At 70.4% G+C, this 42,371-nt stretch carries 36 protein-coding genes, 2 tRNA genes and 1 pseudogene (1 of these 39 running past the window's edge); 16 read left to right on the top strand and 23 right to left on the bottom strand.

Annotated elements, in window-relative coordinates; genetic code table 11:
* A partial coding sequence (locus ACFPP6_RS12025; protein ID WP_382040111.1) for a methionine adenosyltransferase domain-containing protein occupies positions 1-272 on the top strand: 272 nt, incomplete at its 5' end.
* A 32-nt stretch (positions 273-304) separates the two neighbouring features.
* A complete protein-coding gene (locus tag ACFPP6_RS12020; protein WP_382040108.1) occupies positions 305-1,285 on the top strand; it encodes a carbohydrate kinase family protein in 981 nt (326 codons plus the stop codon).
* A gap of 136 nt (positions 1,286-1,421) precedes the next feature.
* On the opposite strand, the gene ACFPP6_RS12015 is transcribed toward ACFPP6_RS12020, so the two are convergent.
* Positions 1,422-2,012 (bottom strand): flavodoxin family protein, encoded by a 591-nt coding sequence (locus ACFPP6_RS12015; protein WP_382040105.1) that lies wholly within the window; start codon positions 2,010-2,012, stop codon positions 1,422-1,424.
* Positions 2,002-2,634 (bottom strand): hypothetical protein, encoded by a 633-nt coding sequence (locus ACFPP6_RS12010; protein ID WP_382040103.1) that lies wholly within the window; start codon positions 2,632-2,634, stop codon positions 2,002-2,004. The genes ACFPP6_RS12015 and ACFPP6_RS12010 overlap by 11 nt, the downstream gene beginning before the upstream one ends.
* A gap of 518 nt (positions 2,635-3,152) precedes the next feature.
* Here ACFPP6_RS12010 and ACFPP6_RS12005 point away from each other — a divergent pair.
* Positions 3,153-4,205, top strand: coding sequence for a hypothetical protein (locus ACFPP6_RS12005; protein WP_382040100.1), 1,053 nt, complete (start codon positions 3,153-3,155; stop codon positions 4,203-4,205).
* 90 nt (positions 4,206-4,295) lie between these two features.
* Here ACFPP6_RS12005 and ACFPP6_RS12000 read toward each other — a convergent pair.
* Positions 4,296-4,368 (bottom strand) — tRNA-Ala (locus ACFPP6_RS12000).
* A gap of 118 nt (positions 4,369-4,486) precedes the next feature.
* Between ACFPP6_RS12000 and ACFPP6_RS11995 the strand changes: the two genes are divergently transcribed.
* On the top strand, positions 4,487-5,032 hold the full coding sequence (locus tag ACFPP6_RS11995) for a helix-turn-helix domain-containing protein (RefSeq protein WP_058045309.1): 546 nt from the start codon (positions 4,487-4,489) through the stop codon (positions 5,030-5,032).
* A gap of 13 nt (positions 5,033-5,045) precedes the next feature.
* Entirely contained in the window at positions 5,046-6,200 is a 1,155-nt protein-coding gene (locus ACFPP6_RS11990; protein ID WP_382040096.1) for a serine/threonine-protein kinase, read from the top strand.
* A 106-nt stretch (positions 6,201-6,306) separates the two neighbouring features.
* Here ACFPP6_RS11990 and ACFPP6_RS11985 read toward each other — a convergent pair whose 3' ends face one another.
* The 10 genes from ACFPP6_RS11985 to dnaA all read right to left on the bottom strand — a co-directional run bounded on the left by ACFPP6_RS11985 (position 6,307) and on the right by dnaA (position 19,722).
* Entirely contained in the window at positions 6,307-6,441 is a 135-nt protein-coding gene (locus ACFPP6_RS11985; protein ID WP_003958712.1) for a DLW-39 family protein, read from the bottom strand.
* 181 nt (positions 6,442-6,622) lie between these two features.
* Positions 6,623-6,696 (bottom strand) — tRNA-Ile (locus ACFPP6_RS11980).
* Positions 6,697-6,767: 71 nt separating this feature from the next.
* The gene (locus ACFPP6_RS11975; protein WP_417801532.1) at positions 6,768-7,352 is read right to left on the bottom strand and encodes a DUF3566 domain-containing protein; all 585 of its coding nucleotides are present in this window, start codon (positions 7,350-7,352) and stop codon (positions 6,768-6,770) included.
* 471 nt (positions 7,353-7,823) lie between these two features.
* The gene (gene gyrA, locus ACFPP6_RS11970) at positions 7,824-10,454 is read right to left on the bottom strand and encodes a DNA gyrase subunit A (protein WP_382040092.1); all 2,631 of its coding nucleotides are present in this window, start codon (positions 10,452-10,454) and stop codon (positions 7,824-7,826) included.
* A 52-nt stretch (positions 10,455-10,506) separates the two neighbouring features.
* Positions 10,507-12,555 carry a DNA topoisomerase (ATP-hydrolyzing) subunit B gene (gene gyrB / locus ACFPP6_RS11965; protein WP_382040089.1) on the bottom strand — a complete coding sequence of 683 codons (2,049 nt, stop codon included), beginning with the start codon at positions 12,553-12,555 and terminating at the stop codon, positions 10,507-10,509.
* 455 nt (positions 12,556-13,010) lie between these two features.
* Positions 13,011-13,544 carry a DciA family protein gene (locus ACFPP6_RS11960; protein ID WP_382040086.1) on the bottom strand — a complete coding sequence of 178 codons (534 nt, stop codon included), beginning with the start codon at positions 13,542-13,544 and terminating at the stop codon, positions 13,011-13,013.
* Positions 13,541-14,665, bottom strand: a complete 1,125-nt coding sequence (gene recF / locus ACFPP6_RS11955; protein ID WP_382040083.1) for a DNA replication/repair protein RecF — start codon at positions 14,663-14,665, stop codon at positions 13,541-13,543. The genes ACFPP6_RS11960 and recF overlap by 4 nt, the downstream gene beginning before the upstream one ends.
* 85 nt (positions 14,666-14,750) lie before the next feature.
* The gene (gnd, locus tag ACFPP6_RS11950; protein ID WP_382040080.1) at positions 14,751-15,626 is read right to left on the bottom strand and encodes a phosphogluconate dehydrogenase (NAD(+)-dependent, decarboxylating); all 876 of its coding nucleotides are present in this window, start codon (positions 15,624-15,626) and stop codon (positions 14,751-14,753) included.
* A 133-nt stretch (positions 15,627-15,759) separates the two neighbouring features.
* Positions 15,760-16,890 carry a DNA polymerase III subunit beta gene (gene dnaN, locus ACFPP6_RS11945; protein WP_168097023.1) on the bottom strand — a complete coding sequence of 377 codons (1,131 nt, stop codon included), beginning with the start codon at positions 16,888-16,890 and terminating at the stop codon, positions 15,760-15,762.
* Between the two features lie 849 nt (positions 16,891-17,739).
* Positions 17,740-19,722 (bottom strand): chromosomal replication initiator protein DnaA, encoded by a 1,983-nt coding sequence (gene dnaA, locus ACFPP6_RS11940; protein WP_382040077.1) that lies wholly within the window; start codon positions 19,720-19,722, stop codon positions 17,740-17,742.
* Positions 19,723-20,144: 422 nt separating this feature from the next.
* Between dnaA and rpmH the strand changes: the two genes are divergently transcribed.
* From rpmH to ACFPP6_RS11895, 9 genes and pseudogenes are all read left to right on the top strand, one after another.
* On the top strand, positions 20,145-20,282 hold the full coding sequence (gene rpmH, locus ACFPP6_RS11935) for a 50S ribosomal protein L34 (RefSeq protein ID WP_003949374.1): 138 nt from the start codon (positions 20,145-20,147) through the stop codon (positions 20,280-20,282).
* A gap of 25 nt (positions 20,283-20,307) precedes the next feature.
* Positions 20,308-20,676: pseudogene (gene rnpA, locus ACFPP6_RS11930) on the top strand (ribonuclease P protein component); the annotation flags it as partial.
* A gap of 62 nt (positions 20,677-20,738) precedes the next feature.
* Positions 20,739-21,056: a membrane protein insertion efficiency factor YidD gene (yidD, locus tag ACFPP6_RS11925; protein ID WP_168097064.1), complete on the top strand. Its 318-nt coding sequence runs from the start codon at positions 20,739-20,741 to the stop codon at positions 21,054-21,056.
* A 3-nt stretch (positions 21,057-21,059) separates the two neighbouring features.
* Positions 21,060-22,178 carry a membrane protein insertase YidC gene (gene yidC / locus ACFPP6_RS11920; protein ID WP_382040072.1) on the top strand — a complete coding sequence of 373 codons (1,119 nt, stop codon included), beginning with the start codon at positions 21,060-21,062 and terminating at the stop codon, positions 22,176-22,178.
* Between the two features lie 14 nt (positions 22,179-22,192).
* Complete coding sequence (locus tag ACFPP6_RS11915) at positions 22,193-22,717, top strand: Jag family protein (RefSeq protein ID WP_382040069.1); 525 nt, start codon at positions 22,193-22,195, stop codon at positions 22,715-22,717.
* Positions 22,718-22,882: 165 nt separating this feature from the next.
* Positions 22,883-23,593: a 16S rRNA (guanine(527)-N(7))-methyltransferase RsmG gene (gene rsmG, locus ACFPP6_RS11910; protein ID WP_058045322.1), complete on the top strand. Its 711-nt coding sequence runs from the start codon at positions 22,883-22,885 to the stop codon at positions 23,591-23,593.
* A gap of 272 nt (positions 23,594-23,865) precedes the next feature.
* Positions 23,866-24,960 (top strand): ParA family protein, encoded by a 1,095-nt coding sequence (locus tag ACFPP6_RS11905; RefSeq protein ID WP_382040066.1) that lies wholly within the window; start codon positions 23,866-23,868, stop codon positions 24,958-24,960.
* Complete coding sequence (locus ACFPP6_RS11900) at positions 24,957-26,063, top strand: ParB/RepB/Spo0J family partition protein (protein WP_382040063.1); 1,107 nt, start codon at positions 24,957-24,959, stop codon at positions 26,061-26,063. Before ACFPP6_RS11905 ends, ACFPP6_RS11900 begins: the two co-directional genes overlap by 4 nt.
* Before the next feature lie 352 nt (positions 26,064-26,415).
* Positions 26,416-27,033, top strand: a complete 618-nt coding sequence (locus ACFPP6_RS11895) for a GNAT family N-acetyltransferase (protein WP_382040060.1) — start codon at positions 26,416-26,418, stop codon at positions 27,031-27,033.
* A gap of 126 nt (positions 27,034-27,159) precedes the next feature.
* Here the strand turns inward: ACFPP6_RS11895 and trxA are convergent, their stop codons facing one another.
* The 7 genes from trxA to ACFPP6_RS11860 all read right to left on the bottom strand — a co-directional run bounded on the left by trxA (position 27,160) and on the right by ACFPP6_RS11860 (position 36,685).
* A complete protein-coding gene (gene trxA, locus ACFPP6_RS11890) occupies positions 27,160-27,486 on the bottom strand; it encodes a thioredoxin (RefSeq protein ID WP_382040057.1) in 327 nt (108 codons plus the stop codon).
* A gap of 49 nt (positions 27,487-27,535) precedes the next feature.
* Positions 27,536-28,504: a thioredoxin-disulfide reductase gene (trxB, locus tag ACFPP6_RS11885; RefSeq protein ID WP_382040054.1), complete on the bottom strand. Its 969-nt coding sequence runs from the start codon at positions 28,502-28,504 to the stop codon at positions 27,536-27,538.
* Positions 28,505-28,614: 110 nt separating this feature from the next.
* Complete coding sequence (locus ACFPP6_RS11880) at positions 28,615-29,574, bottom strand: anti-sigma factor (RefSeq protein WP_382040051.1); 960 nt, start codon at positions 29,572-29,574, stop codon at positions 28,615-28,617.
* 5 nt (positions 29,575-29,579) lie between these two features.
* On the bottom strand, positions 29,580-30,269 hold the full coding sequence (gene sigM, locus ACFPP6_RS11875; protein WP_382040048.1) for an RNA polymerase sigma factor SigM: 690 nt from the start codon (positions 30,267-30,269) through the stop codon (positions 29,580-29,582).
* Positions 30,270-30,303: 34 nt separating this feature from the next.
* Positions 30,304-32,016, bottom strand: coding sequence for a protein kinase family protein (locus ACFPP6_RS11870; protein WP_382040045.1), 1,713 nt, complete (start codon positions 32,014-32,016; stop codon positions 30,304-30,306).
* Positions 32,017-32,125: 109 nt separating this feature from the next.
* Positions 32,126-34,339: a murein biosynthesis integral membrane protein MurJ gene (gene murJ, locus ACFPP6_RS11865; protein ID WP_382040042.1), complete on the bottom strand. Its 2,214-nt coding sequence runs from the start codon at positions 34,337-34,339 to the stop codon at positions 32,126-32,128.
* 45 nt (positions 34,340-34,384) lie between these two features.
* Positions 34,385-36,685 (bottom strand): DUF6049 family protein, encoded by a 2,301-nt coding sequence (locus ACFPP6_RS11860; protein ID WP_382040039.1) that lies wholly within the window; start codon positions 36,683-36,685, stop codon positions 34,385-34,387.
* 207 nt (positions 36,686-36,892) lie between these two features.
* Between ACFPP6_RS11860 and ACFPP6_RS11855 the strand changes: the two genes are divergently transcribed.
* On the top strand, positions 36,893-38,368 hold the full coding sequence (locus ACFPP6_RS11855; protein WP_382040037.1) for a CCA tRNA nucleotidyltransferase: 1,476 nt from the start codon (positions 36,893-36,895) through the stop codon (positions 38,366-38,368).
* A gap of 77 nt (positions 38,369-38,445) precedes the next feature.
* On the opposite strand, the gene ACFPP6_RS11850 is transcribed toward ACFPP6_RS11855, so the two are convergent.
* From ACFPP6_RS11850 to ACFPP6_RS11840, 3 genes are all read right to left on the bottom strand, one after another.
* Positions 38,446-39,720, bottom strand: coding sequence for an MFS transporter (locus ACFPP6_RS11850; RefSeq protein WP_382040034.1), 1,275 nt, complete (start codon positions 39,718-39,720; stop codon positions 38,446-38,448).
* Positions 39,721-39,803: 83 nt separating this feature from the next.
* A complete protein-coding gene (locus ACFPP6_RS11845; RefSeq protein ID WP_168092214.1) occupies positions 39,804-40,886 on the bottom strand; it encodes an inositol-3-phosphate synthase in 1,083 nt (360 codons plus the stop codon).
* A gap of 50 nt (positions 40,887-40,936) precedes the next feature.
* Entirely contained in the window at positions 40,937-41,524 is a 588-nt protein-coding gene (locus ACFPP6_RS11840; RefSeq protein WP_030366826.1) for a PadR family transcriptional regulator, read from the bottom strand.
* A gap of 411 nt (positions 41,525-41,935) precedes the next feature.
* On the opposite strand from ACFPP6_RS11840, the gene ACFPP6_RS11835 reads away from it, so the two are divergent.
* Positions 41,936-42,371, top strand: partial view of a transglycosylase domain-containing protein gene (locus ACFPP6_RS11835; RefSeq protein ID WP_382040030.1) — the 5' end (the start) only. It continues 2,189 nt past the right edge of the window; only the first 436 of its 2,625 coding nucleotides appear in the window; the start codon lies at positions 41,936-41,938; its stop codon lies off the right edge, out of view.

Genomic DNA, 42,371 nt, shown 5'->3' with positions numbered 1-42,371 from the left:
AGGTGCAGGTGGCGTACGCGATCGGCAAGGCCGAGCCGGTGGGTCTGTTCGTGGAGACCTTCGGGACGAACACGATCGACACGGACAAGATCGAGAACGCGATCGCCGAGGTCTTCGACCTCCGCCCCGCCGCGATCATCCGCGACCTCGACCTGCTGCGTCCGATCTACGCGCAGACCGCCGCCTACGGCCACTTCGGCCGTGAACTCCCGGACTTCACCTGGGAGCGCACCGACCGCGTCGCCGCCCTGAAGAAGGCCGCAGGGGCGTAACCAGCCGAACCGCAGGCAAGGAGAGAGCTCCCGTGCGCATCGCAGTCACCGGTTCGATAGCCACCGACCACCTGATGGTCTTCCCCGGACGCTTCGCCGACCAGCTCATCACCGAGCAGCTCGACAAGGTGTCCCTGTCCTTCCTCGTCGACCACCTCGAAGTCCGCAGGGGCGGCGTGGCGGCCAACATCTCCTTCGGCCTGGGCCGCCTCGGCCTGCGCCCGGTGCTCGTCGGCGCGGCCGGCGTCGACTTCGCCGAGTACGAGGCCTGGCTGCGCGCCGGCGGCGTGGACACCGGGTCCGTCCGGGTCAGCGGGACCCTCCACACGGCCCGCTTCGTCTGCACCACCGACGCCGACCAGAACCAGATCGCCACCTTCTACGCCGGGGCCATGGCCGAGGCCCGCGAGATCGACCTGGCCGAGGCGGCCCGGCGCGCCGGCCGGCTCGACCTCGTCCTCGTCGGCGCGGACGACCCGGCCGCCATGCTGCGGCACACGGCCGCCGCCCATCGCCTGGGCGCCGCGGTCGCGGCCGACCCGTCCCAGCAGCTGGCCCGGCTCGACGCGGACCAGACCCGGTCCCTCGTGGACGGCGCCCGCTTCCTGTTCACCAACGAGTACGAGGCGGCGCTGCTCAAGGAGCGGACGGGCTGGACCGCACAGCAGGTGCTGGGCCGCGTCGGCATGTGGATCACCACGCTCGGGGCCGACGGCGCGGTGCTCGCCCGGGCCGGCGAGGACCCCGTGCCCGTCCCCGCGGTCCCGGCGGGCGCGATCGCCGACCCGACGGGCGCGGGGGACGCGTTCCGCTCCGGGTTCCTCGCCGGAACCGCCTGGGGCTGGACGGCCGAACGGGCCGCCCAGCTCGGCTGCACCCTGGCCACCACCGTCCTGGAGTCCACCGGCACCCAGGAGTACAAGCTCGTGCCCGCGGACCTCGTGGACCGCGCCGCCGGCGCCTACGGGCCGGGCGCGGCCGCCGACCTGGAGCTGCGGCTGGCGGGGGTGTGAGAAGGGCTCTGCGGCCCGCGCGACGTGCGCGGGCCGCAGAGCCCTTTCCGTGTGACGGCCCCCCGCCCGGCCGCGCCCGGCGGACCCGGGTCGTCTCGGACGGACTCGGACCGTCTCAAGGCAGCCTCGGCCCGTCTCAGGCCGCCTCGGCCCGGTCCCGCTGCGCACCGGCCGTGAAGAACGCCGCCGCCTCGTCGAGCGCGTCCTGGTCGTCGTGCACCTGGCCCGGCCGCGTGCCGCTGCCGAGCAGGACGCCGCCGAAGTCCATGCCCATGAACTCGGCGGTGAGCCGCAGCGAGCCGGCGAGCGGCTCGGCGACCCGGCGGTCCCGGGTGGCGTGCCCGGCGACGCCGTACAGCGTCCGGCCGCCCATGGCCGCCCGGAAGCCGGCGCCGGGCACGCGCAGCCACCCCGACCAGTGGTCCAGGTAGAGCTTGGCGGGCGTGGCCAGGCTGTACCAGTAGACGGGGGAGACGATGACGAGGTCCGTTGCGGACAAGGTCGCGTCCAGCAGCATCCGGGCGTTCCCGGTCGGCTGCGGGTACGCCCCGTCGCCCTCGTGACGCAGGTCCTCGAAGGGGTCGAGCGGGTGATCGGTGAGCCGTATCCACTGCTGCTCGACCGAGGCCGGCAGCGCCTCGGCCGCCTTCCTCGCCAGCTGCTCGGAGTTGCCGGGCACCCCGGGCTTCCTCGAACTGGCCAGCAGGAAGAGGAATTTACGTGACAACGGGGACCTCTCTCAGAAGGAGGGCCGGCCCGCCGGCCCGGCGGTGCCGGCCGGAACAGGCGACGGCGGCGACGGCGGAAGCCGGCGTCGGCACGTCGTGCACCCAGAAATTACCCGACACCTCCTGCGGCGCAGTGGTGCGTTCGGCGCCGGAGAGCCTGGCCAGCGCCTTCCGCCGGACCCGCTCCCGGGCGGACGCGGCGCACGCCTGCCCCTCGACCCGCTCGAGCGCGAGACAGAGCCGGACCCCGGCGGAGAGCCCGAGCACCCAGGCGTCCGCGGACCAGACGAGGTCCAGGACCAAGGGCGTCGCGCACGGACCCGCGTGGAGCGCCGGCACCTCCCCCCACGGGCGCCGCCCCGCGGACGTCCACATCCCGGCGGACAGGTCGATCGTCTCCGGAGCCGCCCCCACGAGATCGGCCAGCACGCGCCGCGCACCGGCGCGGGCCGCCGCGAAGCCGCGGCGCTCCGCCGGGCGCGGGATGCGGGCGCACCGGATCTTCTCCTCGCGCGACAGCAGCGCGATGTCGCCGATCGCGTCCGCGTCGCGCCCGCCCGGGCGGCCCGCGTCGCAGAACCACACGTGCACTTCGCCCCTCGCGGGGAGTGTGCGATTCACCGTGCCTCCTCCCGCTCCGTCCGGCTGGGCCGAGAAGCGGAGCCGGTTACTCAAAGAGCAGAGACGGCTACCTGGCGCCGAATCCCATTCCTTTTCGGAAAGGCCACCGGTAGGGTCTGTGAAGGCCGAAAGAACGGTCGACTGGGGAGGGACGTCAGATCAGATGACAGGGACAGCCCTGCGGATTTCCATGAATGGAATGTTTCCGCAGTGCGAAGCCGTCCCCACCACCGGGCCTACCAGGGCTGACTCTGCCAGATGATGTCGTCGGTACCGTCCTGGCCTGCCACGGAGCCGCCCCCGAGCCCCCCGGCAATGCCGACCGCGGCCATGAATGCAGAAATAGCAGAATTAAACTTCACGTCAAATCCCCCCGGTTATGCAGTGGCTGTCCGGACGCCACTTCCCGTTACCCCCACGGTGCCCCGGAAACCGGACCGGGCGCCATAAGCGCCCTATGGCGAGAAGTCGTCAGCGAGTTCTCTTCACCCTCCACCGAGCCGACGATTGAGAAGAAAATGGACAAAATCGCTACAGAGGCGCCCCTCTCGCCTCTCGGTGACCTCCATGTACTGCTCTACCGCATGGCCCTCGAGCACGGGCGGCTCCGGCCGCGGGACGCGGCGCTCCACCTGGACGTGCCCGGAGCCGAGGTCTGCGCCGCGGTGGACGAACTCTCCCGGCTGCACCTGCTCCACCCCGCCGAGGACGCTCCGGAAGCGGCCCGGCCCGCGAGCTCGGCGGCCTGCGACGGCGACACCGAGTACGCCCCCCGCAGCCCCGACGTCGCGGTCACCCACGTCACCGGTCCGATCGAATCGCAGATCCAGCAACTCCACCGCGAGTCCGAGCGGATGAGCAGTCACGTGATGGCGATGAAGCCGGTCTTCGAGGAGTCCTGGCACGGCCACTTCACCCGGACCCCCATCGAGTACCTGACCACCCTCGACGCGGTCCGCGCCGCCCTCGCGCGCCTGTCCGCCGCCGCCCGCGTCGAAGTCGCCGCCGCCCACCCCGACCTGCCCGCCCCCGCCACCCTGGAGGAGGGCCTGCAGCGCACCACCGAGACGATCGGCCGCGGCGTGCTCCTGCGCACCGTCTATCCCCACTCGGTGCTCTCCCACGCCTACATGCGCCAGCACCTGAGCCGCATGGTGGCGCTCGGCGCCCAGGTCCGCACCACGGGCCACGTGCCCGACCGGGTCCTCTTCTTCGACGCCACCACGGCCGTCCTCGCCGACCACGGCAGCTCCTCCGAGGACGGCAAGGGCGCGCTCGCCGTCCGGGACCCCTCGCTCGTGCGCTTCCTCTACCGCTCCTGGGAGAGCGCCTGGGAGTCCGCGCGGCCGTTCACCGGAGAGACCGACGACGGCTCCGCCAAGGACGAACTGCGCCGCTCCGTCCTCGAACTCCTGGAGTCCGGGATGAAGGACGAGGTGGCGGCCCGCAGGCTCGCGATGTCCGTCACCACCTACCGGCGGCACGTCACCGAGCTGCTCACCGAGCTCGGCGCACAAAGCCGTTTCCAGGCGGGAAGCTACGCCCGCCGCGCCGGACTGCTGGAGGGCTGACGGGCGGCACATGCCCGCGGCACTGCCCGGCGGCACCCATGAAAAAATCCCCTCCGCCCCGCGTTTCCGCAGGTCAGAGGGGATTGGTTGTGGAGCCTAGGGGAGTCGAACCCCTGACATCTGCCATGCAAAGACAGCGCTCTACCAACTGAGCTAAGGCCCCGTCGCCGACCAGACTACCCGGTGCCCGCGCTCTTTTCCGACCGGGTATCGCCGGGGCCCAGCACTCTCCGTAGGATGCACCGCAAGATTCGCTGCAGCGAAGCGAAGGGGAGAGCGAGATGGACGCAGCACAGCAGGAAGCCACCGCGCGCGCACGGGAGCTGCAGCGGAGCTGGTACGGAGAGCCTCTGGGGGCGCTCTTCCGCCGTCTCATCGACGACCTCGGCCTCAATCAGGCCCGCCTCGCCTCCGTGCTCGGCCTGTCCGCGCCGATGCTCTCGCAGCTGATGAGCGGGCAGCGCGCGAAGATCGGCAACCCCGCGGTGGTCCAGCGGGTCCAGGCCCTGCAGGAGCTCTCCAGCCAGGTCGCGGACGGCACCGTGAGCGCCGCGGAGGCCGCGGACCGGATGGAGGAGGTCAAGAAGAGCTCGGGCGGCTCCGTCCTCAACTCCACGCAGACGACGGCCAGCAGCGGTGCGCCGACCGTCCGCCGGGTGGTCCGCGAGATCCAGTCGCTGCTGCGCTCCGTGGCCGGCGCGGGCGACATCATCGAGGCCGCGCAGAGCCTCGCCCCCACCCACCCCGAACTGGCCGAATTCCTGCGGGTGTACGGCGCCGGGCGGACCGCCGAGGCGGTCGCGCACTACGAGGCCCACCAGAGCTGACCGCGCGCACGCGATGGGTGAGCTCTTCGCCGGGCGGTACGAGCTGGTGGACCCGATCGGCCGGGGCGGGGTGGGGGCCGTCTGGCGGGCCTGGGACCGGCGCCGCCGCCGCTACGTGGCGGCCAAGGTCCTCCAGCAGAGCGACGCCCACACCCTGCTGAGGTTCGTCCGCGAGCAGGGGTTACGGATCGACCACCCCCACGTGGTCGCGCCGATGAGCTGGGCGGCCGACGACGACAAGGTGCTGTTCACCATGGACGTGGTGGGCGGCGGCTCCCTCGCCCATCTCATCGGCGACTACGGGCCCTTGCCGCCGCACTACGTGTGCGTCCTGCTGGACCAGCTGCTCTCCGGCCTCGCCGCGGTGCACGCGGAAGGCGTGGTGCACCGGGACATCAAGCCCGCCAACGTCCTGCTGGAGGCCACCGGCACCGGCCGGCCCCACGTGCGGCTGTCCGACTTCGGCATCGCCATGCGCAAGGGCGAACCGCGCCTCACCGACGCCAACTACGTGATGGGCACCCCCGGTTATTTCGCCCCGGAGCAAATGCTGGGCGAAGAGCCCGATTTCCCGGCGGACCTCTATGCGGTCGGCCTGACGGCGCTGTACCTCCTCACCGGCCGCAAGCCCGACGCCGAGGCGCTCATGGAGCGCTTCACCGAGCACGGCACGCCCTGCGCCCCGGAAGAGGTCCCCGAGCCCCTCTGGCAGGTCGTTGCGGGCCTCCTGCAGCCCGAGCCGGGGATGCGCTTCCGTACGGCCACAGGGGCGCGCAAGGCCCTTGCCGCGGCCATGGAGATGCTGGACGGCCCCGCCGCGACCGAGGAGCCCATCGAGGTCTTCGACCAGCTCGGCCCGCTGCCCGCGGGGTTCGGCCCGGAGGGCCCGGCGCACGCGCCCGTACCGGCGCCGCCGCCCCTGCCGGCCTATCCGCCCCCTCCGCCGGCCCGGCTGCCGCAGCTGCCGGCCCAGCTCCCGCCGGGCCGGCTCCCCGCCCAGCTCCCGCCGGACCGGCTCCGGACACCGGCCACGCGCGCGTACACGGCGGTGCGGCCCGTACGGCACCGGATGCGGCAGCCCGGGCCGCCCGCGAAGGTGGCCGTGCCGGTGCTGATCGTGGCGCTGCTCTGCCTGGGAATCGGCATCTGGGCCCTCAACGCCACATAGGTTGCTTTCGCAACCCAATTATTTGCAGTTGAAAACCGCAGGCCGGCCGAAAACAACAGGGCCCCGGCCGTGTCGGCCGGGGCCCTGCTCAGGACTCGTTTTTGTCTCACACACCCGAACCTGCGGGCACGGAGTCGGTCGCCTCCGTCCACAGGTCCTGCTCGGCGCGATCCGCCTGGATCTGGCGGTACACGAGGAGCCCGCCGATGGCGGCCAGTGCGACCAGGAGGAGCTTCTTCACCGCGCGACCTCGTCTTTCCTTGACGTAAGGGGACCTCTGGTGGCCGATGATACACACCGGCCGATACCGATCGGTGACCTGTGCGGCGTCCCGTCCGCGATCCGGCCGCGGGCCCAACTGCCCGTCCTGCGAAAACAGATCGGCCCGGGCGGAGAAATCTCCGACCGGGCCGATCGTGCGGTGGGGCTAACAGGACTTGAACCTGTGGCCTCTTCCTTATCAGGGAAGCGCTCTAACCGTCTGAGCTATAGCCCCGCGCGACACCGAAAGATTAGCGCACTCGGGGCCCAGTCCCAAAATCCTGTCGGACCGGGCCCCGGCCGGCGCTATTCGTCCTCGGCCAGCGTGAGCTCCACACCGCCCACGAAACCCGCCGAGAGGTTGTAGATGAAGGACCCCAGCGTGGCCAGCGCGGTGGCCAGCACCACGTTGATCACGGCGATGACCGACGTGAAGAGCAGGGTGTGCGGCAGCGACAGGAACGACTGCAGGTCGAAGCCGCCGCCGTCGCTGGAGCTCGTCGCGTCGCTGATGGTGCCGCCGACGGTCGAGAAGACGCCCATGGCGTCCATGACCGTCCACAGCACGGCGGAGGCCACGATCGTGCACACGCCCAGCGCGATCGACAGCAGGAAGCTGACCTTCATCACCGACCACGGGTCGGCCTTGGCCACCCGCAGCCGGGCCGTACGCGTACGCGGCTCCGGACGGCCCGCGGGACGCGGTGCGGCGCCTGCCGCACCACCGGGACGTGCGGCGCCCTGAGGGGCCGCCGGGCGCGGGACGGAGCCCGCCGCCCCACCGGGCTTCCCGGCCCCCTGCGGGGCCGCCTGGGGCGCCTGGGAGCCCTTGGCGGGTGCGCCCTTCTTCAGGGCGCCCGAAGGAGCCTTGGAGCCGTCCTGGCCCGGGATCCGGGGCGGGGCCTTGACGGCGTTGCGCGGGTCGGCCGAAGCGGCCTTCGCCGAACCCTTCGCCACGGGCTTGCCGCCGTTCTCCCCGGCTTTCACGCTCTCAGCCTCGTCTGCCACGGATGCAGCCTTCCCGGCCTCGGCGGCCTTCACGTCTGCGGACTGCGCAGCCTTGGGGCTCGCGGCCTTTCCGGCCTTCGCGGCCTTCACCGCCTTCGCCGGCTTGCCGGCGTCGCCGGATCCGGCGTCCTCCCCGGCCACGGCCGGCTCGGCGCCGACGGAACCGGCCGGCGGCTCGTACGCCTTCGGCGGGTGGTACGGCTCCGGCTTGCGGGTGTCCGTCAACGTCCCCCCTCGGGAGTCGGCGTCCGCGCCGGGGCCACGGGCGCCGGCCTCATCGGTAGCAGGTGCGGCGGTAGTGCTGCGCTCGGCACCTGCACCGCTTGCCGCGGCGCCCGTGGCTCGACTCACGACTTACTCCTCGATGTTCCCTGCCGGGGCGGATGCGCCCTCGGCACCCTCAGCTCCGTCGCCCTCGACTGCATCGGCCGGCTCATCGACCTCTTCAGCCTCGCGACCGGCTTCGGCGTTCCGTGCGATGCCCACAACGGCATCACGCTTGCCCAAGTTGATCAGCTGAACGCCCATGGTGTCACGGCCCGTCTCCCTGACCTCGCTGACCCGTGTACGGATCACGCCGCCGCCGAGCGTAATGGCAAGGATCTCGTCGGTCTCCTCGACCACCAGCGCACCGACCAGCGAGCCACGATCCTCCACGATCTTGGCCGCCTTGATACCGAGGCCGCCGCGGCCCTGAACGCGGTACTCGTCCACGTTCGACCGCTTCGCGTAACCGCCGTCGGTGGCGGTGAAGACGAACGTCCCCGGGCGCACGACGCTCATGGAGAGCAGCTCGTCGCCCTCGCGGAAGCTCATGCCCTTGACGCCGGAGGTGGCCCGGCCCATCGGACGGAGCGCTTCATCCGTAGCGGTGAAGCGGATCGACTGGGCCTTCTTGCTGATCAGCAGCAGGTCGTCCGCGGCGGAGACCAGCTCGGCACCGATCAGCTCGTCCTCGGCGCCGCTGTCCGTCTCGCGCAGGTTGATGGCGATGACGCCGCCGGACCGCGGGGAGTCGTAGTCCTTGAGCGGGGTCTTCTTCACCAGGCCCGACTTGGTGGCGAGCACCAGGTACGGCGCGACGTCGTAGTCGCGGACGGCGAGGATCTGGGCGATCTTCTCGTCCGGCTGGAAGGCCAGCAGGTTGGCCACGTGCTGGCCGCGGGCGTCACGGCCGGCCTCCGCCAGCTCGTAGGCCTTGGCGCGGTAGACCCGGCCCTTGTTCGTGAAGAACAGCAGCCAGTGGTGGGTGGTGGAGACGAAGAAGTGGTCGACGATGTCGTCTTCCTTGAGCTTCGTGCCCCGCACGCCCTTGCCGCCGCGCTTCTGCGAGCGGTAGTCGTCGGTCTTGGTGCGCTTCACGTAGCCGCCACGCGTGATCGTGACGACGATGTCCTCCTCGGCGATCAGGTCCTCGATGGACATGTCGCCGTCGAAGGGCACCAGCGCCGAGCGCCGGTCCTCGCCGAACTTCTCGACGATCGCCGTGAGTTCCTCGCTGATGATCTGGCGCTGGCGCTCGGGCGAGGCGAGGATCGCGTTGTACTCGTTGATCTTCGCCTGGAGCTCGTCGTGCTCCGCCACGATCTTCTGGCGCTCCAGGGCGGCCAGGCGGCGCAGCTGCATCTCCAGGATCGCGTTGGCCTGGATCTCGTCGATCTGCAGCAGGCCCATCAGGCCCTCGCGGGCGATGTCGACGGTCTGGCTGCGCCGGATGAGCGCGATGACCTCGTCGATGGCGTCCAGGGCCTTGAGCAGACCGCGCAGGATGTGGGCGCGCTCCTCGGCCTTGCGCAGCCGGAAGCGGGTGCGCCGGACGATGACCTCGATCTGGTGCGTCACCCAGTTGCGGATGAACGCGTCCAGGGAGAGGGTGCGCGGCACGCCGTCGACCAGCGCCAGCATGTTGGCGCCGAAGTTCGTCTGCAGGTCGGTGTGCTTGTAGAGGTTGTTCAGCACGACCTTGGCGACCGCGTCCCGCTTGAGGACGATCACCAGGCGCTGGCCCGTGCGGGAGGAGGTCTCGTCGCGGACGTCGGCGATGCCGCCGATCCGGCCGTCCTTCACCAGGTCGGCGATCTTCTGCGCGAGGTTGTCCGGGTTGACCTGGTAGGGCAGCTCGGTGACCACCAGGCACTGACGGCCCTGGATCTCCTCGACCTGGACCACCGCGCGCATCGTGATCGAGCCGCGGCCGGTGCGGTAGGCCTCCTCGATGCCCTTGCGGCCCACCACGAGGGCGCCGGTCGGGAAGTCGGGGCCCTTGATGCGCTCGACGAGCGCGTCCAGCAGCTCCTCGGCCGAGGCCTCGGGGTTGGCCAGGTACCACTGGGCGCCCTCGGCCACCTCGCGCAGGTTGTGCGGCGGGATGTTGGTGGCCATGCCGACCGCGATGCCGGCGGAACCGTTCACCAGCAGGTTGGGGATGCGCGACGGCAGGACCGTCGGCTCCTGGTTGCGGCCGTCGTAGTTGTCCTGGAAGTCGACGGTCTCCTCGTCGATGTCCCGGACCATCTCCATGGCCAGCGGCGCCATCTTGCACTCGGTGTAGCGCATGGCGGCGGCCGGGTCGTTGCCCGGGGAGCCGAAGTTGCCGTTGGAGTCCACCAGCGGCATCCGCATGGCCCAGGGCTGGGCGAGGCGGACGAGCGCGTCGTAGATGGAGGTGTCGCCGTGCGGGTGGTACGAACCCATGACGTCACCGACGACGCGGGCGCACTTGTAGAAGCCCTTCTCGGGCCGGTAGCCGCCGTCGTACATCGCGTAGAGCACGCGGCGGTGCACCGGCTTGAGGCCGTCGCGCACATCGGGCAGCGCACGCGAGACGATGACGCTCATCGCGTAGTCGAGGTAGGAGCGCTGCATCTCCGTCTCGAGCCCGACGGGCTCGACGCGCATGCCCACGCCCTCCAGCGGGGCGGGCGCGCCCTCGGGGGTCACCTCGGGCACGGGAGCGGTGGGGGTCTCAGGGGTCTCGTCGGCCATTGCTGTTCAAAGTCCTTTCGCGCTGCGGCTGTCTCGTGAGGGGCCGACGGGCTCAGATGTCGAGGAAGCGGACGTCCTTGGCGTTCCGCTGGATGAAGGAGCGCCGGGCCTCGACGTCCTCGCCCATGAGCACCGAGAACAGGTCGTCCGCCTGCGCGGCGTCGTCCAGGGTGACCTGGCCGAGGACGCGGTGGTCGACGTCCATGGTGGTCACGCGCAGCTCCTCGGCGTTCATCTCACCGAGACCCTTGAAGCGCTGGACCGAGTCGTCCTTGATCCGCTTGCCGTTCTCGCGGCCGAGCTGGATCAGGGCGTCGCGCTCGCGGTCGGAGTAGGCGTACTCGAAGTCGTCCCGGCCCCACTTGATCTTGTAGAGCGGGGGACGGGAAAGGTAGACGTGCCCGGCCTCGACCAGCGGACGCATGAAGCGGAAGAGGAAGGTGAGCAGCAGGGTGTTGATGTGCTGGCCGTCGACGTCGGCGTCCGCCATCAGAATGATCTTGTGATAGCGGAGCTTCGCGATGTCGAAGTCCTCGTGCACACCGGTGCCGAAGGCGGAGATCAGCGCCTGGATCTCCTGGTTCTGCAGGATCTTGTCGATCCGCGCCTTCTCCACGTTGAGGATCTTGCCGCGGATCGGGAGGATCGCCTGGTACTGCGGGTTCCGGCCGGACTTGGCCGAGCCGCCGGCGGAGTCACCCTCGACGATGAAGATCTCGCACTTGGTCGGGTCGTTCGACTGGCAGTCGGACAGCTTGCCCGGCAGCGACGCCGTCTCCAGCAGGCCCTTGCGGCGGGTGAGGTCGCGCGCCTTGCGGGCCGCCACGCGGGCGGTGGCCGCCTGGATGGACTTGCGGATGATGTCCGCGCCCTCGTTCGGGTTGCGGTCCAGCCAGTCCGTCAGCTGCTCGTGGACGACCTTCTGCACGAAGGTCTTGGCCTCGGTGTTGCCCAGCTTGGTCTTGGTCTGGCCCTCGAACTGCGGCTCGCCCAGCTTGACGGAGATGATCGCCGTCAGACCCTCGCGGATGTCGTCGCCCGTGAGGTTGTCGTCCTTCTCGCGGAGCAGCTTCTTGTCGCGCGCGTAGCGGTTGATCAGACCGGTGAGCGCCGCGCGGAAGCCCTCCTCGTGGGTGCCGCCCTCGTGGGTGTGGATGGTGTTGGCGAAGCTGTAGACACCCTCGGTGTACTGGGAGTTCCACTGCATCGCGACCTCGACGGAGAGCATCCGCTCCTTGTCCTCGGCCTCGAAGTCGATCACCGAGGGGTGGATGACCTCGCCCTTGCGCGAGTTGAGGTAGCGGACGAAGTCGGAGATGCCGCCCTCGTAGTGGTAGCGGACGTTGAGGGGCTTGCCCTCCTCGTCCACGTGGGCCGGGCGCTCGTCCGTCAGCGAGATGGTCAGGCCCTTGTTGAGGAACGCCATCTCCTGGAAGCGCCGCGAGAGCGTCTCGAAGGAGTACTCGGTGGTCTCGAAGATGTCGCCGTCGGCCCAGAAGGTGACCGAGGTGCCGTGCTCGTCGGTCGCCTCGTTCTGCTGCAGCGGGGCGGTCGGGACGCCGAGCTTGTAGTCCTGCGTCCAGCGGTAGCCGTCGGTCTTGACCTCGACCGCGACGCGCGTCGACAGGGCGTTGACGACCGAGACGCCGACGCCGTGCAGACCACCGGAGACGGCGTAGCCGCCGCCGCCGAACTTGCCGCCCGCGTGCAGGACGGTCAGGACGACCTCGACGGCGGGCTTGCCCTCGGAGGGCACGATGCCGACCGGGATGCCACGGCCGTTGTCCACGACGCGCACGCCGCCGTCGGACAGGATCGTCACGTCGATGGTGTCCGCGTGGCCCGCGAGGGCCTCGTCGACGGAGTTGTCCACGACCTCGTACACGAGGTGGTGCAGGCCGCGCTCACCGGTCGAGCCGATGTACATGCCGGGCCGCTTGCGGACGGCGTCCAGACCCTCCAGGACGGTGATCGCGCTGGCGTCGTAGGACGCGGATGCGCCCCCCGCGGGTGCGGTCTCGGCCGCGCCGTCCGTGGAAGGGGTGGTGTTCTCGTTGGGGTTGCCGGAATCGGCCACGAAGCGCCCTTTCTGGCACAGCACAGGCCATCCCCGACTGCGGCGGGGAGACCCCACCCGAGGCAGGCAGGAGCGGCTGCGTCGTTCTGCGTTGGTCGACGAGTCCCGCGAGCCGGCGGGATTGGCACCAGTCTACCGGTAGCGCTGACATGAATGGGGGTTTGGCGGTGCCTGAGCCTGCACGTGCCGCCCTGAACCGGCATCAGCCGACTCCCTATATATGGACCCGGGCTCCAAGAGGCTCACAGCGGCACTCAGCGCTTCGGGCTGTCAACCGCCCGCTACCGTGAGCGGGGTCTCAGGCGCCGGCCCCGGCGCACCCCCCGTCGCACCGCATCACCCCAGGCCACGCAGATCACCCGGCACTCGGTTCCCACGGGAGCACCGCAGATCGTCATCCGTCCCCGCAGTCACCGCCCGCGGCGGGCACGGACAAGGCACGGACGGGCCGTCCGGGCAGGGGCGCCGGGCACCCGGCGTCAGCCGTACGTGTCGCCCGGACCCGTGCTGCCGGGCGCGCGCAGCGAGCCGTAGCGGCGGCTCGGGCCGCCCGGGCCCAGCACCTTGATCGTCCGCACGGTGCCGTGGCCGAGATCGTCGTTGAGCCGGGCCACCAGCTGGGGGGCCAGCAGGCGCAGCTGCGTCGCCCACGCCGTCGAGTCGCACTGCACCGTCAGGACGTGGGAGTCCTCGTCGAAGTTCTGCGGCATGCAGTGCAGGGCCAGCGCATCGCCCACGATCTGCGGCCAGCGGCCCATCACCCCGCCCACCGCCGCGGGCTTCTCCCAGCCCCGCTCGGTGATCAGCCTGTTGATGGCGGCGCCCAGCGGCAGCGGGTCGCGGCCGTCGGCGCGCGCGCCGGAGCGCAGCACCCCGCCGCGGCGGACGTGCTTCTTCTGCTGGGCCGCGGCACCCCGCGCCTTCGCCTGCTCCTTGGCGGCGCGCAGCGCGACCCGCGCCAGGTCCACGCCGGACGGCTCGGGCGTCCTCGGCTGCTCGGAGGGCGTACTCATACGCGCTCGACCCTGCCTTCCGAGACCGCGTACCGGGCGCCGGTGAGGACCTCCGGAACATCGTCGTCCACCGCGGCGGTCACCAGGACCTGCTCTCCGTGGGCCACCAGCTCCGCCAGCCGCTCGCGGCGCCGGGCGTCCAGCTCCGCGAAGACGTCGTCCAGGACGAGCACCGGCTCGTTGCCCTCGGAGCGCAGCAGCTCGTACGAGGCCAGGCGCAGCGCCAGCGCGTACGACCAGGACTCGCCGTGGCTCGCGTACCCCTTGGCGGGCAGCCGGCCGAGCTTGAGGAGGAGGTCGTCCCGGTGCGGGCCGACCAGCGTCACGCCCCGTTCGATCTCCTGCTTGCGGGCTTCGGCGAGCGCCGTCAGCAGCGCCTCGTAGAGCTCCTCCCGGCTGCGCGCGCCCTCGATCGCGGCCGGCCCGCGGTACTCGAAGGACACCGGGCCGCCGCCGGGGGCCAGCTGCTCGTAGGCCTTGTCGGCCAGCGGACGCAGCTCGTCGATCAGGTCGAGGCGACGGGCCAGCAGCTCGGCGCCCGCGCGGGCCAGGTGCTGGTCCCAGATGTCGAGCGTGGACAGGTCGAGGCCCCGGCCGCCGTGGCGGCGGGCCATCGCCGCGCTCTTGAGGAGGGTGTTGCGCTGCTTGAGGACCCGCTCGTAGTCGGAGCGGACGCCCGCCATGCGCGGGGAGCGCGCGGTGATCAGCTCGTCCAGGAAGCGGCGGCGCTCACCGGGGTCGCCCTTGACCAGGGCCAGGTCCTCCGGGGCGAACAGCACCGTCCGCACGATGCCGAGCACGTCACGCGGCCTGACCTGGGACGACCGGTTGATCCGGGCCCGGTTGGCCTTGCCGGGGTTGAGCTCCAGCTCTATCAGCTGCTGCCGCTCGCCCTGGACGACGGCGGCGCGCACGACGGCGCGGTCGGCGCCCATCCGGACCAGGGGGGCGTCCGAGGAGACCCGGTGGCTGCCGAGGGTGGCCAGATAGCCGATCGCCTCGACGAGATTGGTCTTGCCCTGGCCGTTGGGCCCCACGAACGCCGTGACGCCCGGGTCGAGCGGAACCTCGACCCGGGCGTACGAGCGGAAGTCGGCCAGCGACAGATGCGAGACATGCATGGTGCGCCGACCTCTTCCGCTGTGTACTGCTCGTCCTGCTGGTGATGCTGTTACTGCTGTGGTGCTCGGTACTACGGGTTCCCGACTACTTGCTCTCGACCGCGTGGCCGCCGAACTGGTTGCGCAGCGCGGCGATCATCTTCATCTGCGGGGAGTCCTCCTGGCGGGACGCGAAGCGGGCGAAGAGCGACGCGGTGATCGCGGGCAGCGGCACGGCGTTGTCGATCGCGGCCTCGACCGTCCAGCGGCCCTCGCCGGAGTCGGCCGCGTAGCCGCGCAGCTTGTCGAGGTGCTCGTCCTGGTCGAGGGCGTTGACCGCCAGGTCCAGCAGCCAGGAGCGGATGACCGTGCCCTCCTGCCAGCTGCGGAAGACCTCGCGCACGTCGGTGACGGAGTCGACCTTCTCCAGCAGCTCCCAGCCCTCGGCGTAGGCCTGCATCATGGCGTACTCGATGCCGTTGTGGACCATCTTCGCGAAGTGGCCGGCACCGACCTTGCCCGCGTGCACGGAGCCGAAGTCGCCCTCGGGCTTGAGCGCGTCGAAGACGGGCTGGACGCGGGCGACGTTCGCCGCGTCGCCGCCGTACATCAGCGCGTAGCCGTTCTCCAGGCCCCAGACGCCGCCGGAGACGCCGCAGTCGACGAAGCCGATGCCCTTGGCGCCCAGCTCCTCGGCGTGCTTCTCGTCGTCCGTCCAGCGGGAGTTGCCGCCGTCGACGACGACGTCGCCCGGGGAGAGCAGCTCGCCGAGCTCGTCGATGGTGGCCTGCGTCGGCGCGCCGGCCGGGACCATGACCCATACGACGCGCGGCCCCTGGAGGGAGTCCACCAGCTCCTTGAGGCTGCTGACATCCGCGAGGTCCGGGTTGCGGTCGTATCCGATGACGGTGTGGCCTGCGCGGCGGATGCGCTCGCGCATGTTGCCGCCCATCTTGCCGAGACCGACGAGACCGAGCTCCATGGGTGATCCTCTATGCCTTGAGTGGGTTCGTACCTGGGTCCGAGCCTACGCCGGGGAGGCGCTGCACACCTGTGGGGCGGGGGCGCTCAAAGGGTGAGTGCCCCCGCCGGGGCCGGTCCCGCTCGGAGGGGCGTCAGCCCGAGAGCCGCACCGGCATGATCAGGTACTTGTACGCGTCGTCCGCCTCGGCGTCGAGCGCGGGCTTGCCGCTCAGCAGCGCCGGCTTCGTCGACGTCGTGAAGGACAGCTGGGCGACCGGCGAGTCGATCGCCGACAGACCCTCCAGCAGGAAGCCGGGGTTGAACGCGATCGAGATGTCGTCGCCCTCGAGCGCGGCATCGACCCGCTCCACAGCCTGTGCATCGTCGCTGGAGCCGGCCTCCAGGATCAGCACGCCCTGCTCGAAGCTCAGCCGCACCGGGGTGTTGCGCTCGGCGACCAGCGCGACGCGCTTGACGGCCTCGACGAACGGGGCGGTCTCGATCACGGCGACGGAGTTGAACTCGGTCGGGAAGAGCGTGCGGTACTTCGGCAGGTCGCCCTCGAGCAGCCGCGTGGTGGTGCGGCGGCCGGCGCCCTCGAAGCCGATCAGGCCCTCGCCCTTGCCGGAGCCGGCCAGGGCGATCGAGACGGAGTCGCCGCCGCTGAGGGACTTGGCGGTGTCCAGCAGGGTCTTGGCGGGCACCAGGGCGACGGCGGAGATGTCCGGCGTCTCGGGCTTCCACATGAACTCGCGGACCGCGAAGCGGTAGCGGTCGGTGGAGGCCAGGGTGACGGTGTCGCCCTCGATCTCGATGCGGACACCGGTGAGCACCGGCAGGGTGTCGTCACGGCCGGCGGCGATGGCGACCTGGGCGGCAGCGGCGGCGAAGACCTCGGCCGGGACGGTGCCCGTGGCCGTGGGCATCTGGGGCAGGGCCGGGTACTCCTCCACAGGCAGGGTGTGGAGTGTGAACCGCGAGGAGCCGCAGACCACGGTGACGCGCACGCCGTCGGTGGAGATTTCCACAGGCCTGTTGGGAAGTGCGCGGCAGATGTCGGCGAGGAGACGGCCGGAGACGAGGACGGTGCCGTCCTCCTCCACATCGGCGTCGACCGAGACGCGGGCCGAGACCTCGTAGTCGAAGCCGGAGAGGCTGAGGGAGCCCTCCTCGGCCTTCAGGAGAAGGCCCGCGAGGACGGGCACCGGCGGACGGGCCGGGAGGCTGCGGGCCGCCCAGGCCACTGCCTCCGCGAGTACATCGCGCTCCACCCGGATCTTCACCGGAAACCGCCTCCTGCTTGTTGCTGGCTCGCCCTGCTGGCGTCTTCGTCGGCTGCTTGCCGGAGACCAGTCTGACGCACACCGCTGACAGCTGGTGCGTCTCGGGGTCAAGTCGGGTCGGAGGGCGTGGCGCGGTCCGCGGCCGAGTTGTGCACAGGACCCACTTCGAAACGAGTTCCCCGCTTGATCTCTGTGGTCGTAGTAGTAGGGCCTGTGGAAACGGTGGACAACCGTCTTTGCCCAGGTCAGCGCCAGTTTTTTGTCCACCGGGCCTGTGGGTGGGGGCGGTGGATAAGCGGGGTGTGCTGTGGACCGCGGAAAGTTCTGCACAACCGGTGCACAGGCAGGGCGCACTTCTCCCCAGGGCTGTCCCCAGTTTTACCCAGGTTCCCCACAGCCCAATCCGGCACCTTGGTGTGACGCCTTTCACTCGGGGCGGTGACCTCGGGCGTTTCGTTGCCGAACAGTGGACAGGGGTGTGGAAAGGCTGTGTACAACACCCACCTGCCTGTGGGCTGCCGGTGGACAACGCTCATGCCGCCTTGTGGGTGAATCCGTCGTCCACAGGCTGTGGAATCCCGTCGGCCACAAATCCACACGCCGCTGACCTCGCCTGATGGACTATCAACAGCCTCCCCTGTGGACAGCGTCTGGACAACTTCGCAGTCCCCAGCGTGTGGACAGCCGGTCGGCAAGGAATCTGTGGAGAACCCCGGGTACGGCGCACGGAATCGAACAGAGCCGTCCACGGCTGTGGACGCCCGGCGCCTCCCGGACGCCCCCGGGACCGCGAAAAGGGCGCTCCGGGAAGCGTCCCGAAGCGCCCTCAGGCGGTTCTCGCGGCTCTCGTCAGCCGTTCTTGATGCGGTTCGTCAGCTCGGTCACCTGGTTGTAGATGGAGCGCCGCTCGGCCATCAGCGCACGGATCTTCCGGTCCGCGTGCATCACCGTCGTGTGGTCGCGGCCGCCGAACTGTGCACCGATCTTCGGCAGCGACAGGTCCGTGAGCTCGCGGCAGAGGTACATCGCGATCTGGCGCGCCGTCACCAGCACGCGGCTGCGCGAGGCCCCGCACAGGTCCTCGACGGTGTGCCCGAAGTAGTCCGCCGTCGCCGCCATGATGGCCGGCGCCGTGATCTCCGGCGAGGCGTCCTCGCCGCCCGGGATCAGGTCCTTGAGGACGATCTCGGTCAGGCCCAGGTCGACGGGCTGGCGGTTCAGGCTCGCGAAGGCCGTCACCCGGATCAGCGCGCCCTCCAGCTCGCGGATGTTGCGCGAGATGCGGGAGGCGATGAACTCCAGGACCTCCGGCGGGGCGTTGAGCTGCTCCTGCACCGCCTTCTTGCGCAGGATCGCGATCCGGGTCTCCAGCTCCGGCGGCTGGACGTCCGTGATCAGGCCCCACTCGAAGCGGTTGCGCAGCCGGTCCTCCAGGGTCACCAGCTGCTTGGGCGGCCGGTCCGAGGACAGCACGATCTGCTTGTTGGCGTTGTGGAGCGTGTTGAAGGTGTGGAAGAACTCCTCCTGCGTCGACTCCTTGCTCGCCAGGAACTGGATGTCGTCGACCAGCAGGATGTCCATGTCGCGGTAGCGCTTGCGGAACGCGTCCGCCTTGCCGTCGCGGATGGAGTTGATGAACTCGTTGGTGAACTCCTCGGAGCTCACGTAGCGCACGCGCGTGCCCGGATAGAGGCTGCGCGCGTAGTGCCCGATGGCGTGCAGCAGGTGGGTCTTGCCCAGGCCCGACTCGCCGTAGATGAAGAGGGGGTTGTACGCCTTCGCCGGCGCCTCGGCCACCGCGACCGCGGCGGCGTGCGCGAAGCGGTTGGACGCTCCGATGACGAAGGTGTCGAAGAGGTACTTGGGGTTCAGCCGGGCGGTCGGCTCGCCGGGGCCCGGTGCCGGGGCGGGCTTGGCCGCGAGCGGGCCGGGGGCGCCGCCGGAGACGGACCGCTCGCCGCGCTCGCCGCCGCGCGGGTGGCTCTCGGGCAGGTCGCGGCGCTGCTGCTCGTACGGCATGCGCTCGGGCGGCTGCGACCGGTAGTCGGAGGCCTGGTCGTACGAGCCCTGCTGGTCGTACGAGCCGGGCTGGTCGTACGGCTGCTGCTCGTAGGAGCCGGCGGAGTGCTGCGAGGCGTACGGATCGCGTTCGCCCTCGGCGAAGCCGCCGAGGCGCTGCTGCTGCCAGCTGTAGTCGTTCCGGTCGCCTCGGTCACCGCGGTCTCCCCCGCGCTCCCCGCGCTCCCCGCGCTCCCCGCGGTCGCCCGGCGGCGGCACCGGGGGCCCGGAGGGGGCCGAGTGGCGCGGCCAGGCGCCGGGCTCGGGGCGCTGCTGCTGGTAGTCCGGGTAGGCGGGGCGCACGGACGGCAGGTCGTCGGAGGGTGCCGGGCGGCCGTAGCTCTCGCGGCCCTCGTAGGCGCCGCTGTCGTAGCCCTCGTAGCCGTCACGGCTCTCGTAGGCGTCGCGGCCCTGGCCGCCGCCCCGGCCCGCGGGCTCCTCGTAGCGGGGCGGCTGCGGGGCCTGGGGGCGCTCGGCGGGGGGCTCGCCCGCCGAATCGTCGACGGTGATCGCGATCCGGATGGGGCGGCCGCACTCGCGGCTGAGCGTCTCGCTGACGATCGGGGCCAGCCGGCCCTCCAGCACGCCCTTGGCGAATTCGTTGGGCACGGCCAGCAGGGCGGTGTCCGCGACGAGGGCCAGCGGCTGGCACCGCTTGATCCAGTGCTCGTCCTTGGACTCGACGCCCTGGCCGCGCTTGTCCCGGCCCTCGCCCAGGAGCTGGTCGAGCACGCGCGGCCACACTGCGGCAAGATCGGCAGGCAGGTCAGCCACAGGGCACGCTCTCTCAGTCACTGGGGGCGCCCCGCGAGTCCCACGAATGTGTGGTTCTCGGGACGGGCGGGAAGGATTCGGAGTTCAGCCACGGTAGTCAGGCCGCGGTGCGTGGTTCAAGTCGTTGTCCACAGGGTGTGTACAAATGTGCCATGGGGCGGGGCGTGTCGTCCCACCGGCCCGCGGCGGGCTACGGTGTATCCCTGGTGCGCTGCCGGTTTGACCGAATGGCGTAGCCGCGCGTACCGTGACCAGGTCGAGTTGTCGATGGCTGCTGCCGCCTGCCTCCGATGGGCAAAGGTCGTATCGAGTATCTGATGCGGTCATGAAGCGGTGCACTCGGGCGTTGCGAGCTTCTCGTGGGCGCACGGTGACAGCCAGGCGATGTCCCGCCACCACCGATTCATTTCTGGAGCCCCCGAGTGAGCAAGCGCACCTTCCAGCCGAACAACCGCCGCCGCGCGAAGACCCACGGCTTCCGCCTGCGCATGCGCACCCGTGCCGGCCGCGCGATTCTCGCGTCCCGCCGTGGCAAGGGTCGCGCCCGCCTGTCGGCCTGAGCAGCCTGACCAATAGGTCCATGCCGTGCTGCCTACCGACAATCGGCTGAGGCGGCGCGAGGACTTTGCGACCGCGGTGCGCCGAGGACGCAGGGCCGGGCGCCCGCTCCTCGTCGTCCACCTCCGTAGCGGTACAACGGACCCGCACACACCCGGGGAGATTGCTCCCCCGGTGCGTGCGGGTTTCGTCGTCAGCAAGGCCGTCGGCGTCGCCGTTGTCCGCAATCTGGTGAAGCGCAGGCTTCGCCACCTGATGCGTGACCGGCTCGATCAGCTGCCCGCCGGTAGCCTGGTGGTGGTACGGGCCCTGCCCGGCTCGGGCGAGGCGGACCACGATGAGCTGGCCCGTGATCTTGACACCGCACTGCAGCGGCTGTTGGGAGGGGCGCCGCGCCGTTCCGATCCCCCCGAGGGCACCCCTCGGGACCTTGGCCGAAGCCAGGGAGGGAGCGCACGGTGAAGTATCCGCTGCTGTGGTTGATCAAGCTCTATCAGTGGACCATCAGCCCACTCCTGGGCCCGGTCTGCAAGTACTACCCGTCGTGCTCGCACTATGGCTACACCGCCATTGACGTGCACGGCGCGGTCAAAGGAACGGCGCTCACGGCCTGGCGCATCCTGCGCTGCAATCCGTGGTCGCTCGGTGGCGTCGACCACGTACCTCCCCGGAAGCGTCCGGTCTGGCACCAGCGGCTGAGGAGCCGACTGGGCGGGAACCCCGCCTCGGGGCCTGCCGCACAGCCCGAGACTCAGCCCAACGCCCAAGGAGCCTGATTCGTGGACACGATCCTCGGTCCCCTCTATTACGCAGTTTCCTGGATCATCGTCCAGTTCCACTCGCTGTACAGCCTTGTCTTCGACGAGAACAGCGGCTGGGCGTGGGGTCTGTCCATCGTCTCCCTGGTGGTCCTGATCCGTATCTGCCTGATCCCGCTCTTCGTGAAGCAGATCAAGGCCACGCGGAACATGCAGGCGCTCCAGCCGAAGATGAAGGCGATCCAGGAGCGCTACAAGAGCGACAAGCAGCGCCAGTCCGAAGAGATGATGAAGCTCTACAAGGAGACGGGCACCAACCCTCTCTCGAGCTGTCTTCCGATCCTGGCCCAGTCGCCCTTCTTCATCTCGCTGTACCAGGTCCTGAACCACATCGCGCAGGGCAAGACGGTCGGTGTCATCGACCAGGAGCTGCTGGCCAGCGCGCGTGACGCGCACATCTTCGGCGCCCCGCTGTCGGTGACCTTCCTGTCCTCCGCGGAGAAGGTCGAGTCCTTCGGCGCCACGCTGCTGGACGTCCGCGTCGTCACGGTCGTCATGATCGTCCTGATGTCGCTGTCGCAGTTCTACACGCAGCGCCAGCTGATGACGAAGAACGTCGACCTCTCGGTGAAGACGCCGTTCATGCAGCAGCAGAAGATGCTGATGTACGTCTTCCCGATCATCTTCGCCGTCCTCGGCATCAACTTCCCCGTCGGTGTCCTCGTCTACTGGCTGACCACCAACGTGTGGACCATGGGCCAGCAGATGTTCATCATCCGCCGTAACCCGACTCCGGGCAGCGTCGCCTTCAAGCAGCGCCAGGAGCGCCTGCGCGCCAAGGGCAAGCTCAAGGAGGACCCGGCCGAGGTCGAGGCGAAGAAGGCCGTCGAGGCCGCGCGCGCCAACCGCCAGCAGCCCAAGCGCCAGACCAAGGCCAAGCGCCAGGTCGCCGGGACCACCGCCACCGCCACGACGGACTCCACCGAGCAGAAGCCCTCGCTCGAGAAGAAGCAGGGCACGGACGCCAAGGAAGCCGCCAAGGACGCCAAGGGCGGGAAGCCCGGGCAGGCCGGCGGCGGATCCAAGTCCGGGCAGCGCAAGAGCGGCCCGCAGCGGCCCAAGCACCCCTCCAAGAAGTAATGAAGGAGTCCACCGTGACGGACACGCAGCGCCAGACCAGCGGTGTCGCCGCCGAGGGCACCACCGACACCCTGTCCCGCCTGGAGCAGGAGGGCGAGATCGCGGCCGACTACCTCGAGGGTCTGCTGGACATCGCCGACCTCGACGGCGACATCGACATGGACGTCGAGGCCGACCGCGCCGCGGTGTCGATCATCAGCGACTCGACCAGCCGTGACCTGCAGAAGCTGGTCGGCCGTGACGGCGAGGTGCTGGAGGCGCTCCAGGAGCTCACCCGTCTGGCCGTGAACCGGGAGACCGGCGACCGCAGCCGCCTCATGCTGGACATCGCCGGCTTCCGTGCCCGCAAGCGCGAGGAGCTGGCCAAGGTGGGTGCCCAGGCGGCCGCCGAGGCCCGCAGCACCGGTGCCGCGGTCAAGCTGGACCCGATGACGCCCTTCGAGCGCAAGGTCGTCCACGACGCCGTGGCCGCCGCGGGTCTGCGCAGCGAGTCCGAGGGCGAGGAGCCCCAGCGCTTCGTCGTCGTCCTCCCCGCCTGAGCGGCCCGAGCTCTCTGAGCGGTTCCCTCTCGGTTTCTCGATCCCACTTCTAGGTGTGTCCGGCCCCGTCTGCTCGCAGGCGGGGCCGATCCTTGTCAGCCTGATATTCAGACTCTGAATTCTCAGTGATTCTCAGAGAGACGTCGTACGGAAGGACGGTTTCCCGTGGATGAGGCAGCGGAGCTCCCCCCGGCGCCCCCGGAGGCCCGGGAGGTTTTCGGTGACCGCCTGCCGGAGGCCGTTCGGTACGCCGAGGTGCTCGCGGACGCGGGCGTGCGGCGTGGCCTCATCGGTCCCCGCGAGGTTCCGCGGCTGTGGGAGCGGCACCTGCTGAACTGCGCGGTGCTCGCCGAAGCCGTCCCGGACGGCGTCTCCGTGTGCGACGTGGGCTCGGGCGCCGGGCTGCCGGGCATCCCGCTGGCCCTGGTCCGGCCGGACCTCCAGATCACGCTGCTGGAGCCGCTGCTCCGCCGTACGACCTTCCTCCAGGAGGTCGTGGAGCTCCTGGGGCTGGACCACGTCACCGTCGTCCGCGGCCGCGCCGAGGAGATGCTCGGCAAGGTGCAGCCGGTGCACGTCGTCACCGCCCGGGCGGTGGCCCCGCTGGACCGCCTGGCGGGCTGGGGCGTGCCCCTGCTGCGGCCGTACGGCGAGATGCTCGCCCTCAAGGGCGACACCGCCGAGGAGGAGCTCAAGGGCGCCCGTGCGGCGCTCAGCAAGCTCGGCGTCGTGCGGACCTCGGTGCTCCAGGTCGGCCAGGGCGTGGTGGACCCGCCGTCCACCGTGGTCCGTGTCGAGGTGGGGGAGAGCCCGGGCGGTGTGCGCTTCGCCGCCAAGCGGGCCAAGGCGGCGGGGCGGTCGCGCCGCCGGCGCTGAGGCCGCGCTCGCCGGGATCACCCTGGGGGAGCAGAAGAATGCTCCATACAACCTGCCAAACCTACCTGTAGCGGAGTGTCGCCGCCGCGTGGCAGAGCGTGCGCTGCATCGTGTTTCACGTGAAACGACGCTCCTTGCTGCAGGGAATCATCGACCGGGGCCGCGCGGTTGTACCGCGCGGCCAGCGGACGACCGAGCACACCGATGTATCCACAGGAATGCTGGATTCATCCACAGGAGAACGGGCCTCGCTGGTTCACAACCCCGAAAGCATGGCAGGCTCTGTCCATCGCGAGCCTGATGTCGAGGAGAGTGAATCCTTGCGGTCCGACGCCAATATCGCGGGGCCGATGGCCGATCCGGTCCCCGGTCCCCGCCCCGCCGAGTCCGAATCCGGGATGGAGCTTGTTTCACCTGCTGTGGACGACTCTCGGGGGACAACCCCCGAACCCCCGGCCGGCGCCCTGAGCTCGGTTTCACGTGAAACACCCCCTCCCCCGATGCCCAGGCCGGAGCGGACCCGGGTCATGGTGGTCGCCAACCAGAAGGGCGGCGTGGGCAAGACCACGACGACCGTGAACCTGGCGGCCTCGCTGGCTCTCCACGGCAACCGTGTGCTGGTCATCGACCTCGACCCCCAGGGCAACGCCTCGACGGCTCTGGGCATCGACCACCACGCCGAGGTGCCGTCGATCTACGACGTCCTGGTGGACAGCAGGAAGCTCGCCGACGTGGTGCAGCCGGTCGTCGACGTGGAGGGGCTCTTCTGCGCGCCCGCCACGATCGACCTGGCGGGCGCCGAGATCGAGCTGGTCTCGCTCGTCGCCCGCGAGAGCCGGCTGGACCGCGCGATCAAGGCCTACGAGCAGCCGCTGGACTACATCCTGATCGACTGCCCGCCCTCGCTCGGCCTGCTGACGGTCAACGCCCTGGTCGCGGGCGCGGAGGTGCTGATCCCCATCCAGTGCGAGTACTACGCCCTGGAGGGCCTCGGCCAGCTGCTGCGCAACGTCGAGCTGGTGCGCGGGCACCTCAACCCCCAGCTCCACGTCTCGACGATCCTGCTGACGATGTACGACGGGCGGACCCGGCTGGCCTCCCAGGTGGCCGAGGAAGTGCGCACCCACTTCGGTCACGAGGTGCTGCGGACCAGCATTCCCCGCTCCGTCCGGATCTCCGAGGCGCCCAGCTACGGACAGACGGTTCTGACGTACGACCCGGGCTCCAGCGGAGCGCTCTCGTATCTGGAGGCAGCCCGGGAGATCGCGCTGCGGGGGGTCGGCGTACGTTACGACGGCAGTAGGGCTCACCTGGTGGGCCGCCAGCAACAGCAAGACCAGCACAGCATGTCGGAGGGGCTGCAGTGAGCGATCGACGTAGAGGACTGGGCCGTGGGCTCGGTGCCCTGATTCCAGCGGCGCCGAAGGCATCGGAGAGCGCCGGCCCCGCCGGGGGGCCCGACGCCACGTCCCCCACCGCGGTACCGGTACTCGCGCCGGAGCGGGGGGTGGCAGCTTCCAAGGTGACCGCGCTGCCGGTGAAGGACTTCACCGTTTCACGTGAAACCGATGCAGAGGCGCTGCGTTCCGAGGCCGTGGCCGAGGCGCCGGTGGAGACGGTGGCCGGGGCGCACTTCGCCGAGCTGCCGCTGGATGCGATCAAGCCCAACCCGAAGCAGCCGAGGGTGTACTTCGACGAGGGGCCCCTCGACGAGCTGGTCCACTCCATCCGCGAGGTGGGACTGCTCCAGCCCGTCGTCGTCCGGCGTCTGGGCCCCGAGCGCTATGAGCTCATCATGGGCGAGCGGCGCTGGCGTGCCTGCCGTGAGGCAGGCCTGGAGCGGATCCCCGCCATCATCCGGGCGACCGAAGACGACAAGCTGCTGCTCGACGCGCTGCTGGAGAACCTGCACCGGGCTCAGCTGAACCCTCTTGAGGAGGCTGCCGCCTACGACCAGCTCCTCAAGGACTTCAACTGCACGCATGACGAGCTGGCCGGCCGGATCGGGCGCTCGCGTTCGATGGTGACCAACACGCTGCGGCTGCTGAAGCTGGCGCCGGAGGTGCAGAACAAGGTCGCTTCCGGCGTGCTGATGGCCGGTCACGCCCGGGCTCTCGTCGGGGTGACCGACCCCGAGGAGCAGGTGAAGCTCGCCACGCGAATCGTGGCCGAGGGGCTGTCGGTGCGCACGGTCGAGGAGACCGTGAAGCTGATGGACCCGGAGAAGCGCCGCTCCTCCAAGCCCAAGGGCCCCCGCGCCGGCGCCCGGGTCTCCCCGGCGCTGACCGACCTGGCCACCCGGCTGTCGGACCGCTTCGAGACCCGGGTGAAGGTCGACCTCGGGCAGAAGAAGGGCAAGATCGTCGTCGAGTTCGCCTCGATGGAGGACCTGGAGCGCATCCTGGGCACGCTCGCCCCGGGCGAGGGCCGGGTGATAGAGCAGAAGCTCTCCCACGAGGACGAGGACTGACCGCAAACGAGGGCTGACCGCAGCGGCTGACCGTACGGTCCGGAGAGAGGGCCGAGCAGCACCGCGCCTCAGGGCGGGTTGTGTTTCACGTGGAACACGACCCGCCCTTTGCCTTGTCCTGCTGTTCGCTCAATCCACGCACGGATACGATGCGTTGGGGTATGGCGCAACCACGTTGACACAGTTCGCGGAGGGGCGGGGCCATGCGATGGGTGAGCCGGACCGGACTGGTGGCAACAGGCCTCGGCCTGGGAGCAGTCGGCGGATTCGTCGGCAGCCTCCTCCAGGAGCGGAGTGCGCTGAGCGCCGCCCGGAGTATGGCAGCACGCGACGGAAGTGAGGAAAAGGCTCCATGGGGCGTCGGCTCGTACCGCTCACGCTGGACAATCTCCCGGACCTCCCCCAGCGTTGTCGCTCCTGCGTCTTCTGGGAACTCGATCCGGTCAGCGGTGAGGCCGCGCTGAAGGCGGGACGGCCCGAGCTGGAGAAGGAAGCCTGGATCTCCGGCGTCCTGCTGGAGTGGGGATCCTGCGGCCGGGTGGCTTACGTCGACGAGGTCCCGGTGGGTTTCGTGCTCTACGCGCCGCCCGCCTATGTCCCCCGGTCCGCCGCCTTCTCCACCAGCCCTGTGGCCGCGGATGCGGTGCAGCTGATGACGGCATGGCTGACCCCGGGATTCCAGGGCCAGGGGCTGGGCCGGATGATGGTGCAGACCGCCGCGAAGGATGTCCTGCGGCGGGGGTTCAAGGCCATTGAGGCCTTTGCCGACGCGCGCTGGAAGGAACCGGCCTGTGTGCTGCCGGCCGATCACCTCCTGGCCGTCGGCTTCAAGACGGTGCGCCCGCACCCCCGCTATCCGCGGCTGCGGCTGGAGCTCAGGTCGGCGCTCTCCTGGAAGGAGGACGTCGAGCTTGCGCTGGACCGCCTCCTGGGTGCCGTGCAGAAGGAGCCGGCCCTGCGGCCGCTGTAGTCGTTGTTCCACGTGAAACGCCGGGCGGCCGGTGCGTTTCACGTGAAACACACCGGCCGCCCGGAGAGTGATCCTCACGCGCGGACGAAGCCTGCGCGCGGATCCACGCCTACGCGTGGATGACCCTTACGCGTGGATGAAGTCGCTCAGCTCGCGCTCCAGAGCCGCCTTCGGCTTGGCACCGACGATGGTCTGGACGACCTCGCCACCCTTGTAGACGTTCAGGGTCGGGATCGACATCACACCGTACTTCGCGGCGGTGCCCGGGTTCTCGTCGATGTTGAGCTTGACGATCTCGATCTTCTCGCCGTACTCGGCCGCGATCGCCTCCAGGGAGGGGGCGATCTGGCGGCACGGACCGCACCAGTCGGCCCAGAAGTCCACGAGCACGGGCTTGTCGCTCTTGAGGACGTCCTCGTCGAAGGTCTTGTCGGTCACAGACTTGAGAGCCACGGAGGTCTCCTTATTTCTTTCTGCGTGGGGCCGGGGGGGAGGGGGAGGATCAGGGGGTCTTCTCGGGCTCGCGCACGTGCTCGCTGTCCGAGAGGGAGGCGAGGAAGCGCTCGGCGTCCAGCGCCGCGGAGCAACCGGTACCGGCGGCGGTGATGGCCTGGCGGTAGGTGTGGTCCACGACGTCGCCGGCGGCGAACACCCCGGTCAGGTTGGTGCGGGTGGAGGGGGCGTCCACCTTGAGGTAGCCCTCGTCGTCCAGCTCCAGCTGCCCCTTGAAGAGCTCGGTGCGCGGGTCGTGGCCGATCGCGATGAACAGGCCGGTCACCGGCAGCTCGGAGGTCTCGCCGCTCTTGAGGTTGCGCAGGGTCAGGCCCGAGAGCTTGTTCTCGCCGTGGATCTCGGCGACCTCGCTGTCCCACACGAAGGAGATCTTCGGGTCGGCGAAGGCGCGCTCCTGCATGGCCTTGCTGGCCCGCAGGGTGTCACGGCGGTGGACGACGGTGACGGACTTGGCGAACCGCGAGAGGAAGGTGGCCTCCTCCATCGCGGTGTCACCGCCGCCGATGACGGCGATGTCGTGGTCCTTGAAGAAGAAGCCGTCGCAGGTGGCGCACCAGGAGACACCGCGGCCCGAGAGCTCGTCCTCGCGGGGCAGGCCCAGCTTGCGGTGCTGCGAGCCGGTCGTGACGATCACGGCCTTGGCGCGGTGGACGGTGCCGGCGGAGTCCGTGACGGTCTTGATCTCTTCGCTCAGGTCGACCGCGATGATGTCGTCCGGGACCAGCTCGGCGCCGAAGCGCTCGGCCTGCGCCCGCATGTTGTCCATGAGGTCCGGGCCCATGATGCCGTCACGGAAGCCGGGGAAGTTCTCGACATCGGTGGTGTTCATCAGGGCACCACCGGCGGTCACGGCGCCCTCGAAGACCAGCGGCTTCAGGGAGGCGCGGGCGGTGTAGAGCGCGGCCGTGTAGCCCGCGGGCCCGGAGCCGATGATGATCACGTTGCGGACGTCGCTCACGGAGTCTTCCTTGTCTGCCGACTGCTGTCTCGGTCCTTGAGGGGTTCACCCCACCCAACGGATCCTACGGGGCAGGCATTCCCGCGGGTGCCTGCTGCGGCCGGGAGAGATCAGAGGCGTGACAGCGTCTCGGTCAGCAATACCTTGCCCGGTGTCGCGGAGCCCGCGTCGACGCAGGTGGCGGAGACCACATAGGCGTCGACGAGCGCGGTGTCACCCGGGTGCGGCAGGACGACGAGGTAGGCGTCCTCACCCTGATAGGTGTCCGGCTCGGAGGCCAGGGCCTGCTCCGGGCGACCGATGCCCTGTCGGACGCAGAAGGGCGCCGTACCGCCCGGGGCGCTCAGCGTCCTGTTGGGCGCGTCCCCGTCGGCCTCGGCGGTCTTCCCCCGGGGCTCGGTGGGGCCGAAGGACAGGGGCTTCAGGAGCTCGTGCACCCGCGCCGAGAGCTCACCGGAGCCGAGCTGGGGCGCCGGCACACTGCTCGCGCGGTCCTTGGAGGGCGACGCCGTGGGAGCGTCCGTCCCGCCGGACTGCAGGAAGAGGCCGCCCACGCCGAGCACGGCGGCGGCACAGGCACTGCCGAGGAGCACGACGGGCCAGCGGCGGACGCGTGAGCGCCGGGGCTTGCGGGACGGCGGTGCCGTCATGCCGGGGCCGGGGCCTGTGGAGGCGCGGGGGCGGCCGTGGGGCCGGTCGACCGTTTCACGTGTAACCGAGGCTGCCGTTCCCTGCTCTCTCTTCGCCTCCTCCTCCCCCCGCTCCGTTTCACGTGAAACAGAGACTGCGACATGGGAAACAGGCACACCGAACGGCGGCGTGGTCGAGTCCAGCAGTGCCTCGGCGGCGAGCGCGGCGTCGATGCGGCCCGCGATGTCCGACGGCATCCGGGGCGGGCCGGGCAGCGTCCCGAGCGCCCCCCGGATCTCGTCCAGCGAGCTGCGTACGTCCTCGCACAGCTCGCACGCCGCCAGGTGCTCCCGTACGTCCGCGGTGCGTGCCGGCGAGAGCACCCCCTCGGTGAGCGCGGAGATCTCCGCGACCTCCGGGTGCCCATCCGTGCCGGTCATCGAAGTCACGCTCGCCCACCTCCGCCCTTCACTGGATCTGCGTCGCTCTGTCCTGCCGGTGGTGGGACGGACGCCCCCTGCGACCGGTTCCTTCCCCCGTCGAGCGGTGGGCTACCCCTGCCACCGGGACGCAGATGGGTGAGGATCGGCAGAAGCCGTGCCCGCCCCCGTGCGCAGCGGCTCTTCACGGTGCCGACGGGGACGTCCAGCACCTCGGCCGCCTCGGCGACGGGATAGCCCTGCATGTCCACCAGGACGAGGGCGGCGCGCTGGTCGGCAGGGAGCGTGGCCAGGGCCTGCAGCAGCTCCCGGTGCAGGTCCCCGCGCTCCGCGGGCGCGGCCGCGGATTCATGGGGCTCGATGAGCTGCTCCAGCCGCTCGGTCTCGGCCAGCGGGGCGGTGCGCCGCGACGCGGCCTTGCGCGCCCGGTCCAGACAGGCGTTGACGGTGATGCGGTGCAGCCACGTGGTGACGGCGGACTGCCCGCGAAAGGTGTGCGCGGCGCGGTAGGCGGAGACCAGGGCGTCCTGCACGGCGTCCGCGGCCTCTTCCCTGTCGCCGAGGGTACGCAGGGCGACGGCCCAGAGGCGGTCACGGTGTCTGCGCACGATCTCGCCGAAGGCGTCGGGGTCACCGGCGACATGCCGGGCGAGGAGATCGGCATCGCTGAGGCCGTCACGCAGGACGTCGTCCACCGTCGAGCCCTCCCCCTGAGGTCCGTTCCGAACGTCAGCCGGTGAACTTCACGTTGTTGATGCCCTGCTTGTATCCGTCCCCGGCATAGGTCGTCGCGTCAGGGCCAGAGTAGGGCGCTGCCGTGATCCACAGGACGACGTACCGGACCTTGACCGGCTCCTTGAGGGAGAGCTTTATCGAATCGGTCTCGGTCTTCTCGGTCGTGAGCTGCTTCATCGAGCTCAGCGGCGCGGTGCCGGAGAGGGACTTCGCCGCGTAGAGCGACACCTCGGTGTACTTGCCCTCGTAGAGGAACTTGATGTCCGCCGAGCTGAGCTGCTGCTTCTTGCCGAGGTCGTAGACGATGCCGACGCCGCCCTTGTACTGCTCCAGGGAGGGGCCCTCGTTGTACGTGCGCGAGCGCCAGGCCTGATCAGGCGAGTCGTACTTGGTGTAGGTGTTCTTCACCCGCTCCGGGCTCTGCGCATTGCCCTTCGGCGCGTACTCCTTCGCGTCGTGGATCTCGATCGGCTCCCCGGTCGGCTTCGATCCGTCGTCGCCCGTCGACTCGGAGATCTGCGGGCGGTCCTCCTGCCCGTCCTTGAGGAGCGTGTCGGCGAGCTGCCAGCTGGCCAGGCCCAGGGCGGCGATCAGCAGGGCGGCGACGCTCCACTTGAGCGCCCGGCCCGTACGGCCCTGCAGCGGAGGCGGCGGGGGGACCGCCATGGGGCCCGTGGCGCCGACACCGTGCGGCGGCTGCTGGCCGTAGGCGTGCGGGCGGGGATAGGCGCCCGGCGGCGTGGTGAAGGACGGCTCCGGGGGCCGGATGCGTGGCATGGCGGCGACGGCCTTGGACAGCTCCTCCGGGGTCGTGCACGGCGTCTCCTGCCGCGACGAGGTGGAGCCGTCGTGGACGAGCGCGCGCATGGCGAGCTCGGAGAGGCCGCGGTGGACGCCGGCGCGGACCTGGTCGGGGGCGATGAGGCCGACGCCCTTGGGCAGGCCGGGCAGCCCGTGAGCGCTGTCCTCGTAGGGCCAGCGCTGGGTGAGCGCGGCGTACAGGAGCGCGCCGATGGCCTCGGTGTCGGTCTGCTGGGGGCGGTCGGAGGTGATGCCGCGGAGCGCCGCCATGACGGCCAGGCCGCGGATGCGGTACTGCCCGGTGCCGGTGCGCAGCACCGAGCCGGGGTGCAGGCGCAGGTGGGCGAGGCCCTCGCGGTGGGCGGCGGCCATGGCCTGGGACACCTGGCTGACGAGCTGGTAGGCGTCGTGCGGCTCCATGGGACCGGAGGCGAGGACGTTGGTCAGCTCGGTGGCGTCGGGGAGCCATTCGTGGACGACGTAGACGAGGTCGTTCTCCTCGACGGCGTCGAGCACCTGGACGAAGCGGGGGTCGCCGAGGAGGGCGGCGGAGCGGGCGGCGGCGAGGACGGGGCGGGCGCGCGGGTGGTCGGCGGGCAGCAGGTGGACGCCCACGGCGCGGCGGAGCTTCTCGTCCACCGCACGCCAGCTGCTGAATCCCTCCAGACGGGTGACGCACTCCTCCAGGCGGTACCGCCTGGCCAGCTTGTGGCCGCTGTGCAGTTCGGGCGTGGTCTGGGCGTCGCGGGCGGCCTTCTTGCCGTCCGCGCGCCCGCTGTCCTTGTGGGTGCCGGCCTTGATCGCGGCCTCCGCCCCGTCGGCCGTGGCCTTGCCCGCCTTGGCGGTCAGCGGCTTGCCGCCGCTGTTGCCTGCCACGTCGACGGCAGCTGTGCTCCGTTCTGCCACCGTCGTTCCTGCCTCCCCATCCGTTGCACGCTGTCCACAGCCAAGACAATTGTGCCCACAGTCCGGCGCTATGCACGACACACGGCGGCGGGCGAAGGTTGTGCTCCCGTCAGCGTCCGAGTCGCCCGCGGACCATACCGACCATGGCCGTCAGCTCCTCGATCCGCATCCGCTTCGCGGCGATGTAGAAGACGCCGATCAGGACCAGACCGCCGCCGATCAGGGAGGCGAGCGAACCGGGCACGCCCTGGCCGAGGACCTGCGTGATGCCGTAGGCCGCGGCCCCACCGACGAGGGCCGCGGGGATGCACGCACCGGCGAGGCGGGCGTACGTCCGCACGACGCGTGAGCCGTCCAGATCCCCGCCGAGGCGGGTACGCAGGCGGCGCCACGCGACACCGACGCCGACGGCGTAGCCGAGACCGTAGGAGAAGGCCATGCCGGCGACGGCCCAGCGGGACGGCAGGACGAGGTAGCTCAGGAACGAGACGGCCGCGTTGACGGCGGCGACGATCACCGTGTTGTAGAAGGGGGTGCGTGTGTCCTCGTAGGCGTAGAAGCCGCGGAGGATGACGTACTGCGCGGAGTACGGGATCAGGCCGAGGGCGAAGGCCATGATGATGTAGCCGATGTTGGTGGCGGCGTTCGTGCCCGAGCCGCTGCCGAACATCAGTGTCGACATGGGGACGCCGAGGGCCAGGAACGCGAAGGCGCACGGCACGATCGCGACGGCCGAGGTGCGCAGCCCGTGGGAGAGGTCGTCCCGGACGGCGGAGGCGTCGCCGTCGTGGGCGGCGCGGGAGATCCGGGGGAGCACCGCGGTCATCACCGAGACGGTGATGATGGCCTGCGGCATCTGCCAGAGCTGCAGTGCGAAGTTGTAGGCGGTGATGCCGGTGCCCTTCTGGCCGGCCTGCTCCGCGAGTGAGCCCGCCTTGGTGGCGAGCTGGCTGACGACGATCAGACCGAGCTGGTTGGCGAGGACGAAGAAGAACGTCCACTTGGCCAGGCCCGCGGCCTTGCCCAGGCCCTGTCCGCGCCAGTCGAAGCGGGGGCGGATCCGGAAGCCGGCGTCACGCAGGTAGGGGAGCATCGCCAGGGACTGGACGACGAGGCCCAGCAGCGTGCCGATGCCGAGCAGCCGGACACCCTCGGGCGTGATCGTGGCCGAGGTGATGTCGGTCGAGGACGCGGGACCGAAGGCCCAGATGAAGGAGCCGAAGGTCGCGATGATGATGATGTTGTTCAGGACCGGGGTCCACATCATCGCGCCGAAGCGGCCGCGCGCGTTCAGGATCTGTCCCATGACGACGTGCACGCCCATGAAGAACATGGTCGGCACGCAGTAGCGGGCGAAGGCGACCGCCACGTCCATCCGGGTGGGATCGTCGGCGATGGTCGGCGACATCATCTGGATGAACAGCGGTGCGCCCAGCACACAGACGGTGGTGACACCCGCGAGCAGCACGACGACGAGGGTCAGCAGGCGGTTGGCGTATGCCTCTCCACCGTCCTCGTCGTTCTTCATCGCCCGCACCAGCTGCGGAATGAAGACGGCGTTGAGCGCGCCGCCGGCGACCAGGATGTAGATCATGGTCGGCAGGGTGTTGGCGATCTGGTAGCCGTCGTTGAGCGTGCTGACGCCGATCGCCGCCGCCATGACGAGGTTGCGGCCGAAGCCCAGGATGCGGGAGACCATCGTGCCGGCGGCCATGAGCGCGCTCGACTTCAGCACGCTCGCCGCCTTGCCACCCTTGGCCTGCGGCGCGGCGGGCTGCTCGGGTTCCGGCGAGGGCTCGGGCGCGACCGGCCCCTTCGGGGGCTGCGCGCCGTATTGCCCCGGTGCCGGGATCTGCTGCCCCGGCGGCCGCGGCGGCTCGTAGGGCTGCTGCTGGTCGCGGTAGAGGTGGGCGAAGGCGTCCCGCCGGGGGCCGCCGTCGCCCTGGCGGTCGAAGCCGTCCACCGCGGCGAACTGCTTGGTCGCGTCGTCGTCGCCGTGGGCGGGGAAGCCCGCCGGACCGGACGGGCCGGACGGAGCCGGAGGCCACGCCCCGGCGCCCGGCTGCTGCTGCGGGTAGGTGTTGCGGTACGCGCCGGGCGGCGCCGGGTGGGCGGAGCGGTCGTACAGGGCCTCGTCCACGGGGTCCTGCGCGGCCGGGTCGTGCCCCGGGTAGGGCTCGGAGGCGTAGGCGTCCCGCAGGTAGGGATCCTGGGCGTACGGGCCCTGGCGGGGCGTGCCGGGGGGAGCCGGGGGCGGCGGGTACTGACCCCGCGGCTCACCACCCGCGCCCTGCCCGCGGTCACCGTCGTACGGCGCGTTCATCGCTACCCCACCTCATCGTCCGCGGCCGGCCGGCCCCACTAAGCGTCAACGTTCCACTTTCTCACCCGAGCCGGATGGCTCCGTGTCATGCGATCCGGTGTCCGGGGCCGGGTCACCCGGCCGCGCGGGCCGGTCGTCCCCCGGGCCTCCGTCGCCCGGGCCCTCGCCGTCCGCCCCGGGCTCCCCGCCCTCGGTCGTACGGGCGGCGGACCGCTTCCGCTTGATGTAGATGCGGAGCCCCGCGAGGACCAGCAGGAGCACACCACCGGCGATGACGAGGAGAACCATAGGGGTGATGGACGTGACATGCACAGTGAAGACGACCGGGTCGCCGTAGGGCTGGCCCTCGGCCGTGTAGAGCCGGGCCGTCACGCGCACCGGGCCGTTGGCATTGGCCCGGGTCTCGAACTTCACCGACTGGTTCTGCCCGCCGTTGATCTTCACGGGCTGGGAGCGGTCGACCTGCAGACGGTTGGTCTGGCTGGACTCCAGCACCAGGTGGAGCCCCTCGATCCCCTGCAGCAGGCCGTTGTGGACCGTTATGGGGATGGTCGCGCTGCGCCCGGACAGGGTGACGTCGGACTTCTTGATCAGCTCCACGCGGCGGGTGAGCCCGTACAGATAGGACTGCACCGCCTCGCGGAACTCGGCGGCGCCCTTGCGGTCGCCGCGCCACGAGGTCGACATCTCCCGCATGATCGCGCTGCCGAAGGGCGTCACCACGCGGTCCTGCGAGGTCAGGATCACCTTGAAGCCGTCCAGTGTGGACTGGGTCTTCTGGATCTCCTGGAACGCCTTGGTGGACAGCTCCTGCTCGCGCAGCGACTCGGGGTACGAGCCGGTGCCCGGGACCTGCTGGTTCGCGTCCGGGTCCGGCTTGGCCGCGGCCGCGTCGCCCAGGTTGACGGGCTGTGTCCAGCGGTTGTCCGAGAGGCCCTTGATCGCCGCGGCCATCGCCTGGGCCTGGCTCGCGGTGGGCATGCGCTGCGGCGCCACGACGATGCTGCGCTCGTTGTCCGGCGCCTGCCGGTTCACCAGGAGGCTCTGGGCGACGAAGCGCTGCACGGCGAGCGAGTACTCGCCGGCGCGGACGAGGTCGCCCTGGAAGCCGGTGGACATCCGGGCGTCCGCCACGACGGCGGTGTTGCCGCTGCCGATCTGGCGGGCCGCGGTGGGGCTGTAGGACGTCCGGTCGCGGAAGCTGTCGCTGCGCGCGATGACGTTGTGGGCGCCGGCCGAAGTGGCGACGTCGATGATCGAGGAGTCCACGGCGCCGTCGACGGGCCAGGCGAAGTCCGTGCGCGGCTTCACGCCGAGGATGGTGTCCACGGTGGTCGAGGCGAGCTCCGTGGCGGACTGCAGGTGGCTCAGGGAGCCCGGCACGTCCTTGCCGTGGTGGGCCAGCGACGCGAGGTCGGGGTCGCCGAACGGCAGCGCCACCACCTGGTCGCCGGCGACGGCGGTCTGCAGCTGGCTGAGCCACTGCTTGGCGACCGCCTGGCCCCGGCCCGGGGTGGTCCTCCCGTCCGGACCGCCCACCCGGTAGCTCTTGGTCATGGCCTCGACCGTGGCGAGCAGGTCCGGGTCGATCACCCAGGTGATCGGCAGGTCCTTGCCCAGCGCGACCAGCTGCTGCAGCCGGCCGCCCGGGGCCAGCTCCGCGGCCAGGTCGTCGTTGGGGAAGATCGGCGTCTGCTGCTGGTCGGACTCGGTCCGGGCGGTGAGGTGCGTCGCGGAGATCAGCGGCCACAGGAACGTGAGCTTCGTCTTCTTGCCCTCGATCGCGGAGGGCTGCCAGGTCAGCAGCGTCTGCGTGATCCCCAGCACCCGCTCGAAGCCCTGGTCCGCGGTGCGCCCCGACAGCGAGACGCCGAGCTGGTACACCCCGTCCCGGCTGAGGTCCAGGTCCTTCGCCGGCAGCGAGATGCTGAAGTCGCGGGCGGCCCCCGGCGGAAGCTTGTCGATCTTCTGGGTATGTTTGCCGATCTCGGAGCCGTCGGTGCCCGACGGGGACCGGCTGCCGGTCTCGTCGGCGTCGACCCGGCTGTTGATCTGGCTGCCCACCCGCAGGCCGACGTGCGCGTCGGTGACCGCCGAGCCGCCGGTGTTGGTGACGGTGCCCGAGACCGTGAGCGTGTCGTCCTGCTTCGGCGCTGCGGGGGTCAGCGTGTGGACGGAGACGTCCACCGGGCGGGCCGCCGAGGACTCGGCGCGGGCCGCCGGCGCCGCCGGCAGCTGCACCAGGCCGAGCAGCAGCGCCACGCCCGTCAGGAGCGTCGCAAGGTGCCGGGACCACCGGCAGGCAGCAGCGGAGGGGGTCTCCTGGGTCTCTGCCGCCTCGGCCACGCGCTCGCCCGTCCCTCGTCGTCGTCAGTGGTCGTCGGTTGTGCGTCCACGAATGGTAACGAGGCCCGCTGTGACGAAGTGCTGCGGACCGCTCCGCAAGATCGCACAACCGGCCCGATGTCCCGGCTGCACCCGCTTTGCGTGGGGTGCGCCATGCGTCCGTAACCGGGAGGCCCTGCGGCGCGCGGCCACGTACCCTCTTCTGTTGTGCCGAATGCCAACAATGACAGCCTCACCCAGTCGTCGACCAACGAGCTCAGCCATGTGCAGCGCCGTGCCGTGAGCGAGCTCCTGAGGGTCTCCCCCGTGGCCGACGACCTCGCCCGCCGATTCCAGGAAGCCGGGTTCACGCTTGCCCTGGTCGGCGGATCCGTACGGGACGCGCTGCTCGGCCGGCTCGGAAACGACCTCGACTTCACCACGGACGCCCGCCCGCAGGACGTCCTGAAGATCGTCCGGCCCTGGGCGGACTCCGTCTGGGAGGTCGGCATCGCCTTCGGCACCGTGGGATGCCGCAAAGCCGACTTCGACATCGAAGTCACCACATACCGATCGGAAGCCTACGACCGGACCTCCCGCAAGCCGGAGGTCTCCTACGGCGACTCGATCGAGGAAGACCTCGTCCGCCGCGACTTCACCGTCAACGCGATGGCCGTCGCGCTGCCGGAGAAGGAGTTCATCGACCCGCACGGCGGCTTGGAGGACCTGGCCGCCCGGGTCCTGCGCACCCCCGGCACCCCGGAGGAGTCCTTCTCCGACGACCCGCTGCGCATGATGCGGGCCGCCCGCTTCGCCGCCCAGCTCGACTTCGAGGTCGCCCCCGAGGTCGTCACCGCGATGACGGAGATGTCCGGCCGCCTCGAGATCGTCTCGGCCGAGCGGGTCCGGGACGAGCTCAACAAGCTGATCCTCTCCGACCACCCGCGCAAGGGCCTGAGGCTCCTGGTCGACACCGGCCTCGCCGCGCTCGTCCTGCCCGAGCTGCCCGCCCTGCGCCTGGAGCGCGACGAGCATCACCGCCACAAGGACGTGTACGAGCACACGCTCATCGTCCTGGAGCAGGCCATCGCCCTGGAGGCCCCGCGCGACCAGCCCGGCGGCGGCCCCGACCTGGTGCTGCGCCTCGCGGCCCTGTTGCACGACATCGGCAAGCCGCGGACGCGCCGCTTCGAGAAGGACGGCCGGGTCTCCTTCCACCACCACGAGGTGGTGGGCGCCAAGATGACCAAGTCCCGGATGACCAAGCTCAAGTACTCCAACGAGCTGGTGAAGGACGTCTCCAAGCTCGTGGAGCTGCACCTGCGCTTCCACGGCTACGGCACCGGCGAGTGGACCGACTCCGCCGTCCGCCGGTACGTGCGCGACGCCGGGCCCCTGCTGGAGCGGCTCCACAAGCTGACCCGGTCCGACTGCACCACGCGCAACAAGCGCAAGGCCAATGCGCTCTCGCGGGCGTACGACGGCCTGGAGGAGCGCATCGCCAAGCTGCAGGAGCAGGAGGAGCTGGACGCGATCCGGCCGGACCTGGACGGCAACCAGATCATGGAGATCCTGGGCGTCGGTCCCGGCCCGCAGATCGGCAAGGCGTACAAGCACATGCTGGAGCTGCGCCTGGAGAACGGCCCGATGAGCCATGACGAGGCGGTCGCCGCGCTCAGGGAATGGTGGGCGGCGCAGGGCTGACCCACGTTTCACGTGAAACATGAAGCGGGGGCGGTGGCTGATTCACGGTTTCACGTGAAACAGCCACCGCCCCCGCTTCATGCGTCCTCCCGGCCCCGGAAGCCCGCCAGGGCGACGGCGACGACGGCGTAGAGCGCGGCGATCGCGGACACCAGCAGGGCCGACCGGCCGTCGGGCGGCAGCATCAGGGCCGCCACTGCGGCCGCCCCCACGAAGGCGACGTTGAAGAGGACGTCGTAGAGCGAGAAGACCCGGCCCCGGAAGGCGTCGTCCACCGAGGACTGCACCACGGTGTCCGTGGCGATCTTGGCGCCCTGGGTGGTCAGGCCCAGGACGAAGGCGGCGATCAGCATGGGGACGCGCTCGAAGGGCAGGCCGAGGGCGGGTTCCAGCACCGCCGCTGCGGCGGCGCAGGCGACGATCCAGCCGAGCCTGCCCAGCCGGGAGACCGCCCAGGGGGTGATGACGGCCGCCGCGAAGAACCCCGCCCCCGAGATGGCGACGGCCAGCCCCAGCAGGGCCATTCCCTTGGACTCGCTGCTCGTCCACGCGTAGCGGCAGAGCATCAGCACGGTGACGGTCAGGGCGCCGTAGCAGAAGCGCATCAGCGTCATGGCGGCGAGCGCGTAGGAAGCCGTGCGGCGCTCGGCGAGATGGCGCAGCCCCGCGACCAGTCCCCGAGCCGTGCCGGTCAGGGCGGCGCCCAGCCGGCGGGCCACCGGAGTGTCCGGCCCCAGCAGGCCGATGGGCATCAGCAGGGAGCACAGGGCGGCGGACAGGTAGAGCGCCGCGCCGAGCAGGACGACCCAGGCGTCGGAGCCCGCTCCCTCGGGAGCGGCCACGCGTACGGCGAAGGCGAGGCCGCCGCCCACGGTGGCCGCCAGGGTCCCGGCGGTCGGGGAGAGGGAGTTGGCCATGACCAGCCGCTCACGGGAGTCGACCACCCGGGGCAGGGAGGCGGAGAGCCCGGCCAGCACGAAGCGGTTGACGGCGGTGACCGAGAGGGCGGAGGCGTAGAAGAGCCAGTCGGGGACGCGCGCGACGATCAGCAGGGCGGTCACGGTGGCCAGGGCGGCGCGCAGCAGGTTGCCGTGGAGCAGCACCTGGCGGCGGCGCCAGCGGTCCAGCAGCACTCCGGCGAAGGGGCCCAGCAGCGAGTACGGCAGCAGGAGCACGGCCATGGCCGAGGCGATGGCCGTGGGGGAGGCCTGCTTCTCCGGGGAGAAGACCACGTAGGCGGCGAGGGCGACCTGGTAGACCCCGTCGGCGGCCTGGGAGAGGAGCCTGACTGCCAGCAGGCGGCGGAAATCGCGAAGGCGCAGCAGGACGCGAAGATCACGCACAACGGGCATGGTCCACAGCCTCACACAACGCACAGGTCCCCGGGCGGACGACCCGGGGACCTGTGGCGGAGGAGGCGAAAGAAGCGGAACGCTTAGCGCTCGACCTCGCCCTTGATGAACTTCTCGACGTTCTCGCGGGCCTCGTCGTCGAAGTACTGCACCGGCGGCGACTTCATGAAGTACGAGGAGGCGGAGAGGATCGGGCCGCCGATGCCGCGGTCCTTGGCGATCTTCGCGGCGCGGACGGCGTCGATGATGACACCGGCCGAGTTCGGGGAGTCCCAGACCTCGAGCTTGTACTCCAGGTTCAGCGGGACGTCGCCGAAGGCGCGGCCCTCGAGGCGCACGTACGCCCACTTGCGGTCGTCCAGCCAGGCCACGTAGTCCGAGGGACCGATGTGGACGTTCTTCTCGCCCAGCTCGCGGTCGGGGATCTGCGAGGTGACGGCCTGCGTCTTGGAGATCTTCTTCGACTCGAGGCGGTCGCGCTCGAGCATGTTCTTGAAGTCCATGTTGCCGCCGACGTTCAGCTGCATCGTGCGGTCCAGGATGACGCCCCGGTCCTCGAACAGCTTGGCCATCACGCGGTGCGTGATGGTGGCGCCGACCTGCGACTTGATGTCGTCACCGACGATCGGGACACCGGCCTCGGTGAACTTGTCCGCCCACTCCTTGGTGCCGGCGATGAAGACCGGGAGGGCGTTGACGAAGGCGACCTTGGCGTCGATGGCGCACTGCGCGTAGAACTTCGCGGCGTCCTCGGAACCCACGGGGAGGTAGCAGACGAGAACGTCGACCTGCTTGTCCTTGAGGACCTGCACGACGTCGACGGGAGCCTCGGCGGACTCCTCGATGGTCTCGCGGTAGTACTTGCCCAGGCCGTCGAGGGTGTGGCCGCGCTGGACCGTGACGCCGCTGTTCGGCACGTCGCAGATCTTGATGGTGTTGTTCTCGCTGGCGCCGATGGCGTCGGCGAGGTCGAGACCGACCTTCTTCGCGTCGACGTCGAAGGCGGCAACGAACTCCACATCACGGACGTGGTAGTCGCCGAACTGCACGTGCATCAGACCCGGCACGCGGCCGTTCGGGTCGGCGTCCTTGTAGTACTCGACGCCCTGCACCAGCGAGGCGGCGCAGTTGCCCACGCCGACGATGGCTACGCGAACCGAACCCATTCCGGTTGCTCCCTGTTAGTACTCGACGAAGCCCTGCAGGAGTGCAGAGCTCACTGGTCCGGACCGGTGCGCTTGTCACGCCCGGCCCGCTCGCTCTCGATCAGCTCGTTCAGCCAGCGGACCTCGCGCTCCACGGACTCCATGCCGTGGCGCTGAAGCTCGAGGGTGTAGTCGTCCAGCCGCTCCCGGGTGCGGGCGAGGGAGGCGCGCATCTTTTCGAGGCGCTCCTCCAGACGACTGCGGCGGCCTTCCAGCACGCGCATCCGTACGTCCCGCGACGTCTGCCCGAAGAACGCGAAGCGGGCGGCGAAGTGTTCGTCCTCCCACGTGTCCGGGCCGGTGTGGGCGAGCAGCTCCTCGAAGTGCTCCTTGCCCTCTGCCGTCAGGCGGTAGACAATCTTCGCCCGTCGTCCGGCCAGGGACGCCGCCCGGGCGTCTTCCGGAGCGCTCCCGGGCTCCTCGACCAGCCAGCCGTTCGCCACGAGGGCCTTCAGGCAGGGGTAGAGGGTGCCGTAGCTGAACGCACGGAACACCCCGAGCGAGGTGTTCAAGCGTTTCCGCAGCTCGTAGCCGTGCATCGGGGACTCGCGGAGCAGGCCGAGGACGGCGAACTCGAGGATGCCGGAGCGTCTGCTCATGTTTCGCCTCCTTGTCGCACACAGCCTAGTCCTTGTGATCCCTAGTCCCTATTGGTCCCTTATGCCGACTCCGAGCCGACCTTTATGCCGAGCTGATGTATCGACTCGATACATCCAGACGATAGAACGCACCCCTGGATGCGACAAGAGGGGGCACGGTGAACGAGGTCACATCACCGATTCGTGGGACACAAGCGGCCTGATTTGGAGTGAACATCCGCAGTAGGAGCGATTTGGCCGTGCGTAGTCTGTGCGCCATGCAGACCAGCGGGAACCGAGTGACGACGACAGGCGTCCTCGTCCCGTACGCAATGCGCCCGGTTGCCTCAGGCAGCCGTTCAGCGCATCGGGGGGAACGCAAGCCACCTGCCGCTTCCAGGCGATAGCGCCTGCCCGAGGAGTAGTCGTTCGATGAGCGAGCACCGCCGCAAGCCGCCGCAGCCTCAGGGCGGCGGACGAGCCGCGGCCAGGCGCGCGGCACAGCAGCCGGGACCCGGCCGCCGCGCCGCGCCAACCAGCAGTTCCGCCGCGGGGTCCGGCCGCGGCGAGTCCGACCGGCACGGCAGCCGGGCCGAGGCCCGCCGTGCGACCCAGCGAGGCCCCGCGGCCGGCGGGCGCAGACGCGGCGGCGATCCAGGAGGAGGCTCCGGCGGCCGGCGCCCCGGCAAGAAGCGCTTCATCGACTATCCCCGGGCGGGCAAGGACGGCGCCAAGCGCTGGATGCCCTCCTGGAAGCTGGTCCTGGGGACGGCCTTCACCTTCATCGGCCTGATCTTCGGCACCGTGGGCATCGCCCTGGCCGTGGTCCAGGTGCCGTCCGCCCAGCGGACCGCCCAGGTGCAGAAGA

It is taken from the genome of Streptomyces aureoversilis (assembly GCF_042657885.1).
GTDB classification, from domain to species: Bacteria; Actinomycetota; Actinomycetes; order Streptomycetales; family Streptomycetaceae; genus Streptomyces; species Streptomyces aureoversilis.
This window is presented reverse-complemented; position numbering and strand designations above follow the sequence as displayed.

Bases quoted from the DNA above. Each gene is read 5' to 3' on its own strand.
- ACFPP6_RS12005 (WP_382040100.1), top strand. From the start codon at position 3,153: ATGGACAAAATCGCTACAGAGGCGCCCCTCTCGCCTCTCGGTGACCTC.
- ACFPP6_RS11995 (WP_058045309.1), top strand. From the start codon at position 4,487: ATGGACGCAGCACAGCAGGAAGCCACCGCGCGCGCACGGGAGCTGCAG.
- ACFPP6_RS11990 (WP_382040096.1), top strand. From the start codon at position 5,046: ATGGGTGAGCTCTTCGCCGGGCGGTACGAGCTGGTGGACCCGATCGGC.
- gyrA (WP_382040092.1), bottom strand. From the start codon at position 10,454: ATGGCCGACGAGACCCCTGAGACCCCCACCGCTCCCGTGCCCGAGGTG.
- ACFPP6_RS11960 (WP_382040086.1), bottom strand. From the start codon at position 13,544: ATGAGTACGCCCTCCGAGCAGCCGAGGACGCCCGAGCCGTCCGGCGTG.
- recF (WP_382040083.1), bottom strand. From the start codon at position 14,665: ATGCATGTCTCGCATCTGTCGCTGGCCGACTTCCGCTCGTACGCCCGG.
- gnd (WP_382040080.1), bottom strand. From the start codon at position 15,626: ATGGAGCTCGGTCTCGTCGGTCTCGGCAAGATGGGCGGCAACATGCGC.
- ACFPP6_RS11905 (WP_382040066.1), top strand. From the start codon at position 23,866: ATGGCAGGCTCTGTCCATCGCGAGCCTGATGTCGAGGAGAGTGAATCC.
- ACFPP6_RS11895 (WP_382040060.1), top strand. From the start codon at position 26,416: ATGGGGCGTCGGCTCGTACCGCTCACGCTGGACAATCTCCCGGACCTC.
- ACFPP6_RS11880 (WP_382040051.1), bottom strand. From the start codon at position 29,574: ATGACCGGCACGGATGGGCACCCGGAGGTCGCGGAGATCTCCGCGCTC.
- murJ (WP_382040042.1), bottom strand. From the start codon at position 34,339: ATGAACGCGCCGTACGACGGTGACCGCGGGCAGGGCGCGGGTGGTGAG.
- ACFPP6_RS11850 (WP_382040034.1), bottom strand. From the start codon at position 39,720: ATGCCCGTTGTGCGTGATCTTCGCGTCCTGCTGCGCCTTCGCGATTTC.
- ACFPP6_RS11845 (WP_168092214.1), bottom strand. From the start codon at position 40,886: ATGGGTTCGGTTCGCGTAGCCATCGTCGGCGTGGGCAACTGCGCCGCC.
- ACFPP6_RS11840 (WP_030366826.1), bottom strand. From the start codon at position 41,524: ATGAGCAGACGCTCCGGCATCCTCGAGTTCGCCGTCCTCGGCCTGCTC.